Consider the following 55,971-nt stretch of genomic DNA (forward strand, 5'->3'; position numbering starts at 1 on the left):
GCTTGCTCGCGATCCAATCGCGAGCAAGCCCGCCCCCACAAATCACCGATACCCATCGAATAAGCCGTTGGTCATTGGCGACTTTTCTTATGCGCTTTTTCTTCTATTCTCAGGGCATGGACTCCACTGTCGTCACCGGACGATGCAGCCCGTAGTGTGCGGCTGAAGACAGGATCTATCGAGGGTCGCCGCCATGTCGCGCAACCTTTGCCTTACTCGCCAATGCTTGGGCCTGGTGACTCGTATTGAATGCAGCATTCGACCGCTGGCAGGCAATAACGGGATGTGGACGCTTCTCTTTGCTGCAGGTCTGGCAGGTGAGCAGCCCTCTACTATCAAGGCGCAAGGCCCGTTCCCAGGGCCTTTCGTGGCCGAAACCATTCTTGAATCAATCGTTGAAAGCCTGACGCTGCACGGTTATCGGCTCGCGGACGATCCGCAGATCTGGTGCCTGCATGTGCAGGCCCAGTTGCGTCAGATCAATGGCGGGCGCTGCAGCGCGTCCCACTAAAACGGCGGTTTTATTGGGGGGTGCTGGCTGGCGCAGCTTTGTCGAGTTTGACTTCAAACCCATATTCGACAGGGTTCAGGGCTGTGCGTGCATAGCTTTCAAGTTGAGTCGGCTGACCATAAAAGTAATGCACGTCGAACACTGGCGGGCCATCTGGCTCGGCGCTGTGGCTGACAGCTAGCACTTCCTTCAGGTAGTTACCCGTGCCGTCTTTTGCATAAAAGCGCCAGGCCTCTTCCGGGAACAATTTTTGATCAACGATCAGGGTATTGCCTTTGAGCTCAAGGCCTTTGGGCAGGTGGGCGACATCCAGTACCTGCTTGTCTATGTCCGCGATAAACAGCGGGATTGAGCCAACCGCATAGGCCGGTGTTTCGGGGAACAGGTTCAGGTCGTAGGTGATGACACCCGCGTTGGGGTCCACATCAAAGGCTTCGATGGGCAGTTCGAGCGGCTCGCTGCGGTTGCCATTTTCATCTTCGGCAAAGAAGGTCACGGGTGCGTCGGATTTTTGCGGGAGCGCCCCGAGCATTTCGTCGTTGAAGGTGGCCGGATGGCTGAACTCAAGAGTTGCCGCGCTGGCATCGTCCACTGACTGGCTGATCACCACGCTCTTTTCCAGTTGCTCCGGGTCAAGGGTGGCGTTCTTGAGGTAGCTGGCGGCCTGGTCGTCATACACCACAACGTTGATCGGGAGTGCCTGAATCTCTTTGCCCACCACGTTTTTGTCGAGCTTGAGCACCGGCAGATCGAGGGATTTGCGGGTGACATTGGCCGTGGAGAAATCGAGCACGTTGATATCGACACTCTCTACCGTGCCGTTGAAGTACACCTTGCTGTAGTGGTGGGGGTGCTTCTGCTCAAAGGCTTGTTGCTCGTTATCCAGTTGCTGCTCAAAAGCCTCGCTCCAGGCGGTTTGCTTGAGCATTTCGGCCAGTTGCTGCTGATAAAAGGCCAGTTGTTCGGCGTTTTCGTTAATCGAACCCGAGCGTGACAGAAACTGTCCGGAGTGGTCGCGGGCCTGGATGATCAGCGGGTTGAGCGGGGTATCTCGTACCTGTTCTGCCAGCGGGGCGCTGTTGACGATATCCACTTCGGCATAGTTTTGACCCAGCGTCAGCAGGGTCACGCTGATTGTGCCGTCGGTACGGGTTTTACCCACATCCTTGGCATTCAGGTTGAAGTTGACCACCTTGCCTGGCGCGATCACTTCCACTTTGCCATGCAGGATCAGGGGTTGGGGCTGTCGAGTGTTCTCGACCTCAAGCCCGTCAATGTAGGGGTAAGTGACGGTCAGGTCGTCCGGGTTGCTCAGGTTGGCGCTGGAGGGGCTTAGCTGGATGCCTGGGTCGGTTTCAGACCACTCGGGAGCAAAGGGCACCACCTGCTTGTTGCTCAGGGTCACGGATTGCCATTCCAGCGCGTGGGGGAACGGGAATTCGGACGCGCTATTGAGCGGGAACGGGAAGACGGGTTCCAGGTCCGTCAAGTAATCGGAGCTGGAGTTTTTGCGCAGTACAAACAGACCGTTGATATAGGTATCGCTTAACGCCTGGCTGCTGGGGTAGTGCTTAAGCAGTGCAAGGTCGTCCGTGGCGTATTCGGTCTCGATGGGTTTGTCTTGAAGCTTGAGGCGCGCACGCTCCAGCAACAGCAAAGAACCGCCCAGGTCGGCGATTGCATCTTTGAGCTGTTGATCCTTGATGGTGTCCAGGCTCTGTTCAAACGCAGCACTGCGTTCTTCCAGAGTGGCCTGCTGGTGTTCGTCGTCAGGCGAGCAGCCGGCAATGGCGAGCACAGCCATCGAAAACCCAAAACAGGCCAAGGGAAATCGCAGATCCATGGTTCGGTTTTCCTGTCCGTAAACAATGCTTGAGAGGAGGACACTAGCAGAAAATGTTTTTACAGGCTGTTTCGAAGCCTTTAACTATGCGGTTTTCTCACTGATATACTCGCGCCCATTTTTTTAATTCCTGTGAGATTCAATGGAACGCTTTATCGAAAACGCAATGTACGCCTCGCGCTGGATTCTGGCGCCTATTTACTTCGGGCTCTCGCTGGGTCTGTTGGCTTTGGCGTTGAAGTTCTTTCAGGAAGTGTTTCACGTAATCCCCAACGTGTTTGCGTTAAGTGAGTCGGATTTGATCCTGGTCATTTTGTCGCTGATTGACATGGCACTGGTGGGCGGCCTGTTGGTGATGGTGATGATTTCCGGCTACGAGAACTTCGTCTCGCAACTGGACATCGACGACCACAAGGAGAAGCTCAGCTGGCTGGGCACCATGGACTCAACCTCGCTGAAGATGAAAGTGGCAGCGTCGATCGTGGCGATCTCCTCGATTCACCTGCTGCGAGTGTTCATGGATGCGCGCAATATCGAGACCGAGTACCTGATGTGGTACGTGATCATTCACATGACCTTTGTGGTATCGGCCTTTGCGATGGGCTATCTGGATAAATTGACCAAACACTGACCCCAAGCCTGTGCGCGCACACGAACCCGGGCTGCGAAGGCTTTGGGGGCTGTGGTAGTCTGCTGGCCCTTTTTTGGTTCCGGGTGTTCGGGGGCTGCGGTTAACGTGGCATTTTCCGGGCACCCCCACAGCGGAGCAGTGTTATGTCCGAAGTAAATCTGTCGACCGACGAAACTCGTGTTAGCTATGGCATTGGCCGTCAGCTGGGCGACCAACTGCGCGACAACCCGCCACCGGGCATCAGCCTGGATGCAATCCTGGCTGGCCTGACTGACGCTTTCGCGGGCAAGGAAAGCCGTGTAGGTCAGGAAGAAATGTCGGCCAGCTTCAAAGTGATCCGCGAGATCATGCAAGCTGAAGCGGCTGCCAAGGCAGAAGCTGCTGCAGGCGAAGGCAAGGCATTCCTGGCTGAAAACGCCAAGAAAGACGGCATTACCACCCTGGCTTCCGGCTTGCAATTTGAAGTTGTGACTGCAGGTGAAGGCGCCAAGCCATCCCGTGAAGACACTGTACGTGTTCACTACCACGGCACCCTGATCGACGGCACTGTGTTTGACAGCTCCTACGATCGTGGTCAGCCAGCTGAGTTTCCGGTTGGCGGCGTGATTGCCGGTTGGACTGAAGCCCTGCAACTGATGAACGCCGGCAGCAAATGGCGCATCTACGTGCCGAGCGAACTGGCTTACGGCGCCCAAGGCGTTGGCAGCATTGCTCCGCACAGCGTGCTGGTATTCGACGTTGAGCTGCTGGACGTTCTGTAAGAACCCGGTGCTTTAACGTTGGCTGCGGGTTTGCTGGCAAACCCGCAGCTGCACCGGCCACGTCATATGTGTATTTTGGCGTGGTGCTGATGAGTGTCAGTCGTGCCGCAAGGGCGCAATGCCCGGGCATAGCAAAATAGAAACAAATTGCGCACCAGCTCCTTGAGCACTACCGGTTCGCTTGAGTTGAGCCCGCTGAAATCCAGGTCGCCCTGGTCCTGCAGTTCGTTCAGCGCTTCTTCTTCCAGTACCGCACAGACTTCCCCGGTTTCCCGATGCAGGATTCGCAGATAGGGATGTGGACGGTCCAGCCAGGCATCAATTAAATAAGTCATGGTCGTCATCTCCTTGATGAATACCAATGAGAATAATTCTTATTCAATTAATAGCAAGTGCCTATTGGCGGATTTATCGTCTTTGTGCGTTAGAGCTGCTGCGGATCAAGGTTGATGGCTTTTTGATATTGCGCGGGAGTGTTGCGAGGGAAATTGCACCTTCCTGCGCTAAACGCAGGAAGGAAAGCAACAGGATCAGACTTTACGCACGAACTCGGATTTGAGTTTCATGGGGCCGATACCGTCGATCTTGCAATCGATATCGTGGTCGCCATCGCACAGGCGAATGTTTTTGACCTTGGTGCCCACTTTGACCACCAGGGACGTGCCCTTGATTTTCAGGTCCTTGATGACGGTGATGGTGTCGCCGTCGGTCAGTACAGTACCTGCGGAGTCCTTGTAGACTTTTTCATCGCTGGCTTCTTCCGCTACGCCATTGGCAGACCACTCATGGGCGCATTCCGGGCAGATCAGCTGGGCGCCGTCTTCGTAGGTGTATTCGGAATTGCATTTTGGGCAGGGCGGCAACGTGCTCACTAAAGCTCCTTAAGAGTCAGGATGGCTAAAAGGCGCGCATTATATAGGGTTTTAGTGCGGGGCGGGGAATGGCGGGGCAGATTGACCGTGTGGGAGCGGGCTTGCCCGCGATTGGAGCGCCGCGGTGGCGGCGCTTGCATCGCGAGCAAGCCCGCTCCCACAGGCAGTTAGTGCGTGCGCGCTACTGCAAATTCGCTCAGCTCAACCAGTGCGTCGCGGTATTCGCTTGGCGGCAGGGCTTGAAGGCAAACAATTGCGCGGGCTACGTAGTCACGAGCCAGTTGAGCGGTGTACTCCAGCGAGCCGGAGGCCTCAACGGCGGCACGAATGCTCTCCAGGTCTTCAATGCCACCTTTCTGGATGGCCTTGCGCACCAGAGCTGCCTGTTCGGGCGTGCCTTCGCGCATGGTGTAGATCAATGGCAGTGTCGGCTTGCCTTCGGCCAGATCGTCACCGACGTTCTTGCCCAGGGTTTCGGCGTCGCCGCGGTAGTCGAGCAGGTCATCCACCAATTGGAACGCTACGCCCAGGTGATCGCCAAAGGTTCGCAACGCTTCGCTTTGTTCTGGCGTGGCACCGGCCAGTGCTGCGGCACTGTGGGTCGAAGCCTCGAAGAGCATCGCGGTTTTGCCGCGAATGACTTCCATATAGGTTTCTTCAGTGGTGCTGGCATCGCGCACTTTGGACAACTGCAACACTTCGCCTTCCGCAATGATGCGGGTGGCTTGCGACAGGATTTTCATCACTGGCATCGAGCCCAGCTCAACCATCATTTCGAAGGAGCGCGAATAGAGGAAGTCGCCAACCAGAACGCTGGGCGCGTTGCCCCACGTTGCATTGGCTGTTTTGCGACCACGGCGCATGCCCGACATGTCGACCACGTCGTCGTGCAGCAGAGTGGCGGTGTGCAGGAACTCGATGGTCGCGGCCAGCAGGCGCATATCGTCGCCTTCGCGGCCAAGGGCCTTGCCGCACAGCAGCACTAATAAAGGACGCAGGCGTTTGCCGCCGGCTGAAGTAATGTAGTCGCCGATTTTTGAGACCAGCGGTACGCGTGAAGTCAGCTGCTTCTTGATGATGCCATCGACGGCGCTAAAATCGTCCGCCACCGCGCGGTAGAAAGCTTGGGGTTGCATCAGCGACAGGTGCTCCAGAAGGGTTGCGCGGCATGCTAGGTCGGGGGGCTGGGCCTGTCAAGGCGCGATAGACGGCCCCTTGCAACCCCGGCATGGCTTGCGTACAATCGCGCACCCTGAACTTCCTGGGCAGCACCTGCCTTACGCAATTGCACTTGGGCCGTTCCAGCCCCATGCAGCCATGCCAGCCAATACCTTTACCTATAAAGCGCTGGGTGAGCAGGATTATCGGAGAAATACCATGTCGTACGCAGTAATCGTTACTGGTGGCAAGCAATACAAAGTAGCTCCAGGTGAATACCTGAAGATCGAAAAACTGGAAATCGCTACCGGCGAATCCGTAACTTTTGATCGCGTTCTGTTGGTCGCCAATGGCGATGACGTGAACATCGGCGCTCCAGTTGTTCCTGGCGCCACTGTTGTTGCTGAAGTGATCTCCCAAGGTCGTCACGATAAAATCCGCATCATCAAGTTCCGTCGTCGTAAGCACCACATGAAGCGTATGGGCCACCGCCAGTGGTACACCGAGATCAAAATCACCGGTATTCAGGCTTAATTTCAGCCTAATTCCTCACTAGGAGAATTGACTCATGGCACACAAAAAAGCTGGTGGTAGTACCCGTAACGGTCGCGACTCAGAAGCCAAACGCCTTGGCGTGAAGATGTATGGCGGCCAGGCTATCATTCCGGGCAACATCATCGTGCGTCAGCGCGGCACCCAATTCCACGCTGGCTACGGCGTTGGTATGGGCAAAGATCACACCCTGTTCGCGAAAGTGGAAGGCGTGATCAAGTTCCAGGTTAAAGGCGCCTTCGGTCGTCGCTATGTAAGCATCGTTCCGAAGACTGCAGTCGTCGCGGCGTAATAGCTTGGTAGCTGGAAGAGCCCTGTCTTGCGACGGGGCTTTTTCGTTTGTGGGGTGAGTCTCTTGCAAAACTGTTTGTATGGGCTGCTGGCGCTGGATTTTACGGTCGTTGATTGAGGTCGCTGCGCTCATTTTTGCAAGAGTCTTATGTCTTGGTTTTTATCGGCTCGTCCTGATGACGAGAGGCGTGTTTTGTTATGAAGTTTGTTGATGAAGTATCGATCAAAGTAAAAGCAGGCGACGGTGGTAACGGTTGCATGAGCTTCCGTCGTGAGAAATTCATCGAAAACGGTGGTCCGAACGGTGGTGATGGTGGTGACGGCGGCTCGATCTACATGATCGCCGACGAAAACCTCAACACCCTGGTTGATTACCGCTACACCCGTCACTTCGATGCTCAGCGCGGCTCGAACGGCGGCAGTGCAGATTGCACAGGTCGCAAGGGTGAAGATCTGGAGCTGCGTGTTCCGGTCGGCACCACGGTGATCGATGCGGGCACTCAGGAAATCATCGGCGACCTGACCAAGGCCGGCCAGCGTTTGCTGGTGGTTCATGGTGGTTGGCACGGTCTGGGCAACACCCGTTTCAAATCCAGTACCAACCGGGCTCCACGCCAGACCACTCCGGGTAAGCCGGGTGAGCAGCGTGACCTGAAACTGGAGCTGAAAGTGCTGGCTGACGTTGGTCTGCTGGGCTTGCCGAATGCCGGTAAAAGTACCTTTATCCGTTCGGTGTCTGCGGCCAAGCCAAAGGTGGCGGATTATCCGTTCACCACGTTGGTACCAAACCTGGGTGTAGTCAGCGTGGATCGCTGGAAGAGCTTTGTGATTGCCGATATTCCCGGCTTGATCGAAGGTGCTTCTGATGGTGCGGGCCTGGGGATTCGCTTCCTCAAGCACTTGGCGCGTACCCGTCTGTTGCTGCACCTCGTCGACATGGCGCCGGTTGAAGGCAGTGAAAGCGCTGCTGATACCGCAGAAGTCATCGTCAACGAGCTGACCAAGTTCAGCCCGTCCCTGGCTGAGCGTGATCGTTGGTTGGTCTTGAACAAGTGCGATTCGTTGCCGCAAGACGAGCATGATGCGCGTGTTAAAGAAGTGGTCGATCGTCTGGAATGGACGGGTCCGGTTTACGTGATTTCGGCCATCGCCAAAATCGGTACCGACAAGCTGTGCCACGACATCATGCGTTATCTGGAAGATCGTGCTGACCGTCTGGCCAATGACCCGGCCTACAAGGAAGAGTTGGCTGAGCTTGATCAGCGCATCGAAGATGAGGCGCGTGCGCAGTTGCAAGCGCTGGATGACAAGCGTGCCCTGCGCCGCAGCGGCGTGAAGAGCGTCCACGACATCGGCGACGATGACTGGGATGAAGAAGACGTTGAAGACGATGATGGTCCTGAAATCATTTACGTCCGCGACTGATTCGTTGCAGTAAACTACAGCGCCGCTCAATGAGCGGCGTTTTAGCATCTACGAGTTGGTAATCAAAAATAATTCCATGGGTAGCGCTCGGTCGCGCTGCTCTCAGGCATAGGTTGGATGATGATGCGGAGCAAGGTGACGGGTGCGCAGCGCTGGGTGGTCAAGATCGGCAGCGCGTTGCTGACAGCGGATGGCAAAGGCCTGGATCGCGTAGCGATGGGGGTTTGGGTCGAGCAGATGGTGGCGTTGCACGAGGCTGGCGTTGAGCTGGTGCTGGTGTCTTCGGGTGCGGTTGCGGCCGGTATGAGTCGATTGGGCTGGACGGTGCGACCGAGTGCCATGCACGAACTGCAGGCGGCTGCGGCCATTGGTCAGATGGGGCTGGTGCAAGCCTGGGAGTCGAGCTTTGCCGAGCACTCCCGGCATACCGCGCAAATCTTGCTGACCCATGACGATCTGTCTGATCGCAAGCGTTACCTCAACGCCCGCAGTACCTTGCGTGCGCTGGTGGAGTTGGGCGTGATCCCGGTCATCAATGAAAATGACACGGTGGTCACGGACGAAATTCGCTTTGGCGACAACGATACGCTGGCGGCGCTGGTGGCCAATCTGGTCGAGGCGGACCTGCTGGTGATTCTGACCGATCGCGACGGCATGTTTGATGCCGATCCGCGCAATAACCCTGATGCAAAAATGATTTACGAAGCCCGTGCCGATGACCCTGCGCTGGATGCAGTGGCGGGCGGTACGGGTGGTGCGCTGGGTCGTGGCGGCATGCAGACAAAGTTGCGTGCGGCGCGTCTGGCGGCCCGTTCGGGTGCGCATACCATCATCGTGGGTGGGCGTCTGGAGCGTGTGCTGGATCGTCTGAAGGCTGGCGAGCGCCTGGGCACGTTGCTGTCTCCTGAGCGTGGCCTGCTGGCAGCGCGCAAGCAGTGGCTGGCCGGGCACTTGCAGACCCGCGGCACGCTGGTGCTGGATGAGGGGGCTGTCGCGGCCTTGTCCAAGGGCAATAAAAGCTTGTTGCCGGTAGGGGTCAAGGCGGTTCAGGGCGGTTTCCGTCGTGGAGAAATGGTGGTGTGTGTGGCTCCGGACGGGCGAGAAATTGCCCGTGGCCTGGCTAACTACAGCGCTGCGGAAGCGCAAAAAATTATTGGGCAGTCATCGGATGCGATTGTCGGCTTGCTGGGTTATATGGCGGAGCCAGAGCTGGTTCATCGCGATAACCTGATCCTGGTTTGAATGTGAGGTGTGGCATGCGCTTGATTGGCGGTTTGTTGGGGTTGATGTTGGCGATGCCATTGCTGGCGTCGGCTGAAGAAATTGGCACGGTGTCGACGGTATTCAAATTTGTCGGGCCGAACGATCGCATTGTGGTCGAGGCGTTCGATGATCCGAAGGTCGATGGCGTGACCTGCTACTTGTCTCGTGCCAAGACGGGTGGGATGAAAGGCGGGCTGGGTTTGGCTGAGGATCGCGCCGAAGCCTCGATTGCGTGCCGTCAGACCGGTCCGATCAGCTTCAAAGGTGAGCTCAAGGATGGTGAAGAGGTGTTCAAGGAGCGCACTTCGCTGGTGTTCAAGACCATGCAGGTGGTGCGTTTTCTCGACAAGAAGCGCAATACGCTGGTGTATCTGGTGTACAGCGATCGCCTGATCGAAGGCAGCCCGCAGAACGCAGTGACGGCGATTCCTATCTTGCCGTGGGCGCACGAGTAACGGGTCTCAATTAAAAAAGCTGCGGTTATCGCAGCTTTTTTTTGCCCATTTTTTACTGTGTTGACGCTTTTGTAGTCGATGACGAGCGTTGTGTTCGGAAGGGGGGGCAAATCACAGGCAATAAAAAACCGACCCTGAGGTCGGTTTTTTAAAAAGCTTATCGCTTAAGCGGCGGTCGCAAGGTTCAAAGCCTTGACGTGGCCATTCAGGCGGCTCTTATGGCGAGCAGCTTTGTTCTTGTGGATGATACCTTTATCGGCCATACGGTCGATAACAGGAACAGCCAGAACATAAGCAGCTTGCGCTTTAGCAGCGTCTTTTGCGTCGATGGCCTTAACTACATTCTTGATGTAGGTACGAACCATGGAACGCAGGCTGGCGTTGTGGCTGCGACGCTTCTCAGCCTGTTTTGCACGTTTTTTGGCGGAAGGTGTGTTGGCCACCGTCGAGCTCCTCGAAAGACTTTTGGGAAATAACAAACAAAATAGGCCGCGAATCATGCCGATGACGAGAACTCTTGTCAAGGGCGTTTGATGCGATCCGCTGAGTGGTGGATCGAGGCAGACGGGATATTTATTTCCGGCGCTTGACCTGTAAACTCGCGAGCTTGGCTCTGTGCTGTTGCGGCGCGCAGTATCGCATAAGTGGGCGCTTTGTTCGCCTGCTCTTTCTCTATAGGCAAAAACTCTTTCAATGAACCTGCTCAAGTCGTTGGCTGCCGTCAGCTCAATCACCATGATTTCCAGGGTTCTGGGCTTCATTCGCGACACGATCATTGCGCGTGCCTTTGGTGCCGGGATGGCCACGGATGCGTTCTTTATTGCCTTCAAACTGCCTAATTTGCTGCGCAGGATTTTCGCCGAGGGTGCTTTTTCCCAGGCTTTTGTGCCGATTTTGGCGGAATACAAGAGCCAGAAAGGCGAGGAGGCGGCCCGTACATTTGTTGCTTATGTCGCCGGGCTTTTAACCCTGGCACTGGCCATTGTTACCGTGCTGGGCATGGTCGCTGCTCCCTGGGTCATCTGGGCAACCGCCCCGGGCTTTGCCACGACCCCGGAAAAATTCGAGCTGACCAGTGACATGCTACGGGTCACGTTCCCTTATATATTGCTGATCTCGCTGTCATCGCTGGCAGGGGCGATCCTCAATACCTGGAACCGATTTGCAGTGCCGGCCTTCGTGCCGACCCTGCTCAACGTCAGCATGATCATTTTTGCGCTGTTCCTGACGCCGTATTTCGATCCGCCGATCATGGCGCTGGGTTGGGCGGTGCTGGTCGGCGGCCTGGCCCAGCTGCTGTTCCAGCTGCCCCATCTGAAGAAAATCGGCATGCTGGTGCTGCCGCGCCTCAACCTGCGTGACACCGGCGTCTGGCGGGTGATGAAGCACATGGTGCCGGCCATTATCGGTGTCTCGGTCAGCCAGATTTCGCTGATCATCAATACGATATTCGCGTCTTTCCTTGTTGCGGGCTCCGTGTCCTGGATGTACTACGCAGACCGCCTGATGGAGTTGCCGTCAGGAGTGCTGGGCGTGGCGCTCGGGACGATCCTGTTGCCGACCCTGTCCAAAACCTACGCCAATAAAGATCGCCAGGAATATTCGCGGATTCTCGACTGGGGATTGCGCCTGTGCTTTGTATTGGTGCTGCCGTGCTCGTTGGCGTTGGCCATTTTGTCCGAGCCACTCACCGTTTCGCTGTTCCAGTACGGTCAGTTCACCGCCTTTGATGCGGCCATGACCCAGCGTGCATTGATCGCGTATTCGCTTGGGTTGCTCGGGATTATCATGATCAAGGTCCTGGCACCGGGCTTTTATGCGCAACAAAACATTCGAACGCCGGTGAAAATTGCGATTTTTACCCTGGTAGTGACGCAGTTGCTCAACCTGGTATTTATTGGGCCTTTGCAGCACGCCGGTTTGGCGTTGGCCATTAGCGTGGGTGCCTGTATCAATGCCGGTTTGCTGTTCTGGCAGTTGCGTCGCCAAAAGTTGTTTGTCGCGCAACCGGGCTGGACCAAATACCTGTTCAAGCTGGTGTTGGCGGTGCTGGTGATGTCCGGGGTATTACTGGGCTTGATGCATCTGATGCCAGCCTGGGATCACGGCAATATGCTGGAACGGTTTATCCGTCTGGGCGGGTTGGTCATCGCGGGCGTGCTGGCTTATTTCGGCATGCTGCTGCTGTTGGGCCTGCGTTTGAAAGATTTCGCACGCAAGTCTCTTATGTAAGGTAATTGCAGGTCAGACGTCGATTTTGTCGAATTGACCTGATTTGCCGTGCGCTGTTGCCTGTCGTACCGGGCTGGGTGTGGTTATAATCGACCACTTTATGAGCAAGAAGCGCGTTATGCAGCTGGTTCTAGGCCTTCACAATCTGCGGCCCCAGCATCGGGGCTGCGTCGCCACTATTGGCAACTTTGACGGTGTACACCGTGGTCACCAGGCTATCCTGGGTCGGCTGCGTGAGCGTGCGCTGGAGTTGGGCGTGCCCAGCTGCGTGGTGATTTTTGAGCCGCAGCCGCGCGAGTTCTTCAATCCAGATACGGCTCCGGCACGTCTGGCCCGGTTGCGCGACAAGCTGCAACTGCTGGCCGACGCCGGGGTTGACCGGGTGCTGTGCCTGGCGTTTAACCAGCGTCTGTGCAAGCTCAGTGCTGCCGAGTTCGTCGATACCATTCTGGTCGATGGCCTGGGTGTGCAGCACCTGGAGGTCGGTGACGACTTCCGTTTTGGCTGCGACCGGGTTGGCGACTTCGACTTTTTGCAGCAGGCCGGCCAGATGCAGGGCTTTACTGTCGAGGCGGCGCAAACGGTCGAGCTCGATGGTGTGCGAATCAGCAGCACCAAGGTACGTGATGCCTTGGCTGATGCAGACTTCTCCCTCGCAGAACGTTTGCTGGGGCGCCCTTTTCAAATTACTGGCAGGGTATTGCACGGGCAAAAACTGGCGCGCCAATTGGGTACGCCGACCGCCAATATTCAGCTCAAGCGTCGCCGTGTTCCGTTGACCGGGGTTTACCTGGCCAGCGTCGACATCGATGGCAAGACCTGGCCCGGCGTCGCCAACATTGGCGTCAGGCCAACCGTAGCAGGGGATGGCAGCGCCCATCTTGAAGTACATCTATTGGATTATGCCGGTGATTTGTATGGCCGGCGCCTGACCGTGGCATTCCACCACAAGCTGCGTGATGAGCAGCGTTTCGCCTCCCTGGAGGCGCTCAAGACGGCGATCAATGCGGACGTCGCCGCCGCCCGAGCCTATTGGCTGGGTCAACCGCTTAAAAAGAGCCTGAAATGACCGACTACAAAGCCACGCTAAACCTCCCGGACACCGCCTTCCCAATGAAGGCCGGCCTGCCACAGCGCGAACCGCAAATTTTGCAGCGCTGGGACAGCATTGGCCTGTACGGGAAGTTGCGCGAGATTGGCAAGGATCGTCCGAAGTTCGTACTTCACGACGGTCCTCCATACGCCAACGGCACGATCCACATCGGTCATGCGCTGAACAAGATCCTGAAAGACATGATCATCCGCTCCAAGACCCTGTCGGGTTTTGACGCGCCGTACGTGCCGGGCTGGGACTGTCACGGTTTGCCGATCGAGCACAAGGTTGAAGTGACCCACGGTAAAAACCTGCCCGCGGATAAAACCCGCGAGCTGTGCCGTGCCTACGCGACCGAGCAGATCGAGGGCCAGAAAGCCGAGTTCATCCGCTTGGGTGTTCTGGGTGACTTCGCCAACCCTTACAAAACCATGGACTTCAAAAACGAAGCCGGTGAAATCCGTGCCCTGGCCGAAATCGTCAAGGGCGGGTTCGTGTTCAAAGGCCTCAAGCCTGTGAACTGGTGTTTTGATTGCGGTTCGGCCCTGGCTGAAGCGGAAGTCGAGTACCAGGACAAAAAGTCCGCGGCCATCGACGTTGCCTTCCCGGTTGCCGATGAAGCCAAGCTGGCCGAGGCCTTTGGCCTGGCAGCCCTGAGCAAGCCGACAGCGATCGTGATCTGGACCACCACCCCGTGGACCATTCCGGCCAACCAGGCGCTCAACGTACACCCGGAATTCACCTACGCGCTGGTCGACGTGGGCGACAAGCTGCTGGTACTGGCTGAAGAGCTGGTCGAGTCCTGCCTGGCGCGCTACAACTTGCAAGGTTCGGTCATCGCGACCACAACCGGTGCAGCGCTGGAGCTGATCAACTTCCGTCACCCGTTCTATGATCGCCTGTCGCCAGTTTACCTGGCCGAGTACGTTGAACTGGGCGCTGGCACGGGCGTGGTTCACTCCGCCCCGGCTTACGGCGTAGACGACTTCGTGACCTGCAAAGCCTATGGCATGGTCAACGATGACATCATCAACCCAGTTCAAAGCAACGGCGTGTATGTGCCATCGCTGGAGTTCTTCGGTGGCCAGTTCATCTGGAAGGCCAACCAGAACATCATCGACAAGCTGATCGAAGCCGGTGCGCTGATGTTCACCGAAACCATCAGCCACAGCTACATGCACTGCTGGCGCCACAAGACTCCGCTGATCTACCGCGCGACTGCGCAGTGGTTTATCGGTATGGACAAGCAGCCGACGACCGGCGACACCTTGCGTACCCGTGCGATCAAGGCCATCGAAGACACCCAGTTCGTTCCGGCATGGGGTCAGGCTCGTCTGCACTCGATGATTGCCAACCGTCCTGACTGGTGCATCTCGCGTCAGCGCAACTGGGGCGTGCCGATCCCGTTCTTCCTGAACAAGGAAAGCGGTGAGCTGCACCCACGTACCGTCGAAATGATGGAAGAAGTGGCCAAGCGCGTTGAGCTCGAAGGCATCGAAGCCTGGTTCAAAATGGACGCTGCCGAGTTGCTGGGCGACGAAGCGCCGCTGTACGACAAAATCACCGATACGCTGGACGTGTGGTTCGACTCGGGCACTACGCATTGGCACGTTTTGCGCGGTTCGCACCCGATGGGTCACGAGACCGGCCCGCGTGCCGACTTGTACCTCGAAGGTTCCGACCAGCACCGTGGCTGGTTCCACTCCTCGTTGCTGACCGGTTGCGCCATCGACAACCACGCGCCGTACCGTGAACTGCTGACCCACGGCTTCACCGTGGACGAGGCTGGTCGCAAGATGTCCAAGTCCTTGGGCAACGTGATTGCACCGCAAAAGGTCAACGACACCCTGGGCGCCGACATCATGCGCCTGTGGGTTGCCTCGACAGATTACTCGGGTGAAATCGCGGTTTCCGACCAGATCCTGCAGCGCAGTGCTGACGCCTACCGCCGTATCCGCAACACCGCACGCTTCCTGCTGTCGAACCTGACCGGCTTCAATCCGGCTACCGACATCCTGCCTGCCGAAGAAATGCTGGCACTGGACCGTTGGGCCGTGGATCGCGCGTTGCTGCTGCAGCGTGAGCTTGAGCTGCATTACGGCGAGTACCGCTTCTGGAACGTCTACTCCAAAGTGCACAACTTCTGTGTGCAGGAGCTGGGCGGTTTCTACCTCGACATCATCAAGGACCGCCAGTACACCACGGGTGCCGACAGCAAGGCCCGTCGTTCGTGCCAGACCGCTCTGTTCCACATCTCCGAAGCGCTGGTGCGCTGGATCGCGCCGATCCTGTCGTTCACCGCAGACGAGCTGTGGCAATACCTGCCGGGCGAGCGTAACGAGTCCGTCATGCTCAACACCTGGTACGAAGGCCTGACTGAATTGCCGGAAGGCGCCGAGCTGGGCCGCGCCTACTGGGAACGGATCATGGCGGTCAAGGTTGCGGTCAACAAGGAAATGGAAAACCTGCGTGCAGCCAAGGCCATTGGCGGCAACTTGCAGGCAGAAGTGACCTTGTTTGCCGAAGATGAGCTGGCAGCTGACTTGTCCAAATTGAGCAACGAACTGCGCTTTGTACTGATCACTTCCACCGCCAGCGTTGCACCTTTTGTGCAAGCTCCAGCGGATGCCGTGGTGACTGAAGTCGCCGGTCTCAAACTCAAAGTGGTCAAGTCCGCCCACGCCAAGTGCGCCCGTTGCTGGCACTGCCGTGAAGACGTCGGCGTGAACCCGGAGCATCCGGAAATCTGCGGTCGTTGCGTCGACAACATCAGCGGCGCCGGCGAGGTACGTCACTATGCCTAATACCAGCACTACCGGGCGCTTCGGGCGCCTGGGCTGGCTCTGGTTGACCTTGTTGGTCCTGGTCATCGACCTGACCACCAAGGTCTACTTCGACAACTCGCTGCAGATGTATCAGCAGATTGTAGTGATCCCTGATCTCTTCAGCTGGACCCTGGCCTACAACACCGGCGCGGCCTTCAGCTTTCTGGCTGACAGTGCCGGCTGGCAGCGTTGGCTGTTTGCGCTGATTGCTGTCGTGGTCAGTGGCGTGCTGGTTGTCTGGCTCAAGCGTCTGGGGCGCAATGACACCTGGTTGGCCATTGCCCTTGCCCTGATTCTGGGTGGCGCATTGGGTAACCTCTATGACCGGATTGTTTATGGTCATGTGGTCGATTTCATTCTGGTGCATTGGCAAAATCGCTGGTACTTCCCTGCGTTCAACTTCGCTGACAGTGCGATTTGCGTAGGTGCCGTGATGCTGGCGCTGGATATGTTCAAAAGTAAAAAGTCCGGAGAACCCGCTCATGACTGAACAGCGTATTGGTCAGAACACGCAGGTCACTCTGCATTTCGCATTGCGCCTGGAAACAGGCGACACCGTTGACAGCACCTTCGACAAAGCCCCGGCTACTTTCAAGGTGGGAGATGGCAGCCTGCTGCCTGGTTTTGAGGCCGCGTTGTTCGGTTTCAAGGCGGGTGACAAGCGCACGCTGGAAATCCTTCCGGAAAACGCTTTCGGCCAGCCCAACCCGCAAAATGTGCAGGTTATTCCACGTTCGCAGTTCAAGGACATGGAGCTGTCGGAAGGCTTGCTGGTGATTTTCAACGACGCGGCCAACACCGAGCTTCCGGGTGTGGTCAAAACCTTTGATGACGAGCAAGTCACCATCGATTTCAATCACCCGCTGGCAGGCAAGACCCTGACCTTCGACGTGGAAATCAAAGACGTCAAAGCGCTGTAATTCAGTGCCCGGCTGCGGCCGGGCCTGATTGGCATTATTTTTCTGCGCGTCCCACGAGGCCTAGCATGCATATCAAACTCGCCAACCCCCGTGGCTTCTGCGCTGGGGTGGACCGTGCGATTGAAATCGTCAATCGCGCACTGGAAGTATTCGGTCCGCCTATCTATGTTCGCCATGAAGTGGTGCACAACAAATTTGTCGTCGAAGACCTGCGCTCCCGTGGCGCGATTTTCGTCGAAGAGCTGGACCAGGTGCCGGACAACGTCATCGTGATCTTCAGTGCCCACGGGGTTTCCCAGGCCGTGCGTGCTGAGGCTGCGGGTCGTGGTCTGAAAGTATTCGATGCAACTTGCCCGCTGGTCACCAAGGTGCACATCGAGGTCGCGCGCTATAGCCGTGACGGTCGCGAATGCATCCTGATCGGCCACGCCGGTCACCCGGAAGTCGAAGGCACCATGGGTCAGTACGATGCCATTAATGGCGGCGCGATCTATCTGGTCGAAGACGAAAAAGACGTCGCCAATCTGCAGGTCAGGAACCCGGAAAAGTTAGCGTTTGTGACCCAGACCACCTTGTCGATGGACGACACCAGTCGTGTGATCGATGCCCTTCGTGCGCGCTTCCCGGCCATTGGCGGGCCGCGCAAGGATGATATCTGCTACGCCACGCAAAACCGTCAGGATGCGGTCAAGCAACTGGCCGATGAGTGTGATGTCGTATTGGTAGTGGGTAGCCCGAACAGCTCCAACTCCAACCGCTTGCGCGAACTGGCTGAACGCATGCAGACCCCGGCCTACCTGATCGACGGTGCCGAAGATCTGCAAAAAAGCTGGTTCGACGGCGTGCAAAGCATTGGTATTACCGCTGGTGCTTCTGCACCTGAAGTACTGGTGCGTGGCGTGATCCAGCAACTTCACGCCTGGGGCGCTACCGGTGCCGATGAGTTGGCTGGCCGCGAAGAGAATGTCACGTTCTCCATGCCCAAAGAGCTGCGGGTTCGCGCCATTACCTGATTTACCGCGCATAACGCCTGTGCAGCCTGATCGCTGCGCAGGCTGATGCGCCCGCTTTTTGCCAGCACCACCTGATAGTGGCTCTGTGCAGTCCTTGCCTGACAAACATGCAGCGTTCCCGCCTGAAAAGCGCCTTTGCTCAGCAGTGGCTCCCCCAGCGGACTAAATCGCACATAGTGTTTGACCGGCGTATTGCCCGCAATCGGTATGCGTCCACTGCCTTGTGTCTCGACCAGGACCGGGTTGCTCCTGTCGAGATGTCCCTGGCCACTCACGTCCAGAATGGTCCTCCAGCCTTGGCTCCAGTCCTCATTCACTGCATGAACCACCACATATTGATGGCGTAGCAATGCTTCAGTGCGAGCGTTGCGCAGGCTGCTGGCTAGCTGTTCGGCAGTGACCTGGCGACGCTGGCCCTCTGTGAGCGCGCTATAGGCCGGGCTGGCAAATCGGGCGGTGATCGCCACGATCATCAGCGACAGCAGTAACGAGATCAGGCTCATACCGCGTTGATACACAGCGCCCTCCTTGAGTGGTTGTAGTGTGCTTTCTCGGTATAGCTGATCCGGTATCCGCTGATGCCCGGCAATGATTTCATCATGTTTGCGGTTTTTGTATGGGCTATGGCTTACGAATTCAGGCGACAAAATCTGTCTGCCTTTCCAGATTGCGTCTTACCTGTAAGGCCCGAGAGTGAGGCTAGGCTTTTGTCTGGGCGGCACAGGGCGTGTCGTCGACCTCAACGACACGGAAGACACAGATGCCTCGGTTACATAAGAAACGCCAAGCCGGAATGACTTTGATCGAAGTGCTGATCGCATTGCTGGTTCTGTTTATCAGCCTGCTTGGCAGCGCCGGTATGCAACTGAATGCCCTGAAGCACACTGCCAGTGCGTTAGTGAATACCCAGGACAGTTTTATTGCTTACAGCAGGCTGGACCAGATCCGCGCTGAATCAGGCGCTGATTACCCGGTTTCGCGGCTGGATCAAATCAACCTGATTGTTGGCGATACGATCGCCGCAGCATCGTGAGCAGTACACGCTCGGGTTTTGGCCTGATCGAACTGATGGTGGCGCTGGCGCTGGGCTTGCTGGTGGTGTTGGGGCTGACGCAGGTGTTCTTGAGTGCTCGTGAAACTTACCTGACTCAGCGCTCATCGGCGCAGATGCAAGAAGATGCCCGTTATGTACTGAGCAAGCTGGCCCAGGAAATCCGTATGGCAGGCATGTTCGGTTGCCTTTCGACTGATCGCATTGTCGATGCTCCCTCGCAATTTCAAACGCCTGTCACCTGGCAGGATGCGTCGCTTTCCATGATCAGCGCAGACATAGGGCTGCAGGCGGCCCGGCCGGACTGGACGGTGGTGTCTGACTGCACAACCACTGCCAAAGCCTACCCCGGTGCTCGATTATCTTTAGCTCCTGGCGAAACTGGATTCCCTGTTCGTGAGCTGTTTTACCGCTTTGACAATGGGCAGTTGAAGGTTGGGCCCAATAAAGCCGTGCTGCTCGACAATGTTGCTGCATTTAACGTGAGTTTTGGCGTGGCCGGTTCGAAGGGCGCGCAGTCGGTGCCGCGCTATGAAGATCGTCCGAGTAAAACTTCCAGCATCCGCAGTGTGCGTATCGGGCTGACATTGCGTGACCCGGGTGGACGAGTCAGGGATCAGGCCTATCAACTGGTTGTCGCTTTGCGTAATCGGCTGGCTTGGGGCGGTTTCCCTTGAGCGCCCAGCGCGGCATGGCGCTTTTGGCCAGTCTGGTATTCATGTTGTTGCTTGGCGTAATAGGTATGGCCTCTATGGCCAGTGCGGCACGGCAGGAAAAAATGGCTGCAGGCGTCCAGCACGTCAATCACTCATTCCAGGCAGCGGAGGCGGCACTACGTAGCGGTGAATCCTGGCTTGAAAGTGAATGGAGTGCCGTGTCGGGATGTGCTTCGCCAGTAACGTGCAGCCCGCCAATCGAGGCGCGGACTCAGGCTTCGCCTGCAACCGATCCGGTGTCAGGGGTGCGCTGGGTAAGCGTTGCTGACGGGTTGTATGGTATTCAGAACCTCGGGCAGAGCGTTGCACCAGCCCACCTTCCAGCCGCTACCGCCACCCATTTGTACCGAGTGACCGGAATTGGTTTGCGCGGGCAGTCGCGCACTGTACTGGAAAGTATTTATGCGCGTTATCAAGGCGCAGAAGAGGCGGCGCCCCATCGTTTTCGCAGGGTCATGTGGCGACAGCTGCAATAGGGAATTCGCAATGCATGGACATGGAGCAGGTTTTACCCTGATCGAATTGATGATCGTAGTGGTGATCATCGGTATCCTTGGAGGGTTCGCTTATCCGTTGTACAGCGACTATGTGAAGCGAGCGTATCGCTCCCAAATCATCGTCCTGCTGTCGGAGCAGGCCCAGCGTCTTGAACGTATTTATACAAAAAACGCGGTATACAGCGGCGGGCATGAACTCAATTCAGGTAATCAGTACTACGACATTACGTCCGAACTCACAGATCACTCTTTCTTGCTGACGGCGACGCCAAAAAAAGGCTCGGCAATGGCAGGCGATCAATGTGGGCACTTTACGCTGGCCCACACCGGTCTTGCAGGGAATGCCCAGGCAGCCCCTGAGGTGACTGCGCAGCAGTGTTGGGGGCGTTAACGATTAATTATGAATGACGGGCTGGATCTCTAAATGGCTAGGCAGCAACGGGTGGTGATTGTCGGGGGCGGAGTGATCGGCCTGCTGACTGCGTTTAATCTGGCGGCCGATGTAGAGCAGGTCATTGTGCTGGAGCGTGGCGGTGTAGGGCAGGAATCATCATGGGCGGGCGGGGGTATTGTTTCGCCGCTTTATCCGTGGCGCTACAACGGTGCTGTCACGGCGCTGGCTCACTGGTCACAAGATTTTTACCCGCAACTGGCCAGGCGTCTGTTTGCCTCGACGGGTATCGATCCCGAAGTGCACACCACCGGCCTGTATTGGCTGGATCTTGAGGATCAAGCCCAGGCGCTGGAATGGGCCCAGCGTGAGGGGCGGCCACTTTCAGCTGTGGATATGTCGGCGGTTGACGACGCTGTACCGGTGCTTGGTGGCGGTTTTTCTCGCGCAATTTACATGTCAGATGTGGCCAATGTGCGTAACCCGCGGCTGGTGAAGTCGCTCAAGGCTGCGTTGCAGGCAATGCCCAATGTCACGATCCGCGAGCAATGCGAAGTGCTGGGGTTTATCCGCGAAGGCGATAAAGTTGCGGGTGTGAAAACGGCTCAGGGTGAGATTCGCGGTGATGAGCTGGTGTTGTCGGCGGGTGCATGGAGCGGTGAATTGTTGAGCGGGCTGGGGCTTGAACTGCCTGTAGAGCCGGTCAAGGGTCAGATGATCCTGTACAAGTGCGCGCCCGACTTTTTGTCGTGCATGGTGTTGGCAAAAGGGCGCTATGCCATTCCGCGTCGCGACGGCCATATATTGATCGGTAGTACGCTGGAGCATGAGGGGTTTGATAAAACGCCTACGCAGACTGCTCTTGATAGCTTGAAAGCCTCGGCGGTCGAGCTTATTCCTGCACTGGCTGATGCTGAAGTAGTAGGGCATTGGGCGGGCTTGCGCCCGGGTTCGCCGGAAGGCATTCCCTATATTGGGCGTGTTTCGGGTTTTGACGGGTTGTGGCTCAACTGCGGGCATTATCGCAACGGGTTGGTTCTGGCTCCGGCTTCCTGCCAGTTATTTGCAGATTTATTGCTGGGGCGTGAGCCGATCATCGATCCGGCACCCTATGCGCCAGAGGGGCGGATTTAAACATCCCTGCCTGCAATCATATTTGTGGGAGGGGGCGTGCTCGCGATGGCGTCAGCGCGATACACATGACAATCCGGGCAATCAGTATCGCAGGCAAGCCAGCACCTACAAGAGCCAGCTAGTTGCTGGCACAGGTGCAGGGCGGCTTCTTGAAAATCAACCGCGTGTTTTTGGCCCTTGCTCCAGGTGGTTCTGGGTGCAATACCATTCCTGCTGCTGGCTCAGTGCGCGATCCCGTGGCAGATGCACGCCACAGTGGGCGCACCGGACCATAGGCAGGACGCCTGGATCGACCGGTTTTTTAGTCTCGGCCAGATTGGCTTTGTATTTGCGCCAGAGCCACACACCTGCAGCAATCAGAGCAGCCCAGATCAGTAAACGAAGCATGGTTATTCGCTATTCGAGAAAAGAGGCCTCAGTTTAGCCAAGGACTTGGCAGGCGCACAGCGCCAAATCGAACATAAAAAAAGAGCCCCGAAGGGCTCTTTTTTTTGGCACCGAACAATCAGTCGAACAGGCCAAGGGTCATGTAGCTGAACCACGAGCGGCTTTTACCTTCCGCTTCAGGCTCTGGTATTACTTCACCATCGGCATCTTTAGGCTTCAGTTCGGCCGGAATTGCATCCTTGGCGTCCTGATATTGCTTCTGGATGTCCATGTTTGCACGGGTTTCACCCGGTGGCAGCGGTGTGCTGGACTCGATCAGGCCCAGGGTTGCCTTGCTCAGCCAGGAGCGGCTGTCCGACTCGGAAGTCTGCGGCACAAACTGACCGTCAACCAGGCTTGGGTGATCAGGGTAGTTGGCTTTGAGCACTTCAAGGCTGGTGCTGGCCAGTTGGTCAAGGTGCATACGCTGGTAGGACTCGACCATCACCGCCAGGCCGTCACCGACCGAAGGGGTTTCCTGGAAGTTTTCGACCACGTAGCGACCACGGTTGGCTGAAGCTACATAAGCCTGACGAGTCAGGTAGTAATCAGCTACGTGGATTTCATACGCCGCCAGAAGGTTGCGCAGGTAAATCATGCGCTGCTTGGCATCAGGTGCGTAACGGCTGTTCGGGAAGCGGCTGGTGAGCTGTGCGAACTCATTGTAGGAGTCGCGCGCAGCGCCAGGATCGCGCTTGGTCATGTCCAGCGGCAGGAAGCGCGCCAGTAGGCCCACATCCTGGTCAAACGAGGTCAGGCCTTTAAGGTAATAGGCATAATCAACGTTGGGGTGCTGTGGATGCAGGCGGATAAAGCGTTCGGCAGCAGACTTGGCGGCTTCGGGCTCAGAGTTCTTGTAGTAGGCATAAATCAGTTCAAGCTGGGCCTGATCGGCGTAGCGCCCGAACGGGTAGCGTGACTCCAGGGCCTTGAGTTTGGCGGTAGCACTGGTATAGCTGTGGTTGTCCAGGTCGGCCTGTGCCTGCTGGTACAGCTCGACTTCGCTGAGGTTTTCGTCAACTACTTCTTTAGTCGACGAGCAAGCGGCAGTCAGTGCGAGGATGGCGATCAGCAGCAGGTGTCTCACTTGCATGGCGGCTTGCGTCCCTATGACGGCCGCTGTCTTGGGCGGGTCCGTCCTGTTATGATGAGCGCCCCGTGAAAAGCCTCGGGGCAAAAGACGCCGTATTTAACCACAAGCGCGCAGCCGAAACCAAAGGCTTGGCGCGGTCCTGATGAGCATGTCCGAGAAAATTCAACTTCGCGAAGAGGTGCCGTCCGAACTGGGTGGCCAACGCCTCGATCAAGTCGCCGCACAATTATTCGCTGAGCACTCGCGCTCGCGCCTTTCCGCCTGGATCAAAGACGGCCGCCTTACTGTGGACGGAGCCGTCATACGCCCCCGTGACATTGTTCACGGCGGTTGCATCCTGGAGCTGACTGCAGAGCAGGAAGCACAGGGTGAGTGGATCGCTGAAGACATCCCCCTGGATATCGTCTACGAAGACGATGACATCCTGGTCATCAACAAGCCTGCGGGCCTGGTGGTGCACCCGGCTGCAGGGCATGCCAGTGGTACTTTGCTCAATGCCTTGCTGCATCACGTACCGGACATTATCAATGTGCCGCGTGCGGGGATCGTGCATCGCCTGGACAAGGACACCACGGGTCTGATGGTGGTCGCCAAGACCATTCAGGCGCAGACGCAGCTGGTTACTCAGTTGCAGAGCCGCAGTGTCAGCCGGATCTATGAGTGCATTGTTATTGGTGTCGTTACTGCCGGGGGCAAGATCGATGCGCCCATCGGCCGTCACGGCCAGCAGCGCCAGCGCATGGCGGTAATGGAAGGTGGCAAGCAGGCGGTCAGTCATTACCGTGTGCTTGAGCGTTTCCGTTCCCACACCCATGTACGGGTCAAGCTGGAAACCGGGCGTACGCACCAGATTCGGGTGCATATGTCCCACATCAACTTCCCGTTGGTCGGAGATCCTGCCTACGGCGGTCGTTTCCGCATTCCGCCGTCGGCCAGTGTGACGATGGTTGAATCGCTCAAAACCTTCCCGCGTCAGGCGCTCCATGCCCGTTTCCTGGAGCTGGATCATCCGACGACCGGTAAGCGCATGAGTTGGGAGTCGCCACTGCCGGACGACTTTGTCTGGTTGTTGACGTTGCTCAAGCAAGACCGTGAGGCATTCGTCGGGTGAACACCTTCCTGATTCCTGACTGGCCAGCGCCGGCGGGCATCAGGGCCTGTGTGACTACCCGCGCGGGCGGCGCCAGTCTGGCGCCGTTCGACAGCTTCAACCTGGGCGATCATGTGGGCGACGACCCTGTCGCCGTTGCGCATAACCGCCAGCGCCTTACCCATATTTTTGACGTACAGCCCGCTTGGCTTAGCCAGGTTCACGGGGTTGTGGTCGCACCTGCAAACCCCGATCTGATTGTCGAGGCCGACGCGAGCTGGACGGCAACGCCCGGTATTGCCTGTACGGCGATGACGGCGGACTGCCTGCCTGCGCTGTTTTGCGATCGTGCCGGTACTCGCGTTGCGGCCGCCCATGCCGGGTGGCGCGGATTGGCGGCAGGCGTGCTTGAAGCGGCGGCACAAAGCCTCAATGTTGAGCCGCAGGAGATTCTTGTGTGGCTCGGGCCGGCCATTGGCCCCAAGGCATTCGAGGTGGGTGCAGAGGTGCGGGAAGTCTTTGTGAAAGACATGCCCCATGCCGAGGCCGCCTTTGTACCCAGCGTCAATGACGGTCGCTACATGGCCGACATCTACGAGCTGGCCCGTTTGCGTTTGGCTCGCTTCGGCATCTCTGCTGTATCCGGTGGCGGTTTTTGTACCGTGACCGACCCGCGCTTTTTCTCCTATCGGCGCAGTCCCAAAACTGGCCGCTTCGCCTCTCTGGTCTGGATCGAAAAGACCGTCTAGCTGACCTGCGTCATTTCTCTACGGCTTGAAACTCCCGTAATCGCCCGCATCTACTATGGTATCTGGCAGGTTTCTTCATTCAGGAGTTTCCATCCCTCCGGCCTGCTCATAAGGAAGGTGACGAATGCGTATAGATAGATTAACTAGCAAGTTGCAGTTGGCCTTGTCCGATGCTCAATCCTTGGCCGTTGGCCTTGATCATCCGGCCATAGAGCCTGCGCACTTGATGCAGGCATTGCTGGAACAGCAGGGCGGCTCGATCAAGCCATTGCTGATGCAAGTCGGTTTTGATGTAAACAGCCTGCGCAAAGAGCTGACTAAAGAGCTCGATCAGCTGCCAAAAATCCAGAACCCTACTGGCGACGTGAATATGTCGCAGGATCTGGCGCGTCTGTTGAATCAGGCTGACCGTCTGGCGCAACAAAAAGGCGATCAGTACATCACCAGTGAAATGGTGTTGCTGGCTGCGATGGACGACAACAGCAAGCTGGGCAAATTGTTGCTGGGTCAGGGCGTGACCAAGAAGGCCCTGGAAAACGCCATCAACAACCTGCGTGGCGGCGAAGCGGTCAATGACCCGAACGTTGAAGAGTCGCGTCAGGCACTGGACAAGTACACCGTCGACCTGACCAAGCGTGCCGAAGACGGCAAGCTCGACCCGGTCATCGGCCGTGACGATGAAATTCGTCGCACCATTCAGGTCCTGCAGCGCCGTACCAAAAATAACCCGGTACTGATCGGTGAGCCTGGTGTAGGTAAAACCGCGATTGCCGAGGGGCTGGCACAACGAATCATCAACGGCGAAGTGCCTGATGGCCTCAAAGGCAAACGCCTGCTGTCCCTGGATATCGGTGCGCTGATTGCCGGTGCCAAGTTCCGCGGTGAGTTCGAAGAACGCCTCAAAGCGGTACTGAACGAGCTGTCCAAACAGGAAGGCCAGGTCATTCTGTTTATTGACGAGCTGCACGTGATGGTCGGTGCCGGCAAGGGCGAGGGTGCAATGGACGCGGGCAACATGCTCAAGCCTGCGTTGGCCCGTGGTGAGTTGCACTGTGTAGGTGCCACCACGCTCAACGAGTACCGTCAATACATTGAGAAGGACGCAGCGCTTGAGCGTCGCTTCCAGAAAGTTCTGGTGGACGAACCGAGCGAAGAAGACACCATTGCGATCCTGCGTGGCCTGAAAGAGCGTTATGAGGTTCACCACAAAGTGGCGATTACCGACGGCGCAATCATTGCCGCGGTCAAGCTCAGCCATCGCTACATCACGGATCGTCAGTTGCCTGACAAGGCCATTGACCTGATGGATGAGGCGGCCAGCCGTATCCGCATGGAGATCGACTCCAAGCCTGAGGTACTGGACCGTCTGGAGCGTCGCTTGATTCAGCTCAAGGTTGAAGCTCAGGCGCTGAAGAAAGAAGAAGACGAGGCGGCCAAAAAACGCCTCGAGAAATTGCAGGAAGAAATCGAGCGTCACGAGCGCGAGTATTCGGACCTGGAAGAAATCTGGACCTCGGAAAAAGCCGAAGTGCAGGGCTCTGCCCAGATCCAGCAGAAGATCGAGCAAGCGCGCCAGGAGCTTGAAGTGGCACGGCGCAGCGGCAACCTCAACCGCATGGCTGAATTGCAGTACGGGATCATTCCCGATCTGGAGCGCAGTCTGCAGATGGTCGACGAGCACAGCAGCAAAACTGAAAACCAGTTGCTGCGCAGCAAAGTGACCGAAGAGGAAATCGCTGAAGTGGTCTCGAAGTGGACGGGTATCCCTGTCTCCAAGATGCTCGAAGGCGAACGCGACAAGCTGATGAAGATGGAAAGCTTGCTGCATGAACGTGTGATTGGTCAGGACGAAGCCGTTGTGGCGGTGTCCAACGCGGTACGCCGTTCCCGTGCAGGCTTGAGTGACCCGAACCGCCCAAGCGGCTCGTTCATGTTCCTTGGCCCGACCGGTGTGGGTAAAACCGAGTTGTGCAAGGCGCTGGCCGAGTTCCTCTTTGATACAGAAGAGGCAATGGTGCGGATCGACATGTCGGAGTTCATGGAGAAACATTCCGTGGCTCGACTGATTGGTGCACCACCAGGCTATGTGGGTTACGAAGAAGGCGGTTACTTGACCGAAGCCGTACGGCGCAAGCCTTACTCGGTGATCCTGCTGGACGAAGTCGAGAAGGCTCATCCGGACGTGTTCAACGTGTTGCTGCAAGTGCTTGAAGACGGTCGTCTGACTGACAGTCATGGTCGCACCGTAGACTTCCGCAATACGGTGATCGTGATGACTTCCAACCTGGGCTCTGCACAGATCCAGGAACTGGTAGGCGATCGCGAAGCACAACGTGCTGCGGTGATGGATGCGGTAAGTACCCACTTCCGTCCTGAGTTTGTAAACCGGATCGACGAAGTGGTGATCTTTGAGCCTCTGGCTCGTGATCAGATTGCCGGCATCGCTGATATCCAGTTGGGTCGTCTGCGTGGTCGTCTGGCCGAGCGCGACCTGAGCCTTGAGTTGAATCAGGAGGCTCTGGATAAGCTGATTGCGGTAGGTTACGACCCTGTGTATGGCGCACGCCCTCTGAAACGTGCAATCCAGCGCTGGATCGAGAACCCTCTGGCACAGCTGATTCTTTCGGGTCAGTTCTTGCCGGGCACTACTGTGACAGCCAGTGTGAAGGACGACGAAATCGTCTTTGTATAAGGCTTGAAAGCAGTACTTTAAGGGAGGCCTCGCATTGCGAGGCCTTTTTTTACTTAGGGTGTTGATCTGTAAGGAAAACGCTTGTAAGATGCGCCCCGCAGTAAGTCACCCGCAACGGCAACTTGGCCCAAACCAGGAAGCCCGCTAGAAGAGCTAAGTAATTGTCTTCTAACGAAAAATAAGGGTTGACAAGGGTTTTAAAGCTTGTAGAATAGCCGACCTCAGAGACGCCAACGCAGAGATGCGAAGAACTCGAAGAGTGTTGCAAAGCAGTACAGCAACAACGTTGTAGATTGAAATATGTAGTTCCGCGATAGCTCAGTTGGTAGAGCAAATGACTGTTAATCATTGGGTCCCTGGTTCGAGTCCAGGTCGTGGAGCCATTTTCAAGCCGGGGTATAGCGCAGTCCGGTAGCGCGCCTGCTTTGGGAGCAGGATGTCAGGAGTTCGAATCCCCTTACCCCGACCATTTTTGGGTCGTTAGCTCAGTTGGTAGAGCAGTTGGCTTTTAACCAATTGGTCGTAGGTTCGAATCCCACACGACCCACCATTTTTGGCTCCAGTTCACTGGGGCTAGATCTTAAGATCAGAGGCCAAAAGCACTGATCGCAGAAGGCGCCTCTAGAAGGTGCCTTTTTTTTACCGGGGTATAGCGCAGTCCGGTAGCGCGCCTGCTTTGGGAGCAGGATGTCAGGAGTTCGAATCCCCTTACCCCGACCATTTTCTGCCCAGCAGTAATGGGTGTAGAAAATAAGGTACTGATGCCAATCGCATCAGCGACCATAAAAAAAGCGTCCTTCGGGACGCTTTTTTTATGCCTGTAGAAAACCTTCCTCAGGTTGCAGGTGCTGCGGATGCAGGAGGCGTGCTTGCACTTGCGCTTGCGGTAGCAGCCTTATTGTCCGCGTCTTGAAGATCCTGCAAGGCTGCAGAATATTGATCAGATTCGGCCTTGGGCACCATCTGCCATGACGGTTTGCGCAACGCATAGAAGATAAACGGCGGCACCCCGGCCACGACCAGTCCGAGCAACAGAATCCCCGCATACTCGAAAAACGGCATGCTGCTGAAATTATTGGGCGGAATAAAGCCGAAAATCAGCGCCACGCAGGTCGAGAACAGCCCCAGGAAACACCAGCCATGCAGCCCTTTGAGCACATAGCCACGTTTTACGTTGGGCTGTGTCTTGCGCAGTTTCATGGCCGCCATAAACATAAATACGTAAATGATCAGGTACATCAGCGCCGCCATCGCACTGATCATCCAGAACGCATCAGATACGTTGTCGAGAAAGATATAGATAGTCGAGAGCAGCGTGACGATAACGGCCTGCAGGTACAGGATGTTTTTCTGCACGCCCTTGCTGTTCACTTTCTGCATCACGGGTGGAAGCATCCCGGCCTTGCCCACGAACAGCAGGCCGGTGGACGGTCCGGCAGTCCAGGCCAGGACCCCGCCCAGTGCTCCGATAATCAGCAAGATAGCCATGATCGGTGTTGCCCACGGCATGTTGAAGCCCGCAAAGAAGGCGGCATAAGCCTGGATAACACCTGCTGTGAGGCTGGTCGAGTCAGCAGGAACCACCAGTGAAATCGCCACGGTCGGTGGGATAAACACCAGCAAGATCATAAAGAAGGCCAAAAGAATCGCCCGAGGCATTTCTTTTTGCGGGTTACGCAACTCGCGGGCGTGAATGGCGTTCATTTCGATACCCGCAAACGCCAGGAAGTTACTCACAATCAGAACCAGGCCAGTGATGGCGCCGGTAAATTCTCGCCATAAATCCGGGTGCAGATTGTGTGAGCCGGTTCTGACCGTGGAATGTGTATCGAAAATGGCCGGAATCAACGCATCCCAGGTGAGCGGCGTTGCGGATTTATGCCCCAGTACCAGCCAGGCTACGCCGAGCAGAACCAGCAATGCGGCAGGCAATGCGGTGCCCAGCAGCATGAACCAAGACGTCAGTTTTGACAGTGTCGTCAGGCCATTGAGGGCGACAAATGTCGATAACCAATACAGGACAATAATGACGGAGGCCGTGAATACCCCGCTTTTGGCCAGTTCCGGGTTGATCAGATACGCCATGGTACTGGCGCCAAATCCGAGCACGATCGGGTACCAGACAACCACTTGGACCCACATGAACCACATGATGAAAAAGCCTGGCCGATCGCCGTAGGCTTGTCTGACCCAGCCATAAATCCCGCCGTTCCAGCCGGTTCCCAGCTCAGAAGCAACCAGCGATACGGGGATGAAAAACAGCAGTGCCGGAATGATGTAGAGAAAAACCGAGCCCAGGCCATACACGGCCATGCTGGGCAGTGAACGGATACTGGCAACCGCGGCAACCATCATGAAACAGATGGTGAGCCATGACATGTAAGTTTTGGTTTTGCTGGCGGTAGTCATGAACGCCTTCCTCATTTTGCGTGATTAGTGCAGCAAGCTCAGGTTGAGCGTGCGGCTGAGGTATTCGGCGGCCAGCTGGCCGCGAACGCTATTGCCTGCCACATCCAGTGGCGGAGCAAAGGCTGCGATGGCGCATACGCCAGGAACCACCGCGAGAATCCCGCCACCGACCCCGCTTTTACCCGGTAGACCGACCTTGTAATACCAGTCGCCAGTGGTGTCATACAGACCATTCAAGGTCATCTCGGAGAGGATGGGTGCCACGTGTTTGGCTGCCACTACCTGTTTGCCAGTTATCGGGTTGACGCCGCCGTTGGCCAGGCTCGCGCCCATGGTCACCAGGTCATGACAGGTAATCGCTACCGAGCATTGGCGGGTGTATACGTCGCACACTTGCATGGGGTCGGCGTACATATACCCGTAACTTTGCAGCAGCCAGGCAATGCCGCGATTGTGCTGGTTGCTGCTGGCTTCGGATTGGTAAACCTCGTCGTTTACCGTCAGTTCGCGTCCGGCAAAAGCGTTGTAGGTCGCCTGTATCTGAGCCCAGCGAGTTTGCGCAGAATCGGCCTCAATCAGGCTGACTGTGGCCATCGCGCCTGCGTTCACAAAGGGGTTGAGCGGTCGGCCCTTATGCAGCTCCAGGGCAACCACCGAGTTGAATGGCTCTCCGGTCGGGTCGCAGCCGATCTTGCTGCGCAAGGCCTGAGGCCCGACCTGATCGAGCACATGGGCGAGGGTAAATACTTTGGAAATCGACTCGATGGCGAAGGCGTAATCCGTGTCGCCTACCTCGGCATGGGTGCCATCACAGAACATGATGCTGATGCCGAACAGGTGGGAGGGCACTGAGGCCAAGTAAGGAATGTAGCTGGCATTCTTGCCGTGCTGATTACCTGAATACCGTTGCAATGCCTGCTCCAGCGCCTGTTTTACCGTGCTGTCTGCGGTCGTGGGTCTTTGCTTCATCGTGCTCGCTCCGTGAGAACTTTCAAGAAACGAAACTATAGATCGGAAAACTCACGGTGGTCGGAAATCGGACAGCAGACTCAAAATGCTTGTCTATGCTGCCTTGGCGAAGGCTGAGTCAGAGTGAATATGACTGGCCCGGTTAACGTTCATTACTCAAGGAGAGTTCTCATGGCGCTGCACCGCATCAAGCACAACTCGGGCACCGATCCCGTTTTTGGTTCTTCAGAACTGGCTCACGCCGCTGCGACCAAGGGCTTCCCGGAGGCGGAGCAGTCGCCACGAGAGGTTTATCAGTTAGTCCACGATGAGCTGTACCTGGATGGCAACGCCCGCCAGAACCTCGCCACCTTCTGCCAGACATGGGAAGAGGATGAAGTCCACAAGCTGATGGATCTGTCGATCGACAAGAACATGATCGACAAGGACGAGTACCCGCAATCGGCGGAGCTGGAAAATCGTTGCATCCATATGCTGGCGGACCTATGGCATTCCCCGGCGGCGGCCACCACCCTCGGTACTTCCACCGTGGGTTCCAGTGAGGCCTGCATGCTCAGTGGCCTGGCTGCGTTGTGGCGCTGGCGTGCGGTGCGCAAAGCGGCTGGCAAGCCTGCGTCCACGCCGAATATGGTGTGCGGTCCAGTGCAAGTCTGTTGGCACAAATTTGCCCGTTACTGGGACATAGAAATTCGTGAAGTGCCGATGTCGGAAGGGCATTGGTTCATGACGCCAGAGGACATGCTGGAGCGGGTCGATGAAAACACCATCGTGGTGGTGCCGACCTTCGGGCAGACGTTTACCGGTCTGTATGAAACCGTAAAACCGCTGTCCGATGCCCTGGACGATCTGGAAAAAAGCACCGGCCTGAGTGTCGATCTTCACGTCGATGGTGCAAGTGGCGCCATGCTGGCGCCGTTCTGCGCGCCGGATATTCTGTGGGACTTCCGTGTGCCCCGGGTCAAATCCATCAGCACCTCCGGCCACAAGTTCGGCCTGGCACCGATAGGCGCGGGCTGGGTGGTTTGGCGCGATGCCAAGGAGTTGCCTGAAGGCCTGATCTTCCACGTGAACTACTTGGGCGGCGACATGCCGACTTTCGCTCTGAACTTTTCGCGTCCAGCCGGGCAGATCATTGCCCAGTACTACAACTTCTTGCGTCTGGGGCGTGAGGGGTATGAGCGTATTCATTCGGCGTGCTACGAAACGGCGCAGTTTCTGGCGCGAGAGCTGGTCAAGATCGGGCCGTTCGAGATGCTTTTCAACGGTGATCCGCAACTGGGGATTCCGGCGCTGACCTGGCGTTTGAAGCCGGGGGCGAAAACCACCTACTCCCTGTATGACCTGGCGGATCGCCTGCGCATACGTGGCTGGCTGGTGCCCGCGTACAGCTTGCCTGCCAATGTAGAAAACGTGGTTGTGCAGCGGATTCTGGTGAAGCAGGGGATGTCGATCGACATGGCCAAACTGTTGCTGGCCGACTTTGTACGGGATATTAAATTCTTCGAAGAGCATCAGCCCCACGGCTTTAAAGGCCGTGAAGCCGAGGCAGGAAACCACGCAGGGCGCTGATTACGCGGCTCTGTAGTCGTACTTAGTGCAGTTTCAGGCGCGGCTCGGTGCCGCGTCCGATCCTGCTGCCCAGCATCAGCATCAAGGTCCGGAAGGTGCCGTAAAGCGCCATTTGGTGCATGCGATACAGCGAGATATAAAACATCCGCGCCAACCAGCCTTCCAGCATGACAGTGCCCATCAGGCTGCCCATCAAGTTACCCACAGCCGAAAAACTCGACAGTGAAATCAGCGAGCCATAATCGCGGTACTTGTAGTCCGGCAGTTGCGAGGTGCCTTCAATCCGCAGTTTCAGCGACTTGGCCAGCAGCGAGGCTTGTTGGTGAGCCGCCTGGGCGCGAGGCGGAACCATTTTGTCGGTGCCCGGCTGCGGGCAGGCCGCGCAATCACCAAAAGCAAAAATATTGTCATCGCGGGTGGTTTGCAGGGTAGGGCGCACTACCAATTGATTGATGCGGTTGGTTTCCAGGCCTGCGATTTCCTGCAAAAAGCCCGGTGCACGAATCCCGGCAGCCCATACCTTGAGGCTTGCAGGAATCACCTGGCCGTCCTTGGTAATCAGGCTTTCGGCGGTGACTTCGCTCACCGCAGAGTTGGTCAGGACGGTCACGCCGAGTTTTTCCAGGGTTTTATGCACAGGCCCGCCAATACGATCCGGCAGTGCGGGCAATACCCGTGGGCCGGCTTCGATCAGGGTGATATGCATGTTTTCAGGCTTGATGCGATCCAGGCCATAAGCCGCCAGTTCGTGTGCGGCATTGTGCAATTCGGCAGCCAGTTCAACCCCGGTCGCGCCCGCGCCGACAATGGCGACGCTGATCTGCTCGAGTACATCACCTTGCCCGGCGTGAGCGCGCAGGTAGTGATTGAGCAATTGCTGATGAAAGCGCTCGGCCTGCTTGCGGGTGTCCAGGAACAGGCAATGTTCGGCCGCACCCTTGGTGCCGAAATCATTGGTAGTGCTGCCAACGGCAATCACCAGCGTGTCGTAACTCAGGTCGCGAGCAGGCACCAGCTCCTGACCGTTTTCGTCGAGGGTTGCCGACAATGAGATCTTTTTCAGCTCACGATCCAGCCCGCTCATACGGCCCAGCTGAAATTGGAAGTGATTCCATTTGGCTTGAGCGACGTAGTTGAGTTCGTCTTCAGATGAGTTCAGTGAACCGGCAGCGACTTCATGCAACAGCGGTTTCCAGATGTGGGTCAGGTTGGCATCGACCAGCGTGACGCTGGCCTTGCCGCGCTTGCCCAGAGTCTTGCCCAGGCGGGTCGCCAACTCCAGGCCGCCGGCGCCGCCGCCGACGATAACAATACGATGGGTCATGGGTATCACTCACAAGGCTTGAAAAGAATTCTGTGCCTGAACCTACCCGGGCGAGCGCAACGCAGCTCATAGCGCCAGGTAACTCAGGAGGCGGCTCAAAAGGCCCATGCCGATCACCACTATCACCACGATTGCAAGGAGCAGCCAGGGCCTGAAAGGCCGGCGCTCAACCTGATGTTGTGGCAGTTGCAGGTACTCTTCGACATGCTTCAGATCATCTGGGTTCAGGCGGCTGGGCATTTTTTTGGCCTCGTCAAATAGACGTTGCAGGAAGTGTAAAAGCTACAGCATTGATCAACCGGGATGAAAAGAAGCATAGCCGTCAGGTCCCAATGGCTCGACCCGCAGTTCGTCCTCCAGACGAATGATCCCGCTTTCGATCACCCGGGCCGTGATTCCGCCGTGGCCACGTACTGCCTGGAACGTGCCCCGACCCAGGCGTTGCTCCAGTCGCGCACACGGCTGGCACCAGCCAGTGGTTTCAAAAATGGCCTGGCCAATCTTGAACCGTCGGCCTTTGAGGCTGAACAGGTTGATCCCGCTGATCACTAGATTGCGTCGTAAATCCTGGGCCAGAACCGGATGCTCCCAGGATCGCCCCAGCAGGGAGTTGATGACGGCGATGTGCTCCCACTGAATCAGCGTCACTTGTCGGGCATTACGGGCGCCGGGCCGGGCATGATCGCCAGTCAGTCCGGCTTCGCGACGGGCTTCTACGGCGTCCAGCTCAAGCATGTCGGCGCGTGACTCGGGGCGCACCCCGATCCAGCGCACTCGACCGGTTTGCGGGACGTCAGCTATCAGCTCCTGTAGGGGACTCACAGGCTGATACCGACATCGAAAATAATGCTGCGACCCAGGTTGTTGCGTAGAAAGTCCGGCGCATCCGGTTGTGCAAACAGTACGCGGGCAAAGGTCGGCCCTACCAGTGACAGCGACCGCCAGCCCTGGCGCAAATATTCAGTCGGAGGCGGGAAGTGGCTGTTGAGGTCCAGGACTTCGCGCTTGAGGCTGGAAAACGCAATGATGTCCAGTTGGCCCAGATCGATATCGCGCTCTTGGTAGTTGTTGGCTTTTTTGTGCAGGGTAGGGCCCAGGCGCTGCAACAGTTTGCTCGCCGGAATCCGCTTGGGTCGCGCTTCGCGACGTACCAGCTGGCTCAGGGAGTAAGCGCTGCGGCGACGCTGGAGCTCTTCGCGCCATTCATCGTTCAGGCGCCGGCCTTCATCGAGCACAAAGAACACTTCAAAGCGCGCATCACCAAACAGCACGTCCGGGGGCTCCTGGCTCGCCTGGATGAAGTCTTCGTTGTGATAGGGAATGTTCAACCCTTGCAGCAGGCGCTGGCAAACCCAACGCTCACGCTCCCATTTGCGGGCATTGGATAAAAAGGCATTGGCTTGCTCGGCCTGGATGGTGAGCAAGCGTAGATAGTCTGAGTCGTCCATGAACGCAGCTTAGCCTTGAAACAGGTGTTACTGAAAGTCCGGGTGTAGACTCAGGCGCATTCAACAGGGAGGGTTGAGCGGTGTGTTTTGAACAGGCAGGGCAAGGCAGATGATAAGTACCCAGGTGTTATCCACGCCAACGATGGTGATCGGCTGGCTGATCTATGTTCCCGTTGTACTGTGGGCCATCTGGCGCGCCCCCTGGGTTGAGCTGTTTAGCGATACGCGTCGCCAGCACCTGTTGTTTGGCACGGTATTCGGGCTGTTTTTACTGTGGCTGGTACGGCGCGACTTCGAAGTCGGGGTGTCGTATCACTTTATTGGCTTGACGGTGGTCACGTTGCTGCTCGACTGGCCGCTGGCGGTGGTCGGTGCGCTTCTGGCGCAAGCCGGGCTGGTGTTGTTGGGTCGTCAGGATCTGGCCGCCATGGGCGTCAATGGCGTGTTGTTGATTCTGTTGCCAATCGCCGTGACCGAAGGGTGTGCGCGTATTGTCGAGCGGGCGCAGCCGCGTAATCCCTTTGTCTATATCTTCTGCTCGGGTTTTTTTGCCGCAGCATTGGCGGCGTTGCTGTGCGTAGGGGCGGTGCTGGGGGTGTTGTGGCTGGACGGGTTGTTCGTCATGCCGTTCTGGCTGGAGGACTTTGTCGGCTATCTGTGGCTGATCATCTTTCCCGAGGCGTTTATCAACGGGATGCTGGTCACGGCACTGGTGGTGTTCTGCCCTGAATGGCTTGAGACCTTTAACCGCACCCGCTACCTGGCGGCGCCGGGCAAGGATGATGGCCCCGAATAATTGCCTTGCCCTGTGGGAGCCGGTTTTGCCCGCGATGGTATCGCTGAGGTTTACCTGACAGGCCGAGTTGCCTGAATCGCGAGCAAGCCCGCTCCCACGTTTTTAGTGCAGGCGTTCGCTCAGGTCCTCAGAGAACAGATCATCTTCAGCATCCGGGCTCACCGGAATCTTGTGTTCTTCGGATGCCCAGGCACCCAGGTCAATCAGCTTGCAGCGGTCCGAGCAAAAGGGGCGGAAAGCGTTGGTGGTATCCCATTGCACGGCTGTGCCACACGTCGGGCAGTCTATGGTCATAGGTTTGGTCATGGTTGGCCTCCACGCAAAGTTAGATAAAAGTTATGCAGGCGTTCGACCTCAGTCTGCAACGCCTTCAGATCGTTGTCATTGACCAGCACATCGTCAGCGTGGCGAAGGCGATCTTCGCGACTGGCCTGAGCCTTGAGAATGGCCTGCACCTGCTGCTCGGTGGTGTTGTCGCGCAATAACGTGCGTTGTATCTGCACGGCTTGGGGCGCATCGATCACCAGCACGCGCTGGGTTGTGGTGTATTGCCCTGACTCGATGAGCAGCGGCGAGACCAAAATGGCGTAGGGCGATTGTGCCTGGGCCAGGTTGTTCGCGATCTCTTCACGAATCAGCGGATGTAGCAGCGCCTCAAGCCAGCGACGTTGCTCAGGGTCGGAAAAGATGAGGTTGCGTAGCGCGCCTCGATTGAGCTGCCCATCGGCTTGCAGCACCTCATCGCCAAAATGCTCTGCGATTGTGGCCAGCGCCGGGCGCCCCGGCTCGACAACCCAGCGTGCAGCATGATCGGCGTCCACCACGTGTACGCCCAGCGCGGCAAAATGTTCGGCGGCGGCACTTTTGCCGCTACCGATACCGCCGGTCAGCCCGAGAATCCAGGGTTTGGAAGGTGGAGTCATCGTGTCAAACCGAAATCTGCCAATAGAAGCCGGTTATTTGACCACCCCAGAGCAATGCAATCCAGCCGGCAATTGCCAGATACGGCGCAAAGGGGATGGGGGTCGAGGTATTGGCCCGGCGCATGGCCAAAAGACTCAACCCCACCAGCGCCCCCAATAGCGAGGACAACAGGATGGTCAAGGGCAGAACCGTAAACCCGCCCCACGCGCCAAGCATAGCCAGCAACTTGAAGTCGCCATAGCCCATGCCTTCCTTGCCTGTGATCAGCTTGAATACCCAGAACACCGACCACAGGCTTGCGTAGCCCATTGCCGCGCCCCATACGGCCTGTTCCAGAGTCGTGAACGTGGAAAAACTGTTCAGCAACAACCCCAGCCACAGCAGGGGAAGCACCAGAGAGTCGGGTACGATCTGATGGTCGATATCAATCAGGCAAATGGCGAGCAGCCCCCACGTTAGCAGGAGCATGCAACCCGCTTGCACGCCAAAACCGTAATGCCAGGCAACAAACGCCGACAGGATCGCGCAACACAGCTCAGTCAATGGATAGCGCAGGCTGATAGCCGTTTTGCAGTTCGAGCACTTACCCCGCAACACCAGGTAGCTCAGTAGCGGAATGTTCTCCCAGGCCCGCAGTGAATGCTGGCATGCGGGGCAATGGGAGCGGGGCAACATCAAGTTATACACAGGGCCCTCGGCGGGCGCTGGCATATCCAGCAGTTCGCGGGCCTGGGACTGCCAGTCCTGTGCAAGCATCTTTGGCAAACGCCACACCAGCACATTGATAAAACTGCCCACCAGCAACCCCAGGATCAGGGTGCAGGCGATGAACGCGTCGGGTTCAGTGGTCAAAAAATCCATCATGCTCAGATCACTCGACCCAGGTTGAAAATGGGCAGGTACATGGCGATGACCAGCCCGCCAACCATGACTCCAAGTACCACCATGATTACCGGCTCCATCAACGTTGTCAGGTTATCGACCAGGGTGTCGACTTCGCCTTCATAATAGGCGGCTACGTGGTCAAGCATGTTGTCCAGTGTGCCGGATTCTTCGCCAATGGCGGCCATCTGCACAGCCATGCCCGGAAAGACTCCGGCTGCGCTCATGGCCACATGGATCTGGCTGCCTGTCGCCACCTGTTGCCTGAGGCGCAGTACGGCCTCTTTGTACTGGCTGTTGCCAGTGGCGCTGGCCACCGAATTCAGCGCTTCAAGCAGCGGCACACCGGCAGTCAGGGTGGTCGACAGCGTGCGGGAAAACCGGGCCATTGCCGTCAAATGCAGCAGGTTGCCCATGACGGGCAGTTTTAACAGCCATGCATCAACGCGCTGGCGCAATGCAATAGAGTTTTTGTAGCGATGCCGCAAGCCCGCAAGGGTAACGCCTAGAATGCCCAGCAACCACAGACCGTAGACTTGCAGCGTTTGCGAGAGGGCGATCACCCACAAGGTGAACGCGGGAAGTTGTGCGTCGAATGAGTGGAACACCCCCTGAAATTGCGGGACCACTTCAATCAACAAAATGCTGCACACCGCCAGCGCCACCAGCAGTACGGCGACAGGATAGGTCATGGCTTTCTTGAGTTTCTTTTTCAGCGCTTCTGTTTTTTCCTTGTGGGTGGCGACGCGACGCAGTAGCACGTCCAGGGCCCCGGCTTGCTCGCCTGCTTCAACCAGGCTGCAGAACAGAGGGTCAAAACAGGCCGGCTTTTTGCGCAGCGCAGCCGTCAGGCTGGTCCCAGCGCCGATGTCCTGCTTAAGCTCGATGACCTGCTGGCGCATTGCCCGTTGTTCAAACCCCTTGGCAATCACGTCCAGTGCCTGAAGCAGCGGGATGCCAGCGCTGATCAAGGTGGCCAGCTGGCGCGTGAACAGAGTGATATCCAGTGTTGTAATGGATTTCCCTGAAGGGGACTCACTGTTTGCATGGCGCCGGATTTTACTAACGGTAATACCTTGGCGACTGAGACGGGCCCGGATCATGGCGTGGCTGTCGGCCGTGATTTGACCGCTGATCGCAGACCCCTTCAGGTCAGAGCCCTCCCATTGGTAGCGCTTGTTCTTTATGGCCTGTGTTGCCATGCATCCATCCCTGGAACGCTGAGCGTCCTGCTGTGTTGTGAGTCCAAAGACTAGATGCGCTGAGCCTGGGCCCGCCTCCTTGAGCGTGTCCAAAGGTGTCAGTGATGCAGTTGTGGAGCATCGGCCCACTAACCTTGATAGCCTGTGCGCACTTTTTTGGCTGCACAGCATTGCTACGGCGCTGATTGGCGCCACTTCTTCGGAGACTCCGCGTGAAACAACAAAAAGGCTTCACCCTGATCGAACTGATGATCGTTGTTGCGATTATTGGCCTGATCGCTTCGTTTGCATTTCCGGCTTACAACGACCACGTCATGAAGACCCGTTTTGCCGAGGTGAACGCAATCGGCAACACCTACAAGACAGCCGTTGCCCTGTGCTTCAGTCAGAGCAATGACCTGGCGGTTTGCGATGCAGGCACCAACGGCATTCCTGCCCCGGCCGAAGCCACTGACAACCTGGCAGCGGGCATGACGGTGATAGATGGCGTGATTACCATGGCCGGCACTCAGGCCGCCGGTGGTTGGGTCAGCGTGCTGGTCCCGACGTTGAGCGGTTCAGGCGCTACCCTGACCTGGACACAAAACGGCACCTGCCTGGCCAGCGGTGCCTGTCAGTAAAACGCGTTGTGTGAGCTTTCCTGCGGTGTCCATTTAACGGGCACCGCAGGTCTGGCCCGGTCAGTTTGGCGGGCATTGTGCTGTGCAATCGCGGACCAAGACCGGTTTGACCAACGGCCCACATTGACGTCCGAAAATGGCGAGAACCGGTAAAGTTGCGGTGCTATTGTGCGGCTTATGAACTCAGATAACTGCCTGTCCACGCCCAGTATCGCCGCCTGCGAAATCGCTCGCTTGAGCCGCGATGCGCGTTTTGACGGGGTGTTTTTTACGGCGGTGCTCAGTACCCGGATCTACTGCCGCCCCGTGTGCCCGGCTCGACCCCCCAAAGCGCAAAATGTGGTGTATTACCCCAGCGCCGCAGCGGCTCAAGCTCAGGGCTTTCGCCCTTGCCTGCGCTGTCGGCCGGAGCTGGCGCCGGGCAATCAGCTTTGGTTGCAGGGGGAGCATCTGGTGGCGCGAGCGCTCAAGCTCATTAATGAAGGTTATCTGGCGGATCATTCGCTGGAGGCGCTGGCGGAACGCATGAACATGGGGAGCAGGCAATTGCGTCGCTTGTTTGTTCAGCACTTGGGGGCGCCACCGATGGCGGTGCATTCCACTCAGCGCCTGTTATTTGCCAAGCAATTGTTGACCGAAACCGACCTGTCGATCACCGAAGTGGCCATGGCTTCCGGCTTTGGCAGTCTGCGCCGTTTCAATGCGGCCTTTGCCGAGGCCAATCATGCTGAACCCAGGGCCTTCAGGCGCAGCCCAAAGGCTCGTGCGGACAAGGCCCTGGTACTGCGACTGGGTTATCGCCCGCCTTATGACTTCACAGCCCTGCTGGGTTTTTTACAGAGTCGGGCCTTGCCCGGTATTGAGCGAGTCGACGGGCGCAGTTACCAGCGGGTCTTTGGCACGGCGGATGCGCCAGGCTGGCTGCGGATCAGCCAATGGCCGGGGGAGCAGCATGCGCTGCAACTGGAACTGCACAACGTGGCGCCAAGCCAGATGCTGGGCGTGGTCACGCGGATTCGACGGATGTTCGACCTGGATGCCGACCCTCTCGCCATCGCCCGCACGTTAAGCCTCAGCCCGCTGCTGGCGCCGGTTATCGAACGGTATCCGGGCCTGCGATTGCCCGGTGGCTGGGACGGATTTGAAGTGGCCGTACGGGCCGTGCTGGGGCAGCAAGTCAGTGTGGCCGCTGCGCGAACCCTTGCCAGTCGTATCGTGCAGCGCTACGGAATTGCCATTGAAGCGGGTGCCGGTTCTGGCCTGGATCGACTGTTTCCGGGACCGCAGCAATTGGTAGATGCCGACCTTGGGCAACTGGGTATTACCCAGGCACGTATCAATACGATCAAGGGGATTGCGGGTGCGCTTATCGATGGCAGCGTCGATTTTGCGGTGGAGCAACCGTTAGAGCGCTTTATCAGCCGTTGGGTGCAACTGCCCGGCATTGGTGAATGGACCGCCCACTACATCGCCATGCGCGTGCTCAAACACCCCGATGCGTTTCCGGCTGCAGACTTGATTCTGCGCCGCGAAGCCAACCCCGGCGGCAGTGCGTTAAGTACCAGGGCGCTGCAGGCACTGGCCGAAAGCTGGCGCCCGTGGCGGGCCTATTCAGTGATGTATTTATGGCGCGCAGCCACCGACTCGGCGTCTGCACGAAAGGTATGAACATGAAAACTGTGTACTACGAACACATGCCATCACCCATTGGCCCGCTGTTTTTGGTCGCCGATGATGAAGGGCTGCGAGAAGTGCGTTTCGAGCTGGAGCGCCGGCCGCATACGCCGTTGGACGGTTGGGTGCACTCGCCCGGCAAACTCGCTGAAGTCCGACGTCAATTGGAAGAGTACTTTGCGGGTGAGCGCCTGACATTCGACTTGCTGCTCAAGCCCTTGGGCACTGAGTTCCAGCAGTCGGTATGGCAAGCGCTGACCACCATTCCCTACGCGGTGACGACCAGTTACGGGCAGCTATCGCAGCAAATCGATCGGCCCAAGGCGTCTCGGGCGGTGGGGGCCGCGAATGGGCGTAATCCGATTCCGATCATCATCCCGTGCCATCGCGTGATTGGCAGCAACGGAACACTGACCGGTTTCGCCGGTGGGCTGGCGGCCAAGCAATGGCTACTGGCGCATGAGCTGAAGTGCCAGGGCTTTGCGCTGTCTTGATCAACCGGCAACAACCTGTGGAAGCAGGGCTGTTCAGAGGCTCAAGCGCATCGACAAATCCACTGCTTTGACATCCTTGGTCATGGCACCAATCGAGATGTAGTCCACGCCAGTTTCGGCAATCGGGCGCAAGGTTGTCTCGTTGATGCCGCCGCTGGCTTCCAGTTTGGCTTTACCCGCGTTCAGACGCACCGCTTCACGCATATCGTCCATGCTCAATTCGTCGAGCATGATGATGTCAGCGCCTGCTGCCAGAGCCTCCTTGAGTTCCTCCAGGCTTTCGACTTCTATCTCTACCGGCTTGCCCGGTGCGATTTTGTGCGCAGCGCTGATGGCTTGGGCAATGCCGCCGCAAGCAGCGATATGGTTTTCCTTGATCAAAAATGCGTCGTACAGACCGATACGGTGATTGTGGCAACCGCCGCAGGTCACTGCGTATTTTTGCGCCAGACGCAGGCCCGGCAGGGTTTTGCGGGTGTCCAGCAACTTGACCTGGGTGTCGGCCACTTGATCGGCCAGGTATTGCGCGTGGGTAGCAACGCCCGACAGCAATTGCAGAAAGTTCAGTGCACTGCGTTCACCGCTGAGCAGTGAGCGGGCAGGGCCTTCAAGGTGGAACAGCACTTGGTTGGGGCTCACACGCTCGCCATCGGCGACTTGCCAATGCACGGCAACCCGGGGGTCAAGCTGGCGAAAGACAGTGTCGACCCAGGCGGTACCGCTGATGACCGCTGTTTCACGGGTGATAATCGTGGCTTTGGCCAAGCGTTCGGCCGGGATCAGCCGTGCAGTGATATCGCCGCTGCCAATGTCTTCGGCTAACGCACGACGCACGTTGGCTTCGATTTCGGCAGTGAGGTCGGCCAGGCGTAAATTCGGCATAACGAGCTCCACAAACAAAGTGCGCCGATTATAGGGCCATGCCGCTGGCGAACCCAAGGTGTGCGCAGAGTCACAAGCAAATGCCTGCAATGTGCTTCTTTCGGCACTTTGAACATTAATACTCACCCTTGGTCATTCAAATGAAGAGTCCACTGGTACAAGCGCCTTCTTTTGCAAGATAATCCGCCTTTGGATTGGCGCCATAGGTTTGACGTACAGCCATTGCCTTAATTTCGATACACCGGCCAGTGCATGCGCCACTGCCGGCTTCTGTTTGTGAGCGTTAAAAATGGCTCTGACCACGAGCGTTCACTGGCAAGCGAAGAGACCCTTCAGGGAGGCCAGGATGCAAAATGACGGGAAAGTGGGGCCTGTGCACAGGACCGCCACTGAGTTGGCGATGCATTCGCCACTTGCCCGCCTGCCTGTGATCCTGCTGCAGGTTCATGACAAAGCCGCTCAGCAGCTCAGGATCGAATTGCAGGCGCTGTTCGACAATGCCGATGAAACCTTGTTTGAAATGGCCGACAAGGCTCAAAGCGATACCGAGCAGAGCCTGTTTTTTGAAGCCATGCGCGATGTGCGGCTCAAGCGCAAACACATTGAGCGCGGCTTTCTTGAGCACCTGTTTGATGCCTTTGTCAGTCTGACCCAACCCGATGTCAGTGAGCCCACGCTACAGGCTGGCGCCCCGATACAGGCTGCGTTCTCACTGATGGCCAATGACCTTGAGCGGGCTCAAGTGACCAGTGCAATGGTGACGCGGGTACTGAACCGCAACCAGTTGGCCCTGTGCCAGTTGAGCACTCGTCTCAATACCCTGAGTTGCATCCCCCTGGATGAGCAGAACAACCCCCTGGGCCCGGCCCGGCTGTGCGAGTACTTTTTGCAGGCCGAACGGGATCAGGGCGTGGACATCAAGGTCAAGCTCATCATGCTGCGCCTGTTCGAGAAGTACCTGCTCAGCAGGACCGAGCATCTGTACGCCGATGCAAACCAGTTGTTGATCGCCACGGGTGTGTTACCCGACCTATCGGAAAAGACCTCGTGCTGCGCAGTGAAAGCCGGTGCCCTTGCGCAGGAATTACCCGATACCAGTGAAAATGCGAGCTACCTGGTAGGGCTATTATTCGATTACATCCGCGATGACCGGAACCTGTCACCTGCGTTGAGAAAGCTGCTGGGACTGTTGCGCGAACCGGTGCTGCAGATCGCCCAGAGCGATCAGAACTTTTTCAGTTGTGACAGCCACCCGGCCCGTCGCTTGCTCAATGTGATCGCTGGCGCCGCCATTGGCTGTGGCGAGAGTGCCGATGACTGCAACGATCTGCTGTATCGCAAAATCGAGCACGTGGTTCTGCAACTGGTGCGGTATGCGGGCAATAACCCGGCGCTGCTTGAATCGTTGCTGCATGACTTTTTGATGTTTACCCGCGGCGAATACAGCCGCAGTGAGTTGCTTGAGCAGCGCACCCGTGATGCGGCGCAGGCTCGCAGTTGCCCCACGTTTGAACCCGAGCCGCAGACAGTGCCCTTGCCCGTTCTTGATGAGCAGGGCCACCTTGGGCTGTTGCTGGTCAGCCAGTTGCGTATTGGTACCTGGATTGAACTCCAGGAAGACGACAACACATCCCTGCGCTGCAAGCTGATTACGATCCTGGAGCCCGGCGGCACGCATATTTTTGTCAATCGCATCGGGGCCAAGGTGCTGGAAAGAAACCGCACCGATCTGATCGTCCAGCTGCGCAACGGGACTGTTTTGCCGCTCGACGACCGCTTATTGATTGACCGGGCGCTGGAGTCGGTAATAGACAGTCTGCGTCAGTCCAGCCCGGAGTAGACGGGTAGTACGCAGATTGCTCCCCATCGGCGCGCTCATCGCGGCATACTGGGCCTTTCGTTTTGCCTGTTGAAGGAGCCTGTATGCAATTGGACCCCGCGAGCGGCTGGTTTCAAGGTGTGCGCCATTGTCCGTCCCCCAACTTCAATGCGCGCCCTAGTGACGAAATCTCCCTGCTGGTTATCCACAACATCAGCTTGCCCCCCGGGCAGTTCGCCACCGGCAAGGTTCAGGAATTCTTCCAGAGTCGACTGGACGTCACAGAGCATCCTTACTTTGAAGGCATTGCGGACTTGAAAGTGAGTGCGCATTTCCTGATCGAGCGAGATGGCACTGTGACCCAGTTTGTCTCCTGCCTTGATCGAGCATGGCATGCGGGGGTTTCGAGCTTTGAAGGGCGAGAGACCTGCAATGACTTTTCCCTGGGCATTGAACTTGAGGGCACCGATGAGCTGCCCTTCACGGAGGCGCAGTATCAGGCGTTGACAGCCTTGAGCCGGCAATTGCAGGCGGCTTTTCCCGATATCACCCCCCGCAGGATATGTGGTCATAGCGACGTTGCACCGGGGCGCAAGACGGATCCGGGGCCGGCTTTTGATTGGATGCGCTTTCGCAGCGCGTTGCAGCACACAGGAGAGAAACAATGAGTTTTGTGGTGTTACTGCTGGCGATTCTGGTCGAGAAGTTCTCGGGTTTGCGTCAGCGCCTGCAATGTGACGGTGGCTGGCTGCGCGAGTTGCACAAGCTTGAAGCCAGCCCCGGCCTTGGCAATAAACCCTGGTGGGTGTTGTTCATCCTGATTGCATTGCCTGCAGCCGTATTGGGCCTGCTCCTGGTGGTGCTGCACCCTGTGGCTTATGGCCTGTTGGCGCTGCCGATCCACCTGCTGGTGGTGATTTACAGCCTGGGGCGCGGCGATCTGCTGGGCGGGCTCGGGCCGTTTCGCGACGCCTGGCGGCGTGGCGACTTGCAGGCGGCTGCCCATGTTGCCGAGCGTGATCTGGGCGTCAGTGCCGACAGCGGCGAGCAATTGCTGGAGAAGGTGCAGGGGCATTTGTTGTGGCAGGCCTACCAGAGCTTTTTTGCGGTGATTTTCTGGTATTTCCTGCTGGGGCCTGTGGTGGTCTTGAGCTATCGCTTGCTGGCCCTGGCGGCAGAGCACAGCCAGAATCCGGCACTGGTCGAACGTGCCGGGCAGTTGCGGCATGCCTTTGATTGGTTGCCGGTGCGGCTGCTGGCCGCGAGTTTTGCGCTGGTAGGCAACTTCGCAGCGGTCAGTCGAGTGATGCTGCATGAGCTGCTGAGTTGGGACATCAGCGCCGCGCAACTGATCAACAAGGCTGGCTGTGCCGCTGCCGAAATCCCCGCGCCACAGGCCGGACCTGAAGGTGTGGGCAGCCTCGACACCCTCTGGGCCTTGTTGCTGCGCGCGGCGGTGCTTTGGTATGCGTGTTTTGCGGTGTGGGCGTTGCTGCTGTAGAGCCGCATTTCATCGCTGTGAGAGCGGGCTTGCTCGCGATGGTATCGACTGGGTATGCCTGACCCACCGAGTTGTCTGAATCGCGAGCAAGCCCGCTCCCACAAGAAATTACACAGGCTGCGCTCAGTGCTTCCAGCCAAAGACCTCACAGGCATTAGTCGTACTGGCCTCGGCTAAACGCTCCGGGCTGATGCCCATCACCTCGGCCAGTGCCTGGCAAATATCGGGCAAGTACTCCGGGCTGTTGCGCTGGTTGGGGTGCATGGCAGGCGCCATGTCGGGGGCGTCGGTTTCCAGCACCAGGGCGTCCAGCGGCAAATCGGCGATCACTTTTCGCAGGCGCAAGGCCTGCGGCCAGGTGGCCGCGCCACCCAGACCCAGTTTGAATCCCAGCTTGATATATTCGCGGGCTTCTTCGCGACTGCCTGCAAATGCATGAACAATCCCGCCGCGCTTTAGCCGCAAGCGCTTCAGTGTCGCAATCACCTGAGCATGGCTGCGCCTGACGTGGAGCAGGGCGGGCAGTTGAAAGTCGGCGGCCAATTGCAGCTGCGCTTCAAACAGCGTTTGCTGGCCGTCACGGTCGAGTTCGGGAAGAAAGTAGTCCAGGCCGATTTCCCCCACCGCACATAACTGCGGATGCCCTGCCAGGCGGCTCAGCCATTGCTCGAGCTCAATCACCTGCTCAGGACGATGATCGTTGAGGTACACCGGGTGCAAGCCAAAGGCGGCATACAGCTGGCTGTCGGTTTGCACCAGATCCCACAATCGCTGCCAATTGCTCTGATAGACCCCCAGCACCACCATTTTTTCAACACCCAACGCTCGACTGCGCGCCAGTAACTGCGGGCGGTCAGCGTCAAAGTCCGGGAAGTCGAGGTGGGTGTGGGTGTCGATCAACTGCATGCTCAGGCCTGATGGATACGCTGTTTGAAATTACGTGCGATCGCATGAATGCCGGGCACGTAGTTCTGCTCTTCAATGGCTGCCAGCGCCAGGTTCAGGGCTGTTTCGGCGATCAGTTTGTGTTGCTGGCCCATGGCATTGACGGGCAGCGGCAGGAAATCCAGCAACTGTGTGTCACCAAAGGTGGCCAGGCGCAAGGGCGGGCGCTGGGTCGGGTGCTCCAGCAATGCGTCGAACATCCCCTGCAACAGCACGTATGAGGTCGTGATCAGCGCATCCGGGAAGTGCCCCTGACGCGCCAGCAATTCATCGATGATCCGGCGTCCACATTCGCGGCTGAAGGCCGCGCCGTGTTCAATCAGGACTTCGCCTTCAAACCCTTCGACAGCCTGCTTGAACCCGGCCTCACGGGCCTGACTGACGCTCAGTTCAGGACGGGCGCCGATCAATACAATCTGCCGGGGCAATGGCTGTAACAGGCTGCGGGTCAATTGCAGGCTGGCTTCGCAGTCATCACTGATAACCGAACAAAAACGCTCCGGCTCCATCGTCCGGTCAATGGCAATGATCGGCATGCCCAGATCTTGCAACTGGCGGTAGCTGTCATCTTCTTCGGGCAAGCAACTGGCCACGAACAGGGCGTCGCAACGGCGGGCACGAAACAGCTTGAGCAACTGGCGCTCACTTTCCGGGGCATCGTCGGAGCTGGCGATCAGCAACTGATAGCCCCGGGCACGGGCGCCTTGTTCGAGTTGCTTGGCCAGGCGGGCATAACTCGGGTTTTCAAGGTCCGGGAGGATAAACCCCAAGGTGCGCGTGTGCCGGCTGCGCAGTCCGGCCGCTTGCGGGTTGGGGGTAAAGCCGTGTTCCTCGACCACAGCGCGTACGCGCTCGACCGTGCTGCTGCTGATGCGCTGCTGCTCGGCTTTTCCATTGATGACATAGCTGGCCGTGGTTACGGAAACACCTGCCAATTGAGCGATATCACTGAGCTTCACGCCGAAAATTCCTTATTTTTTGTAGTACATGTCGACATTTTGGCCAATCCTAACCGATAAAGGCAGCCGACCATCGTCTGTCCTTCGCGTCCTGCCTTTTTTGCACCATCCGCAGCGAGCACTCATCAATACGACAAGTTGGACTTCAAGCGCGAGCAATTATGCAGTAACGTGCCGGGTATTCTTGATTAAACGTTTCAGCATACGTATTTAAAGGTGCTTATCACGGTAGCGATGTGCTTGCCACACATCCGCAGACACAGCCCGTGATCAGCGACCTAAGCTGACTTAATTCAAAACAATACCGGGTGCCATAGAGCGCCGGAAAGGAGAACGCATGCTCGAGCTCACCATAGAGCAGATTTCCATGGGCCAGACGGCTGTGGACAAGTCTGCGGCGTTGCAATTACTCGCCGATAAACTGGTTGCCGATGGCTTGGTGGCTGAAGGTTATCTGAGCGGCTTGCAAGCGCGTGAGGCTCAAGGTTCGACCTTTTTGGGCCAGGGCATCGCCATCCCCCATGGCACGCCTGAAACCCGCGACCTGGTGTTCACCACGGGGGTGCGTTTATTGCAGTTCCCCGAGGGGGTGGATTGGGGCGATGGGCAAATGGTGTACCTGGCGATTGGCATTGCGGCCAAGTCCGATGAGCACCTGCGCTTGCTGCAACTGTTGACCCGGGCCCTGGGCGAGACCGATCTGGGCGAAGCCCTGCGTCGCGCCAGCTCTGCCGAAGCCTTGCTCAAATTGCTCCAGGGCGCTCCCCAGGAACTGGCGCTGGATGCCCAGATGATTGGCCTGGGTGTGTCCGCGGATGACTTCGAAGAGCTGGTATGGCGCGGCGCACGCCTGTTGCGCCAGGCCGATTGCGTGAGCAATGGCTTTGCCGCCGTACTGCAACAAGTTGATGCGCTACCCCTGGGCGATGGCCTGTGGTGGCTGCACAGCGAGCAGACGGTCAAGCGTCCGGGGCTGGCGTTTGTAACGCCGGACAAACCGATGCGCTACCTGGGCCAGCCGCTGAGCGGTCTGTTTTGCCTGGCCAGCCTGGGCGAAGCCCATCAGGCATTGCTGGAGCGCCTGTGCGCGTTGCTGATTGCCGGTCGCGGTCACGAATTGGGCCGGGCCACCAGCCGTCGTGCGGTGCTCGAAGTGCTGGGCGCAGAGTCGCCGGCTGACTGGCCGAGCGCCCGTATTACCTTGGCCAACGCCCACGGTCTGCATGCGCGCCCGGCCAAGGTTCTCGCGCAACTGGCGAAAAGCTTTGAAGGTGAAATCCGCGTCAGGATCGTTGACGGGCAGGACTCGGCAGTTTCGGCCAAGAGCCTGAGCAAGTTGCTCAGCCTCGGTGCCCGTCGCGGCCAGGTGCTGGAGTTTGTTGCCGAACCGAGCATTGCCAATGACGCATTGCCCGCACTGCTGGCGGCTGTCGAAGGCGGTCTGGGCGAAGAAGTCGAGCCGCTGCCGATCCTGGTCGAAGCAGCCCCGAGCGTGGCCGAAATTGCCACGCTGATCACCGCTCCGGTTGCCGGTAGCGTGGTGCAGGCCATCGCCGCCTCGCCCGGCATTGCCATTGGCCCGGCCCATATCCAAGTGTTGCAAACCTTCGACTACCCGCTGCGTGGCGAGTCGTCAGCGGTTGAGCGCGAGCGCCTGCAAAAAGCCTTGAACGAAGTGCGTCAGGACATTGAAGGCCTGATTTCGCGCAGTCAGTCCAAGGCCATTCGCGAAATTTTCATCACTCACCAGGAAATGCTCGACGACCCGGAACTGACTGACGAAGTCGATTCGCGCCTCAAGCAGGGCGAAAGTGCCGAAGCGGCCTGGATGTCCGTGATCGAAGCCGCTGCACACCAGCAAGAGTCCTTGCAGGATGCGCTGCTGGCTGAGCGGGCGGCCGATCTGCGGGATATCGGTCGCCGCGTCCTGGCTCAGTTGTGTGGTGTGCAAACCCCGGCCGAACCTGACCAGCCCTATGTGCTGGTGATGGATGAAGTGGGCCCGTCGGACGTGGCGCGTCTTGATCCGGCACGGGTAGCGGGTATTTTGACCGCCCGCGGTGGCGCGACTGCGCACAGCGCCATTGTCGCTCGTGCACTGGGTATTCCGGCGCTGGTGGGGGCAGGCGAAGCCGTGTTGTTACTGGCGCCGGGCACTCAGCTATTAATCGATGGCCAGCGCGGTCGCTTGCACGTTTCACCGGATGCCGACGCCTTGCAGCGTGCCACCCAGGAGCGCGACAGCCGCGAACAGCGCTTGCTGGCCGCTTTTGCTCAGCGCCACGAACTGGCCGTGACCCAGGATGGCCACCCGGTTGAAGTGTTTGCCAATATCGGCGAAAGCAAAGGCGTCGCCAGTGCCGTGGAGCAGGGCGCTGAGGGCATTGGCCTGTTGCGCACCGAGCTGATTTTCATGGCCCACTCCCAGGCGCCGGACGAGGCCACTCAGGAAGCTGAGTACCGCCGCGTACTGGATGGCCTGGACGGGCGGCCCCTGGTGGTTCGTACTTTGGACGTGGGTGGCGACAAGCCGCTGCCGTACTGGCCGATCGAGAAAGAAGAAAACCCGTTTCTGGGTGTTCGCGGTATTCGTCTTACCCTGCAACGTCCGCACGTCATGGAAAGCCAGTTGCGCGCTTTGCTGCGCTCGGCAGACAACCGCCCGCTGCGCATCATGTTTCCGATGGTGGGCAGCGTGGCCGAATGGCGGGCCGCTCGCGACATGACCGAGCGTCTGCGGCTGGAAATTCCGGTGGCCGATTTGCAACTGGGGATCATGATCGAAGTGCCGTCCGCCGCCTTGCTGGCACCTGTGCTGGCCAAGGAAGTGGATTTTTTCAGCGTCGGCACTAACGACCTGACCCAGTACACCCTGGCCATCGACCGTGGTCACCCGACCCTGTCGGCTCAGGCAGACGGCCTGCATCCGGCGGTGCTGCAACTGATCGACATCACCGTACGAGCCGCCCATGCCCACGGCAAATGGGTTGGCGTGTGCGGCGAACTGGCCGCTGATCCGCTGGCGGTGCCCGTACTGGTTGGCCTGGGCGTGGATGAGCTGAGCGTTTCGGCGCGCAGCATTCCCGAAGTCAAGGCGCGGGTGCGGGAGTTGAGCATGGATCGCCTCACAACCCTGGCCGCCCAGGCATTGAGCGTTGGCAGTCCGGATGAAGTTCGTGCATTGGTGGAGGCGCTCTAATGGCCAGCATTCTGACCATCACCCTCAACCCGGCGCTGGACTTGACCGTGCGCCTGGGGCATCTGGCGCCGGGCGAGGTCAATCGCAGCCCGATGATGCTGACCCATGCCGCGGGCAAGGGCATCAACGTCGCGCAAGTGCTGGCGGACCTGGGCCACACACTGACGGTGAGCGGCTTTTTGGGCGAAGACAATGCGCAAGCATTCGATGCGTTGTTCAAGCGCCGTGGCTTTGTCGACGGGTTTGTCCGCGTGCCCGGTGAAACCCGCAGCAATATCAAACTCGCCGAAGACGATGGCCGCGTGACCGACCTGAACGGGCTTGGGCCGCAGGTCAGCCCGCAGGCGCAGCAAGCTTTGCTCGACATACTCGATCGAATTGCACCCGGCCATGATGCAGTGGTGGTGGCCGGTAGTTTGCCCCAGGGCGTGAGCCCGCAGTGGCTGCATGATCTGGTGCTGCGCTTGAAGGCGCTTGGTTTGAACGTGATTCTGGACACCAGTGGCCAGGCCTTGAAAGAAGCCTTGGCAGCGGGCCCCTGGTTGATCAAGCCCAATACCGAAGAACTCAGTGATGCCTTGGGCAGCGATATCAGCAGCCTTGAGGCCCAGATCGAAGCGGCCACTCGTTTGCAGGCGCTGGGTATTGAACACGTGGTTATTTCCCACGGTGCTGACGGTGTGAACTGGTTCAGCCGCGCCGGGGCCTTGCAGGCATTGCCGCCCAAGGTCAGCGTAGCCAGCACGGTGGGGGCAGGCGACTCGTTGCTCGCGGGCATGGTCCACGGTTTGCTCAGCGGGCACAGCCCCGAACAGACCTTGCGAACCGCCACGGCCATTGCGGCAATGGCAGTCACTCAAATCGGTTTTGGTATCAGCGATGCGGCGCACCTGGCGACGCTCGAAAGCGGCGTTCGCGTTCGCCCCCTGACAAAAGAATAAGAGGGATACACATGAAATTAGCCATTGTGACGGGCTGCCCCAACGGCATGGTGACCAGCGTGCTATGCGCCCGTTTGCTCGATGCCGCCGCGCAGCGCCAGGGCTGGAGCACCAGCGTTGAAGTGCATGATCCCAAGCACCCGGAACGCCAATTGTCGGCGGCCACCCTCGACGAAGCCGAGTGGGTTTTGCTGGTCAGCAGTACACCGCTGGACATGCAGCGTTTTATTGGCAAGCGGGTATTTCAGAGCACCCCGGCCCAGGCCCTGCAGGATGTAGAGGCCGTGTTGCTGCGCGGGATCAAAGAGGCGCAAATCTACACGTCGCCTGCGCCATCCTCGACCCCTGTCGAGAGCGAGAAACGCGCACCTAAAATCGTCGCCGTCACGGCATGCCCGACCGGCGTTGCCCACACGTTCATGGCGGCCGAAGCCTTGCAGCAGGCGGCCAAGCGATTGGGCTACGAACTGCAGGTCGAAACCCAAGGCTCGGTCGGTGCGCGCAATCCGTTGAGCGCCGAGGCCATCCGGGACGCCGATGTGGTGCTGTTGGCGGCAGATATCGAAGTGCCGGCCGAGCGCTTTGCCGGCAAAAAGATTTACCGCTGCGGCACCGGCATTGCCCTCAAACAAGCCGAAGCCACCCTGAACAAGGCATTGGCCGAAGGCCAGCAAGAGAGCGCCGCGACGGGCGGCTCAGCACCGGCCAAGCAAGAAAAAACCGGGGTCTACAAACATTTGCTGACCGGCGTGTCCTTCATGCTGCCGATGGTGGTGGCGGGCGGTTTGCTGATCGCGTTGTCCTTCGTGTTTGGCATCTCTGCTTATAAAGAGCCCGGCACGCTGGCGGCAGCCCTGATGCAAATCGGTGGTGACGCTGCGTTCAAACTGATGGTGCCGCTGCTGGCGGGTTACATCGCCTACTCGATTGCCGACCGTCCGGGCCTGGCGCCGGGGATGATAGGCGGTCTGTTGGCGAGCACGCTGGGTGCCGGGTTTATCGGCGGGATCATTGCCGGGTTTATCGCGGGCTATTGCGCCAAGGCGATCAATCGCTATCTGCAATTGCCGCAAAGCCTGGAAGCCTTGAAGCCGATTCTGATCATCCCGTTGTTCGCCAGCCTGTTTACCGGCCTGGTGATGATCTACGTGGTGGGCAAGCCGGTTGCCGGGATGCTCGAGGGCCTCACCCACTTCCTCGACAGCATGGGCACCACCAACGCCATTCTGTTGGGTGTGCTGCTGGGCGGGATGATGTGTGTCGACCTTGGCGGGCCTATCAACAAGGCGGCGTATGCGTTTTCGGTCGGGCTGCTGGCTTCCCAGAGTTATGCACCGATGGCGGCCACGATGGCGGCGGGCATGGTGCCGCCGATCGGGCTGGGCATTGCGACCTTCCTGGCGCGGCGCAAGTTCGCTCAAACCGAGCGTGAGGCGGGCAAAGCGGCGCTGGTGCTGGGGCTGTGCTTTATTTCTGAAGGTGCGATCCCGTTTGCTGCCAAAGACCCGCTGCGGGTTATTCCGGCGAGCATCCTGGGTGGCGCGTTGACGGGCGCATTGTCGATGTACTTCGGCTGCAAGCTGATGGCACCGCACGGCGGCTTGTTCGTGCTGCTGATCCCGAATGCGATCAACCATGCGCTGCTGTACTTGCTTGCGATTGTGGCGGGCAGCCTGTTGACTGCGGTGGTGTATGCGGTGATCAAGCGGCCGGAGCCGGTGGAAATGGCGCTGGAGACAGCCAAGGCGTAGTCGCCTGGTAGCCAATACCTTGTGGGAGCGGGCTTGCTCGCGATGCACTTGATGCAGTTTATCTGATTCACCGCATTGAGCCTTTCGCGAGCAAGCCCGCTCCCACAGGAGTCGGGCTAGTAACCCGAGAGAAAACCTCTAGTACACATCGCGGCGATAGCGCCCCTGCTCGATCAGCAACTCCACCGCTTCAGCCCCCAGCATGTCGATCAGTGCCTGGTCCACACCCGCGGCCATCCCCTGCAAACTGCCGCAGATATAAATAGCGGCACCGTCTGCCAGCCATTGACGCACTTCATCACCCGACTCACGCAAGCGATCCTGCACGTAGGCCTTCTGTGCCTGATCCCGCGAAAATGCCAGATCCAGGCGTGCCAGATCACCGCTGGCCAGCCAGCCTTGCAGTTCATCGCGGCAATAAAAGTCGTGCTCGGCGTTACGCTCGCCAAAGAACAACCAATTGCGCTGCTGTCCTTGGGCGATCCGTGCCTTGAGCAAGCTGCGCAGCCCTGCCAGACCGGTGCCATTACCGAGCAGAATCAGCGGCACGGGTTCGGCGGGCAGATGAAAACCGCTGTTGCGCCGCACACGCAGGCTGATCGCCGAGCCGATGGCGGCATGTTCCGTCAGCCAGCCCGAACCAATCCCCAGACTGCCATCGGCATGCCGCTCCTGACGCACGATCAATTGCAATGACCCATCCTCGGGGATCGAGGCAATGGAGTATTCGCGCATGTTCAGCGGGACTAATGCGTCGACCAGCGCCTGGGCGTGCATGCCCACCAGGTGAGCGCGATTGTCCGGCAGTTGGCGGCCGCCCAGTGCCTGGGCCAGGGTTTCTTGCAGGCCGTCGAGTTGCACCGGCGAGTTGGCCGAAAGACCCAGGCCGTCAAGGAAGTGCTCGACGGCCCACGTGGACTGCCTTGGCATGACTTCAACCAAATCACCGGCCTGCCAGGAGGCGTTCCCATCGGGTGGGGTGAGCGCCAGCAGATAAACCCCCGAACCGCTGCTGCCGGGGTTGAGCAGTTCGCGCTGATCAAGGCTCCAGTTGTTGTAGCTCGGTGCCTGCCAGTTGGCGCTCGGCGCGCCGCCGGTGAGCTGGCTGAGCTGTTGCTGCCACTGATGAAGCGCTTCGGCATCACCGCTGTCGACCTGCACCGGGCTAAACAGCGCTTGGGCCCCACGCTCGCTCAGCCATTGCTGGACCCGGGTGGCAAAACCACAAAAGTGCGGGTATTGGCGGTCGCCCAGCGCGAGCACGGAATACTTGAGCGTGTTCAGCCCCAGAGGCTGGCCGAGGATTTTGCGTTCAAAACCACGGGCGCTGTCGGGCGCTTCCCCATCGCCAAAGGTGCTGACCACAAACAGAGCGTTGCTCGCCTGTTGCAAGTCGTCTTCGTTGAGCGCCCCCAAGGGCTGAACCCGCACCGGCAGACCGGCCGCCTGCAGTTGTCCGGCAGTCTGCCAGGCCAATTGCTCGGCAAAGCCGCTTTGGCTGGCAAAGCCGATCAGCCATGACGGCGCATCGTTGCTGACCGCGGCAAATCCCTGGCGTGCCTGCTTGATCTGACGCTTTTTACGGCGACGGTCCAGGTACAACAACCAGCCGGTAATAAAGAACAACGGCATGGTCAGGCTGGCGATGGTCACCAGGATTCGACCGGTCAGGCCCCAGTAGCTGCCCACATGGAGGGCGTAAATGCTGCTGAGCAATTGTGCCTTGTAGCTTTTGGCTTCAAAGCGATCGTGTTTCTTCACCGCGCCGGTGGCGGGGTCGAGCGTGATCTGGTTGAACGCACGCTCGTGGGGCGAGCTGTTGAGCAGGTAGAACACCGTGGCGGGTTGTCCTGCCACTGGCGGCATGCGCACGTTGTAGGTGCTCAGGTCCGGTCCCGCGGCTTTCTGGATACTGGCCCAGATGGCGTCGTAGTCGGCCACCGGAGCCGGCCCCGCAGGCCCTGGTTGGCCACGGCCGC

At 58.2% G+C, this 55,971-nt stretch carries 55 protein-coding genes and 4 tRNA genes (1 of these 59 only partly in view); 37 read left to right on the top strand and 22 right to left on the bottom strand.

Translation table 11 applies throughout. The features are described 5' to 3' along the window. Positions 1-193: 193 nt before the first annotated feature. Entirely contained in the window at positions 194-511 is a 318-nt protein-coding gene (locus AACY07_RS03190; protein ID WP_019824029.1) for a PA4575 family protein, read from the top strand. A gap of 10 nt (positions 512-521) precedes the next feature. Here AACY07_RS03190 and AACY07_RS03195 read toward each other — a convergent pair whose 3' ends face one another. Then, a complete protein-coding gene (locus tag AACY07_RS03195) occupies positions 522-2,354 on the bottom strand; it encodes a hypothetical protein (protein WP_339473444.1) in 1,833 nt (610 codons plus the stop codon). Positions 2,355-2,496: 142 nt separating this feature from the next. Between AACY07_RS03195 and AACY07_RS03200 the strand changes: the two genes are divergently transcribed. Beyond that, complete coding sequence (locus AACY07_RS03200) at positions 2,497-2,985, top strand: TIGR00645 family protein (protein ID WP_019824027.1); 489 nt, start codon at positions 2,497-2,499, stop codon at positions 2,983-2,985. 143 nt (positions 2,986-3,128) lie between these two features. Continuing rightward, a complete protein-coding gene (locus AACY07_RS03205; protein WP_019824026.1) occupies positions 3,129-3,746 on the top strand; it encodes an FKBP-type peptidyl-prolyl cis-trans isomerase in 618 nt (205 codons plus the stop codon). 62 nt (positions 3,747-3,808) lie between these two features. Here the strand turns inward: AACY07_RS03205 and AACY07_RS03210 are convergent, their stop codons facing one another. From AACY07_RS03210 to AACY07_RS03220, 3 genes are all read right to left on the bottom strand, one after another. Then, positions 3,809-4,081 (bottom strand): PA4570 family protein, encoded by a 273-nt coding sequence (locus tag AACY07_RS03210; RefSeq protein WP_133078597.1) that lies wholly within the window; start codon positions 4,079-4,081, stop codon positions 3,809-3,811. A gap of 195 nt (positions 4,082-4,276) precedes the next feature. Beyond that, a complete protein-coding gene (locus tag AACY07_RS03215) occupies positions 4,277-4,618 on the bottom strand; it encodes a zinc ribbon domain-containing protein YjdM (RefSeq protein ID WP_016779415.1) in 342 nt (113 codons plus the stop codon). A 167-nt stretch (positions 4,619-4,785) separates the two neighbouring features. Beyond that, positions 4,786-5,754: a polyprenyl synthetase family protein gene (locus AACY07_RS03220; protein WP_133078596.1), complete on the bottom strand. Its 969-nt coding sequence runs from the start codon at positions 5,752-5,754 to the stop codon at positions 4,786-4,788. Positions 5,755-5,995: 241 nt separating this feature from the next. Here AACY07_RS03220 and rplU point away from each other — a divergent pair, with 241 nt between their 5' ends. The 5 genes from rplU (at position 5,996) to AACY07_RS03245 (ending at position 9,762) form a co-directional block, all read left to right on the top strand. Next, positions 5,996-6,310: a 50S ribosomal protein L21 gene (gene rplU, locus AACY07_RS03225; RefSeq protein ID WP_003443915.1), complete on the top strand. Its 315-nt coding sequence runs from the start codon at positions 5,996-5,998 to the stop codon at positions 6,308-6,310. A 34-nt stretch (positions 6,311-6,344) separates the two neighbouring features. Then, positions 6,345-6,620, top strand: a complete 276-nt coding sequence (rpmA, locus tag AACY07_RS03230) for a 50S ribosomal protein L27 (protein ID WP_003443913.1) — start codon at positions 6,345-6,347, stop codon at positions 6,618-6,620. A gap of 197 nt (positions 6,621-6,817) precedes the next feature. Next, complete coding sequence (gene cgtA / locus AACY07_RS03235) at positions 6,818-8,044, top strand: Obg family GTPase CgtA (protein ID WP_019824019.1); 1,227 nt, start codon at positions 6,818-6,820, stop codon at positions 8,042-8,044. Between the two features lie 123 nt (positions 8,045-8,167). Continuing rightward, positions 8,168-9,286 (top strand): glutamate 5-kinase, encoded by a 1,119-nt coding sequence (proB, locus tag AACY07_RS03240; protein WP_219261011.1) that lies wholly within the window; start codon positions 8,168-8,170, stop codon positions 9,284-9,286. A 14-nt stretch (positions 9,287-9,300) separates the two neighbouring features. Beyond that, positions 9,301-9,762 carry a CreA family protein gene (locus AACY07_RS03245; RefSeq protein ID WP_133078595.1) on the top strand — a complete coding sequence of 154 codons (462 nt, stop codon included), beginning with the start codon at positions 9,301-9,303 and terminating at the stop codon, positions 9,760-9,762. 164 nt (positions 9,763-9,926) lie between these two features. Here the strand turns inward: AACY07_RS03245 and rpsT are convergent, their stop codons facing one another. Further along, positions 9,927-10,205 carry a 30S ribosomal protein S20 gene (gene rpsT, locus AACY07_RS03250; RefSeq protein ID WP_003443902.1) on the bottom strand — a complete coding sequence of 93 codons (279 nt, stop codon included), beginning with the start codon at positions 10,203-10,205 and terminating at the stop codon, positions 9,927-9,929. 250 nt (positions 10,206-10,455) lie between these two features. Here rpsT and murJ point away from each other — a divergent pair, with 250 nt between their 5' ends. The 6 genes from murJ to ispH all read left to right on the top strand — a co-directional run bounded on the left by murJ (position 10,456) and on the right by ispH (position 17,845). Then, positions 10,456-11,994 (top strand): murein biosynthesis integral membrane protein MurJ, encoded by a 1,539-nt coding sequence (gene murJ, locus AACY07_RS03255; protein WP_219260985.1) that lies wholly within the window; start codon positions 10,456-10,458, stop codon positions 11,992-11,994. Positions 11,995-12,112: 118 nt separating this feature from the next. After that, positions 12,113-13,063, top strand: a complete 951-nt coding sequence (ribF, locus tag AACY07_RS03260) for a bifunctional riboflavin kinase/FAD synthetase (RefSeq protein ID WP_219260983.1) — start codon at positions 12,113-12,115, stop codon at positions 13,061-13,063. Then, positions 13,060-15,891 carry an isoleucine--tRNA ligase gene (gene ileS / locus AACY07_RS03265; RefSeq protein ID WP_339473445.1) on the top strand — a complete coding sequence of 944 codons (2,832 nt, stop codon included), beginning with the start codon at positions 13,060-13,062 and terminating at the stop codon, positions 15,889-15,891. Before ribF ends, ileS begins: the two co-directional genes overlap by 4 nt. Beyond that, a complete protein-coding gene (gene lspA, locus AACY07_RS03270; RefSeq protein WP_133078591.1) occupies positions 15,884-16,402 on the top strand; it encodes a signal peptidase II in 519 nt (172 codons plus the stop codon). Before ileS ends, lspA begins: the two co-directional genes overlap by 8 nt. Further along, complete coding sequence (gene fkpB / locus AACY07_RS03275) at positions 16,395-16,832, top strand: FKBP-type peptidyl-prolyl cis-trans isomerase (RefSeq protein ID WP_133078590.1); 438 nt, start codon at positions 16,395-16,397, stop codon at positions 16,830-16,832. Before lspA ends, fkpB begins: the two co-directional genes overlap by 8 nt. A 65-nt stretch (positions 16,833-16,897) precedes the next feature. Beyond that, a complete protein-coding gene (ispH, locus tag AACY07_RS03280; RefSeq protein ID WP_019824001.1) occupies positions 16,898-17,845 on the top strand; it encodes a 4-hydroxy-3-methylbut-2-enyl diphosphate reductase in 948 nt (315 codons plus the stop codon). Here the strand turns inward: ispH and AACY07_RS03285 are convergent. Further along, positions 17,746-18,363 carry a GspH/FimT family protein gene (locus AACY07_RS03285; protein WP_445261344.1) on the bottom strand — a complete coding sequence of 206 codons (618 nt, stop codon included), beginning with the start codon at positions 18,361-18,363 and terminating at the stop codon, positions 17,746-17,748. The genes ispH and AACY07_RS03285 overlap by 100 nt on opposite strands. Before the next feature lie 242 nt (positions 18,364-18,605). On the opposite strand from AACY07_RS03285, the gene pilV reads away from it, so the two are divergent. Genes pilV through thiO form a run of 5 tightly spaced genes read left to right on the top strand, consistent with a single transcriptional unit; the run spans position 18,606 to position 21,634 of the window. Then, on the top strand, positions 18,606-18,878 hold the full coding sequence (pilV, locus tag AACY07_RS03290; protein ID WP_445261345.1) for a type IV pilus modification protein PilV: 273 nt from the start codon (positions 18,606-18,608) through the stop codon (positions 18,876-18,878). Next, entirely contained in the window at positions 18,875-19,573 is a 699-nt protein-coding gene (locus AACY07_RS03295) for a PilW family protein (protein ID WP_339473446.1), read from the top strand. Before pilV ends, AACY07_RS03295 begins: the two co-directional genes overlap by 4 nt. Next, positions 19,570-20,088 carry a pilus assembly PilX family protein gene (locus tag AACY07_RS03300; RefSeq protein ID WP_339473448.1) on the top strand — a complete coding sequence of 173 codons (519 nt, stop codon included), beginning with the start codon at positions 19,570-19,572 and terminating at the stop codon, positions 20,086-20,088. Before AACY07_RS03295 ends, AACY07_RS03300 begins: the two co-directional genes overlap by 4 nt. 10 nt (positions 20,089-20,098) lie before the next feature. Next, the gene (locus AACY07_RS03305; RefSeq protein ID WP_339473450.1) at positions 20,099-20,500 is read left to right on the top strand and encodes a type IV pilin protein; all 402 of its coding nucleotides are present in this window, start codon (positions 20,099-20,101) and stop codon (positions 20,498-20,500) included. Between the two features lie 33 nt (positions 20,501-20,533). Then, on the top strand, positions 20,534-21,634 hold the full coding sequence (thiO, locus tag AACY07_RS03310; RefSeq protein WP_339473451.1) for a glycine oxidase ThiO: 1,101 nt from the start codon (positions 20,534-20,536) through the stop codon (positions 21,632-21,634). A gap of 156 nt (positions 21,635-21,790) precedes the next feature. Here the strand turns inward: thiO and AACY07_RS03315 are convergent, their stop codons facing one another. Together AACY07_RS03315 and AACY07_RS03320 are read right to left on the bottom strand one after the other, a co-directional pair. After that, positions 21,791-22,021 (bottom strand): PP0621 family protein, encoded by a 231-nt coding sequence (locus AACY07_RS03315; RefSeq protein WP_133078583.1) that lies wholly within the window; start codon positions 22,019-22,021, stop codon positions 21,791-21,793. A 118-nt stretch (positions 22,022-22,139) separates the two neighbouring features. Further along, positions 22,140-23,153: an outer membrane protein assembly factor BamD gene (locus tag AACY07_RS03320; RefSeq protein WP_133078582.1), complete on the bottom strand. Its 1,014-nt coding sequence runs from the start codon at positions 23,151-23,153 to the stop codon at positions 22,140-22,142. A 148-nt stretch (positions 23,154-23,301) separates the two neighbouring features. Here AACY07_RS03320 and rluD point away from each other — a divergent pair, with 148 nt between their 5' ends. The 7 genes from rluD to AACY07_RS03355 all read left to right on the top strand — a co-directional run bounded on the left by rluD (position 23,302) and on the right by AACY07_RS03355 (position 28,404). Then, on the top strand, positions 23,302-24,264 hold the full coding sequence (gene rluD / locus AACY07_RS03325; RefSeq protein ID WP_019823983.1) for a 23S rRNA pseudouridine(1911/1915/1917) synthase RluD: 963 nt from the start codon (positions 23,302-23,304) through the stop codon (positions 24,262-24,264). Further along, a complete protein-coding gene (pgeF, locus tag AACY07_RS03330; RefSeq protein ID WP_339473453.1) occupies positions 24,261-24,992 on the top strand; it encodes a peptidoglycan editing factor PgeF in 732 nt (243 codons plus the stop codon). The genes rluD and pgeF overlap by 4 nt, the downstream gene beginning before the upstream one ends. Before the next feature lie 124 nt (positions 24,993-25,116). Then, positions 25,117-27,684, top strand: coding sequence for an ATP-dependent chaperone ClpB (gene clpB / locus AACY07_RS03335; protein ID WP_133078580.1), 2,568 nt, complete (start codon positions 25,117-25,119; stop codon positions 27,682-27,684). Between the two features lie 307 nt (positions 27,685-27,991). Continuing rightward, positions 27,992-28,067, top strand: a tRNA-Asn gene (locus tag AACY07_RS03340). A 9-nt stretch (positions 28,068-28,076) separates the two neighbouring features. Next, positions 28,077-28,153, top strand: a tRNA-Pro gene (locus AACY07_RS03345). A 5-nt stretch (positions 28,154-28,158) separates the two neighbouring features. After that, a tRNA-Lys gene (locus AACY07_RS03350) sits at positions 28,159-28,234 on the top strand. A gap of 93 nt (positions 28,235-28,327) precedes the next feature. Continuing rightward, positions 28,328-28,404, top strand: a tRNA-Pro gene (locus AACY07_RS03355). A 114-nt stretch (positions 28,405-28,518) separates the two neighbouring features. Here AACY07_RS03355 and AACY07_RS03360 read toward each other — a convergent pair. Further along, complete coding sequence (locus AACY07_RS03360) at positions 28,519-30,093, bottom strand: amino acid permease (protein WP_133078579.1); 1,575 nt, start codon at positions 30,091-30,093, stop codon at positions 28,519-28,521. Positions 30,094-30,117: 24 nt separating this feature from the next. Beyond that, complete coding sequence (gene glsA / locus AACY07_RS03365; protein ID WP_133078578.1) at positions 30,118-31,062, bottom strand: glutaminase A; 945 nt, start codon at positions 31,060-31,062, stop codon at positions 30,118-30,120. Between the two features lie 171 nt (positions 31,063-31,233). On the opposite strand from glsA, the gene AACY07_RS03370 reads away from it, so the two are divergent. After that, positions 31,234-32,631 (top strand): glutamate decarboxylase, encoded by a 1,398-nt coding sequence (locus tag AACY07_RS03370; RefSeq protein ID WP_133078577.1) that lies wholly within the window; start codon positions 31,234-31,236, stop codon positions 32,629-32,631. Positions 32,632-32,653: 22 nt separating this feature from the next. On the opposite strand, the gene AACY07_RS03375 is transcribed toward AACY07_RS03370, so the two are convergent. The 4 genes from AACY07_RS03375 to AACY07_RS03390 all read right to left on the bottom strand — a co-directional run bounded on the left by AACY07_RS03375 (position 32,654) and on the right by AACY07_RS03390 (position 35,403). Beyond that, the gene (locus tag AACY07_RS03375) at positions 32,654-33,955 is read right to left on the bottom strand and encodes an NAD(P)/FAD-dependent oxidoreductase (RefSeq protein ID WP_133078576.1); all 1,302 of its coding nucleotides are present in this window, start codon (positions 33,953-33,955) and stop codon (positions 32,654-32,656) included. A 66-nt stretch (positions 33,956-34,021) separates the two neighbouring features. Beyond that, complete coding sequence (locus AACY07_RS03380; RefSeq protein ID WP_338649150.1) at positions 34,022-34,195, bottom strand: DUF3094 family protein; 174 nt, start codon at positions 34,193-34,195, stop codon at positions 34,022-34,024. A gap of 54 nt (positions 34,196-34,249) precedes the next feature. After that, positions 34,250-34,777 carry an MOSC domain-containing protein gene (locus AACY07_RS03385; protein ID WP_339473455.1) on the bottom strand — a complete coding sequence of 176 codons (528 nt, stop codon included), beginning with the start codon at positions 34,775-34,777 and terminating at the stop codon, positions 34,250-34,252. Further along, positions 34,774-35,403: a DUF1780 domain-containing protein gene (locus AACY07_RS03390; protein ID WP_133078573.1), complete on the bottom strand. Its 630-nt coding sequence runs from the start codon at positions 35,401-35,403 to the stop codon at positions 34,774-34,776. The genes AACY07_RS03385 and AACY07_RS03390 overlap by 4 nt, the downstream gene beginning before the upstream one ends. Before the next feature lie 109 nt (positions 35,404-35,512). Here AACY07_RS03390 and AACY07_RS03395 point away from each other — a divergent pair, with 109 nt between their 5' ends. Next, complete coding sequence (locus tag AACY07_RS03395; RefSeq protein ID WP_133078572.1) at positions 35,513-36,199, top strand: energy-coupling factor ABC transporter permease; 687 nt, start codon at positions 35,513-35,515, stop codon at positions 36,197-36,199. A gap of 102 nt (positions 36,200-36,301) precedes the next feature. On the opposite strand, the gene yacG is transcribed toward AACY07_RS03395, so the two are convergent. From yacG to AACY07_RS03415, 4 genes are read right to left on the bottom strand one after another with little or no spacing between them, the layout of a single operon-like run. Continuing rightward, entirely contained in the window at positions 36,302-36,505 is a 204-nt protein-coding gene (gene yacG, locus AACY07_RS03400; RefSeq protein WP_016779444.1) for a DNA gyrase inhibitor YacG, read from the bottom strand. Then, positions 36,502-37,122, bottom strand: coding sequence for a dephospho-CoA kinase (gene coaE, locus AACY07_RS03405; RefSeq protein ID WP_326398515.1), 621 nt, complete (start codon positions 37,120-37,122; stop codon positions 36,502-36,504). The genes yacG and coaE overlap by 4 nt, the downstream gene beginning before the upstream one ends. Before the next feature lie 4 nt (positions 37,123-37,126). After that, positions 37,127-37,993 (bottom strand): prepilin peptidase, encoded by an 867-nt coding sequence (locus AACY07_RS03410; protein ID WP_339473909.1) that lies wholly within the window; start codon positions 37,991-37,993, stop codon positions 37,127-37,129. Further along, complete coding sequence (locus tag AACY07_RS03415) at positions 37,990-39,207, bottom strand: type II secretion system F family protein (protein ID WP_339473457.1); 1,218 nt, start codon at positions 39,205-39,207, stop codon at positions 37,990-37,992. The genes AACY07_RS03410 and AACY07_RS03415 overlap by 4 nt, the downstream gene beginning before the upstream one ends. A gap of 212 nt (positions 39,208-39,419) precedes the next feature. Here AACY07_RS03415 and AACY07_RS03420 point away from each other — a divergent pair, with 212 nt between their 5' ends. From AACY07_RS03420 to AACY07_RS03430, 3 genes are all read left to right on the top strand, one after another. Then, positions 39,420-39,827: a pilin gene (locus AACY07_RS03420; RefSeq protein ID WP_133078568.1), complete on the top strand. Its 408-nt coding sequence runs from the start codon at positions 39,420-39,422 to the stop codon at positions 39,825-39,827. A gap of 177 nt (positions 39,828-40,004) precedes the next feature. Beyond that, a complete protein-coding gene (locus AACY07_RS03425; protein WP_339473458.1) occupies positions 40,005-41,495 on the top strand; it encodes an AlkA N-terminal domain-containing protein in 1,491 nt (496 codons plus the stop codon). Between the two features lie 2 nt (positions 41,496-41,497). Next, positions 41,498-41,995: a methylated-DNA--[protein]-cysteine S-methyltransferase gene (locus AACY07_RS03430; protein ID WP_339473460.1), complete on the top strand. Its 498-nt coding sequence runs from the start codon at positions 41,498-41,500 to the stop codon at positions 41,993-41,995. Positions 41,996-42,028: 33 nt separating this feature from the next. Here the strand turns inward: AACY07_RS03430 and nadC are convergent, their stop codons facing one another. Next, the gene (gene nadC, locus AACY07_RS03435; RefSeq protein WP_133078565.1) at positions 42,029-42,877 is read right to left on the bottom strand and encodes a carboxylating nicotinate-nucleotide diphosphorylase; all 849 of its coding nucleotides are present in this window, start codon (positions 42,875-42,877) and stop codon (positions 42,029-42,031) included. A 400-nt stretch (positions 42,878-43,277) separates the two neighbouring features. Here nadC and AACY07_RS03440 point away from each other — a divergent pair, with 400 nt between their 5' ends. The 3 genes from AACY07_RS03440 (at position 43,278) to ampE (ending at position 46,197) form a co-directional block, all read left to right on the top strand. Beyond that, the gene (locus AACY07_RS03440; protein WP_445261346.1) at positions 43,278-44,717 is read left to right on the top strand and encodes a DUF1631 family protein; all 1,440 of its coding nucleotides are present in this window, start codon (positions 43,278-43,280) and stop codon (positions 44,715-44,717) included. A gap of 83 nt (positions 44,718-44,800) precedes the next feature. Further along, positions 44,801-45,364 (top strand): 1,6-anhydro-N-acetylmuramyl-L-alanine amidase AmpD, encoded by a 564-nt coding sequence (ampD, locus tag AACY07_RS03445; RefSeq protein ID WP_339473464.1) that lies wholly within the window; start codon positions 44,801-44,803, stop codon positions 45,362-45,364. Next, positions 45,361-46,197 (top strand): regulatory signaling modulator protein AmpE, encoded by an 837-nt coding sequence (gene ampE / locus AACY07_RS03450; protein ID WP_133078562.1) that lies wholly within the window; start codon positions 45,361-45,363, stop codon positions 46,195-46,197. Before ampD ends, ampE begins: the two co-directional genes overlap by 4 nt. A gap of 123 nt (positions 46,198-46,320) precedes the next feature. Here the strand turns inward: ampE and AACY07_RS03455 are convergent, their stop codons facing one another. Together AACY07_RS03455 and cra are read right to left on the bottom strand one after the other, a co-directional pair. Next, the gene (locus AACY07_RS03455) at positions 46,321-47,103 is read right to left on the bottom strand and encodes a TatD family hydrolase (protein WP_339473466.1); all 783 of its coding nucleotides are present in this window, start codon (positions 47,101-47,103) and stop codon (positions 46,321-46,323) included. A gap of 2 nt (positions 47,104-47,105) precedes the next feature. Then, a complete protein-coding gene (gene cra / locus AACY07_RS03460) occupies positions 47,106-48,101 on the bottom strand; it encodes a catabolite repressor/activator (protein ID WP_326398508.1) in 996 nt (331 codons plus the stop codon). 337 nt (positions 48,102-48,438) lie between these two features. Here cra and ptsP point away from each other — a divergent pair, with 337 nt between their 5' ends. The 3 genes from ptsP to AACY07_RS03475 are packed head-to-tail and all read left to right on the top strand — an operon-like array spanning position 48,439 to position 53,992. Then, entirely contained in the window at positions 48,439-51,300 is a 2,862-nt protein-coding gene (gene ptsP / locus AACY07_RS03465; RefSeq protein WP_339473468.1) for a phosphoenolpyruvate--protein phosphotransferase, read from the top strand. After that, positions 51,300-52,241 (top strand): 1-phosphofructokinase, encoded by a 942-nt coding sequence (gene pfkB, locus AACY07_RS03470; RefSeq protein WP_339473469.1) that lies wholly within the window; start codon positions 51,300-51,302, stop codon positions 52,239-52,241. Before ptsP ends, pfkB begins: the two co-directional genes overlap by 1 nt. An 11-nt stretch (positions 52,242-52,252) precedes the next feature. Beyond that, the gene (locus tag AACY07_RS03475; protein WP_339473470.1) at positions 52,253-53,992 is read left to right on the top strand and encodes a PTS fructose-like transporter subunit IIB; all 1,740 of its coding nucleotides are present in this window, start codon (positions 52,253-52,255) and stop codon (positions 53,990-53,992) included. A 138-nt stretch (positions 53,993-54,130) separates the two neighbouring features. Here AACY07_RS03475 and AACY07_RS03480 read toward each other — a convergent pair whose 3' ends face one another. Then, positions 54,131-55,971: the 3' portion of a sulfite reductase flavoprotein subunit alpha gene (locus tag AACY07_RS03480; RefSeq protein ID WP_339473471.1), read on the bottom strand. The gene runs 694 nt beyond the window's last position; 1,841 of the gene's 2,535 nt are visible here — the last part of the coding sequence; its start codon lies beyond the right edge, outside the window; it ends in the stop codon at positions 54,131-54,133.

The organism is Pseudomonas sp. RL_5y_Pfl2_69 (genome assembly GCF_963970465.1).
In the GTDB taxonomy this organism is placed as follows: domain Bacteria; phylum Pseudomonadota; class Gammaproteobacteria; order Pseudomonadales; family Pseudomonadaceae; genus Aquipseudomonas.

Bases quoted from the DNA above. Each gene is read 5' to 3' on its own strand.
- AACY07_RS03190 (WP_019824029.1), top strand. From the start codon at position 194: ATGTCGCGCAACCTTTGCCTTACTCGCCAATGCTTGGGCCTGGTGACT.
- AACY07_RS03195 (WP_339473444.1), bottom strand. From the start codon at position 2,354: ATGGATCTGCGATTTCCCTTGGCCTGTTTTGGGTTTTCGATGGCTGTG.
- AACY07_RS03200 (WP_019824027.1), top strand. From the start codon at position 2,497: ATGGAACGCTTTATCGAAAACGCAATGTACGCCTCGCGCTGGATTCTG.
- AACY07_RS03205 (WP_019824026.1), top strand. From the start codon at position 3,129: ATGTCCGAAGTAAATCTGTCGACCGACGAAACTCGTGTTAGCTATGGC.
- AACY07_RS03210 (WP_133078597.1), bottom strand. From the start codon at position 4,081: ATGACTTATTTAATTGATGCCTGGCTGGACCGTCCACATCCCTATCTG.
- AACY07_RS03220 (WP_133078596.1), bottom strand. From the start codon at position 5,754: ATGCAACCCCAAGCTTTCTACCGCGCGGTGGCGGACGATTTTAGCGCC.
- rplU (WP_003443915.1), top strand. From the start codon at position 5,996: ATGTCGTACGCAGTAATCGTTACTGGTGGCAAGCAATACAAAGTAGCT.
- rpmA (WP_003443913.1), top strand. From the start codon at position 6,345: ATGGCACACAAAAAAGCTGGTGGTAGTACCCGTAACGGTCGCGACTCA.
- cgtA (WP_019824019.1), top strand. From the start codon at position 6,818: ATGAAGTTTGTTGATGAAGTATCGATCAAAGTAAAAGCAGGCGACGGT.
- proB (WP_219261011.1), top strand. From the start codon at position 8,168: ATGCGGAGCAAGGTGACGGGTGCGCAGCGCTGGGTGGTCAAGATCGGC.
- AACY07_RS03245 (WP_133078595.1), top strand. From the start codon at position 9,301: ATGCGCTTGATTGGCGGTTTGTTGGGGTTGATGTTGGCGATGCCATTG.
- murJ (WP_219260985.1), top strand. From the start codon at position 10,456: ATGAACCTGCTCAAGTCGTTGGCTGCCGTCAGCTCAATCACCATGATT.
- ribF (WP_219260983.1), top strand. From the start codon at position 12,113: ATGCAGCTGGTTCTAGGCCTTCACAATCTGCGGCCCCAGCATCGGGGC.
- ileS (WP_339473445.1), top strand. From the start codon at position 13,060: ATGACCGACTACAAAGCCACGCTAAACCTCCCGGACACCGCCTTCCCA.
- lspA (WP_133078591.1), top strand. From the start codon at position 15,884: ATGCCTAATACCAGCACTACCGGGCGCTTCGGGCGCCTGGGCTGGCTC.
- fkpB (WP_133078590.1), top strand. From the start codon at position 16,395: ATGACTGAACAGCGTATTGGTCAGAACACGCAGGTCACTCTGCATTTC.
- ispH (WP_019824001.1), top strand. From the start codon at position 16,898: ATGCATATCAAACTCGCCAACCCCCGTGGCTTCTGCGCTGGGGTGGAC.
- pilV (WP_445261345.1), top strand. From the start codon at position 18,606: ATGCCTCGGTTACATAAGAAACGCCAAGCCGGAATGACTTTGATCGAA.
- AACY07_RS03305 (WP_339473450.1), top strand. From the start codon at position 20,099: ATGCATGGACATGGAGCAGGTTTTACCCTGATCGAATTGATGATCGTA.
- thiO (WP_339473451.1), top strand. From the start codon at position 20,534: ATGGCTAGGCAGCAACGGGTGGTGATTGTCGGGGGCGGAGTGATCGGC.
- AACY07_RS03315 (WP_133078583.1), bottom strand. From the start codon at position 22,021: ATGCTTCGTTTACTGATCTGGGCTGCTCTGATTGCTGCAGGTGTGTGG.
- AACY07_RS03320 (WP_133078582.1), bottom strand. From the start codon at position 23,153: ATGCAAGTGAGACACCTGCTGCTGATCGCCATCCTCGCACTGACTGCC.
- rluD (WP_019823983.1), top strand. From the start codon at position 23,302: ATGTCCGAGAAAATTCAACTTCGCGAAGAGGTGCCGTCCGAACTGGGT.
- clpB (WP_133078580.1), top strand. From the start codon at position 25,117: ATGCGTATAGATAGATTAACTAGCAAGTTGCAGTTGGCCTTGTCCGAT.
- AACY07_RS03360 (WP_133078579.1), bottom strand. From the start codon at position 30,093: ATGACTACCGCCAGCAAAACCAAAACTTACATGTCATGGCTCACCATC.
- glsA (WP_133078578.1), bottom strand. From the start codon at position 31,062: ATGAAGCAAAGACCCACGACCGCAGACAGCACGGTAAAACAGGCGCTG.
- AACY07_RS03370 (WP_133078577.1), top strand. From the start codon at position 31,234: ATGGCGCTGCACCGCATCAAGCACAACTCGGGCACCGATCCCGTTTTT.
- AACY07_RS03375 (WP_133078576.1), bottom strand. From the start codon at position 33,955: ATGACCCATCGTATTGTTATCGTCGGCGGCGGCGCCGGCGGCCTGGAG.
- AACY07_RS03380 (WP_338649150.1), bottom strand. From the start codon at position 34,195: ATGCCCAGCCGCCTGAACCCAGATGATCTGAAGCATGTCGAAGAGTAC.
- AACY07_RS03390 (WP_133078573.1), bottom strand. From the start codon at position 35,403: ATGGACGACTCAGACTATCTACGCTTGCTCACCATCCAGGCCGAGCAA.
- AACY07_RS03395 (WP_133078572.1), top strand. From the start codon at position 35,513: ATGATAAGTACCCAGGTGTTATCCACGCCAACGATGGTGATCGGCTGG.
- yacG (WP_016779444.1), bottom strand. From the start codon at position 36,505: ATGACCAAACCTATGACCATAGACTGCCCGACGTGTGGCACAGCCGTG.
- coaE (WP_326398515.1), bottom strand. From the start codon at position 37,122: ATGACTCCACCTTCCAAACCCTGGATTCTCGGGCTGACCGGCGGTATC.
- AACY07_RS03415 (WP_339473457.1), bottom strand. From the start codon at position 39,207: ATGGCAACACAGGCCATAAAGAACAAGCGCTACCAATGGGAGGGCTCT.
- AACY07_RS03425 (WP_339473458.1), top strand. From the start codon at position 40,005: ATGAACTCAGATAACTGCCTGTCCACGCCCAGTATCGCCGCCTGCGAA.
- AACY07_RS03430 (WP_339473460.1), top strand. From the start codon at position 41,498: ATGAAAACTGTGTACTACGAACACATGCCATCACCCATTGGCCCGCTG.
- nadC (WP_133078565.1), bottom strand. From the start codon at position 42,877: ATGCCGAATTTACGCCTGGCCGACCTCACTGCCGAAATCGAAGCCAAC.
- AACY07_RS03440 (WP_445261346.1), top strand. From the start codon at position 43,278: ATGCATTCGCCACTTGCCCGCCTGCCTGTGATCCTGCTGCAGGTTCAT.
- ampD (WP_339473464.1), top strand. From the start codon at position 44,801: ATGCAATTGGACCCCGCGAGCGGCTGGTTTCAAGGTGTGCGCCATTGT.
- ampE (WP_133078562.1), top strand. From the start codon at position 45,361: ATGAGTTTTGTGGTGTTACTGCTGGCGATTCTGGTCGAGAAGTTCTCG.
- AACY07_RS03455 (WP_339473466.1), bottom strand. From the start codon at position 47,103: ATGCAGTTGATCGACACCCACACCCACCTCGACTTCCCGGACTTTGAC.
- ptsP (WP_339473468.1), top strand. From the start codon at position 48,439: ATGCTCGAGCTCACCATAGAGCAGATTTCCATGGGCCAGACGGCTGTG.
- pfkB (WP_339473469.1), top strand. From the start codon at position 51,300: ATGGCCAGCATTCTGACCATCACCCTCAACCCGGCGCTGGACTTGACC.
- AACY07_RS03475 (WP_339473470.1), top strand. From the start codon at position 52,253: ATGAAATTAGCCATTGTGACGGGCTGCCCCAACGGCATGGTGACCAGC.